43 protein-coding genes and 2 pseudogenes are annotated in these 45,317 nt (G+C 73.0%); 6 read left to right on the forward strand and 39 right to left on the reverse strand.

The genetic code is table 11. The features are described from left to right. Window positions 1-88: 88 nt before the first annotated feature. From dnaK to ABZZ79_RS36245, 8 genes are all read right to left on the reverse strand, one after another. Window positions 89-2,008 carry a molecular chaperone DnaK gene (gene dnaK, locus ABZZ79_RS36210; protein WP_356696313.1) on the reverse strand — a complete coding sequence of 640 codons (1,920 nt, stop codon included), beginning with the start codon at window positions 2,006-2,008 and terminating at the stop codon, window positions 89-91. A 98-nt stretch (window positions 2,009-2,106) separates the two neighbouring features. After that, window positions 2,107-2,874 carry a glycerophosphodiester phosphodiesterase family protein gene (locus ABZZ79_RS36215; protein WP_356696315.1) on the reverse strand — a complete coding sequence of 256 codons (768 nt, stop codon included), beginning with the start codon at window positions 2,872-2,874 and terminating at the stop codon, window positions 2,107-2,109. After that, window positions 2,871-4,274, reverse strand: coding sequence for a hypothetical protein (locus tag ABZZ79_RS36220; RefSeq protein ID WP_356696317.1), 1,404 nt, complete (start codon window positions 4,272-4,274; stop codon window positions 2,871-2,873). The genes ABZZ79_RS36215 and ABZZ79_RS36220 overlap by 4 nt, the downstream gene beginning before the upstream one ends. A gap of 83 nt (window positions 4,275-4,357) precedes the next feature. After that, entirely contained in the window at window positions 4,358-4,783 is a 426-nt protein-coding gene (locus ABZZ79_RS36225) for an OsmC family protein (RefSeq protein ID WP_356696319.1), read from the reverse strand. Window positions 4,784-4,857: 74 nt separating this feature from the next. Further along, complete coding sequence (locus tag ABZZ79_RS36230) at window positions 4,858-6,648, reverse strand: hypothetical protein (protein WP_356696321.1); 1,791 nt, start codon at window positions 6,646-6,648, stop codon at window positions 4,858-4,860. Beyond that, window positions 6,645-7,706, reverse strand: coding sequence for a MoxR family ATPase (locus tag ABZZ79_RS36235; protein WP_356696323.1), 1,062 nt, complete (start codon window positions 7,704-7,706; stop codon window positions 6,645-6,647). Before ABZZ79_RS36235 ends, ABZZ79_RS36230 begins: the two co-directional genes overlap by 4 nt. 199 nt (window positions 7,707-7,905) lie before the next feature. Then, entirely contained in the window at window positions 7,906-9,993 is a 2,088-nt protein-coding gene (locus tag ABZZ79_RS36240; RefSeq protein WP_356696325.1) for a phage holin family protein, read from the reverse strand. Between the two features lie 214 nt (window positions 9,994-10,207). Next, window positions 10,208-10,645, reverse strand: coding sequence for a hypothetical protein (locus ABZZ79_RS36245; protein WP_356696327.1), 438 nt, complete (start codon window positions 10,643-10,645; stop codon window positions 10,208-10,210). 84 nt (window positions 10,646-10,729) lie between these two features. Here ABZZ79_RS36245 and ABZZ79_RS36250 point away from each other — a divergent pair, with 84 nt between their 5' ends. Both ABZZ79_RS36250 and ABZZ79_RS36255 read left to right on the forward strand, forming a co-directional pair. After that, on the forward strand, window positions 10,730-11,503 hold the full coding sequence (locus ABZZ79_RS36250; RefSeq protein ID WP_356696329.1) for an MBL fold metallo-hydrolase: 774 nt from the start codon (window positions 10,730-10,732) through the stop codon (window positions 11,501-11,503). Further along, the gene (locus tag ABZZ79_RS36255) at window positions 11,500-12,120 is read left to right on the forward strand and encodes a VTT domain-containing protein (RefSeq protein WP_356696331.1); all 621 of its coding nucleotides are present in this window, start codon (window positions 11,500-11,502) and stop codon (window positions 12,118-12,120) included. The genes ABZZ79_RS36250 and ABZZ79_RS36255 overlap by 4 nt, the downstream gene beginning before the upstream one ends. A gap of 17 nt (window positions 12,121-12,137) precedes the next feature. Here ABZZ79_RS36255 and ABZZ79_RS36260 read toward each other — a convergent pair whose 3' ends face one another. From ABZZ79_RS36260 to ABZZ79_RS36275, 4 genes are all read right to left on the reverse strand, one after another. Next, entirely contained in the window at window positions 12,138-13,238 is a 1,101-nt protein-coding gene (locus ABZZ79_RS36260; protein ID WP_356696333.1) for an MBL fold metallo-hydrolase, read from the reverse strand. Then, window positions 13,235-14,482, reverse strand: a complete 1,248-nt coding sequence (locus ABZZ79_RS36265) for an aminotransferase class I/II-fold pyridoxal phosphate-dependent enzyme (protein WP_356696335.1) — start codon at window positions 14,480-14,482, stop codon at window positions 13,235-13,237. The genes ABZZ79_RS36260 and ABZZ79_RS36265 overlap by 4 nt, the downstream gene beginning before the upstream one ends. A 135-nt stretch (window positions 14,483-14,617) precedes the next feature. After that, window positions 14,618-15,319, reverse strand: a complete 702-nt coding sequence (locus ABZZ79_RS36270; RefSeq protein WP_356696337.1) for a hypothetical protein — start codon at window positions 15,317-15,319, stop codon at window positions 14,618-14,620. 140 nt (window positions 15,320-15,459) lie between these two features. After that, window positions 15,460-16,248, reverse strand: a complete 789-nt coding sequence (locus ABZZ79_RS36275; protein WP_356696339.1) for an RNA polymerase sigma factor SigF — start codon at window positions 16,246-16,248, stop codon at window positions 15,460-15,462. A 251-nt stretch (window positions 16,249-16,499) separates the two neighbouring features. Between ABZZ79_RS36275 and ABZZ79_RS36280 the strand changes: the two genes are divergently transcribed. Continuing rightward, window positions 16,500-16,889, forward strand: coding sequence for a DUF2795 domain-containing protein (locus ABZZ79_RS36280; protein ID WP_356696341.1), 390 nt, complete (start codon window positions 16,500-16,502; stop codon window positions 16,887-16,889). Between the two features lie 740 nt (window positions 16,890-17,629). Here ABZZ79_RS36280 and ABZZ79_RS36285 read toward each other — a convergent pair. From ABZZ79_RS36285 to ABZZ79_RS36295, 3 genes are all read right to left on the reverse strand, one after another. After that, window positions 17,630-17,947 carry a DUF6158 family protein gene (locus ABZZ79_RS36285; RefSeq protein ID WP_356696343.1) on the reverse strand — a complete coding sequence of 106 codons (318 nt, stop codon included), beginning with the start codon at window positions 17,945-17,947 and terminating at the stop codon, window positions 17,630-17,632. Between the two features lie 101 nt (window positions 17,948-18,048). Then, window positions 18,049-19,668, reverse strand: coding sequence for an ATP-binding cassette domain-containing protein (locus ABZZ79_RS36290; protein WP_356696345.1), 1,620 nt, complete (start codon window positions 19,666-19,668; stop codon window positions 18,049-18,051). A gap of 42 nt (window positions 19,669-19,710) precedes the next feature. Beyond that, window positions 19,711-20,364, reverse strand: a complete 654-nt coding sequence (locus ABZZ79_RS36295) for a histidine phosphatase family protein (protein ID WP_356696347.1) — start codon at window positions 20,362-20,364, stop codon at window positions 19,711-19,713. A 206-nt stretch (window positions 20,365-20,570) separates the two neighbouring features. Between ABZZ79_RS36295 and ABZZ79_RS36300 the strand changes: the two genes are divergently transcribed. After that, window positions 20,571-21,392 (forward strand): methyltransferase domain-containing protein, encoded by an 822-nt coding sequence (locus ABZZ79_RS36300; protein ID WP_356696349.1) that lies wholly within the window; start codon window positions 20,571-20,573, stop codon window positions 21,390-21,392. A gap of 103 nt (window positions 21,393-21,495) precedes the next feature. Here ABZZ79_RS36300 and ABZZ79_RS36305 read toward each other — a convergent pair whose 3' ends face one another. From ABZZ79_RS36305 to ABZZ79_RS36355, 11 genes are all read right to left on the reverse strand, one after another. Beyond that, window positions 21,496-21,759, reverse strand: coding sequence for a gas vesicle protein K (locus tag ABZZ79_RS36305; RefSeq protein WP_356696400.1), 264 nt, complete (start codon window positions 21,757-21,759; stop codon window positions 21,496-21,498). A gap of 52 nt (window positions 21,760-21,811) precedes the next feature. Then, on the reverse strand, window positions 21,812-22,000 hold the full coding sequence (locus ABZZ79_RS36310) for a gas vesicle protein (protein ID WP_356696351.1): 189 nt from the start codon (window positions 21,998-22,000) through the stop codon (window positions 21,812-21,814). After that, window positions 21,997-22,770 carry a GvpL/GvpF family gas vesicle protein gene (locus ABZZ79_RS36315; protein WP_356696353.1) on the reverse strand — a complete coding sequence of 258 codons (774 nt, stop codon included), beginning with the start codon at window positions 22,768-22,770 and terminating at the stop codon, window positions 21,997-21,999. The genes ABZZ79_RS36310 and ABZZ79_RS36315 overlap by 4 nt, the downstream gene beginning before the upstream one ends. Next, a complete protein-coding gene (locus tag ABZZ79_RS36320) occupies window positions 22,767-23,180 on the reverse strand; it encodes a gas vesicle protein (RefSeq protein WP_356696355.1) in 414 nt (137 codons plus the stop codon). Before ABZZ79_RS36320 ends, ABZZ79_RS36315 begins: the two co-directional genes overlap by 4 nt. Continuing rightward, window positions 23,177-24,295, reverse strand: a complete 1,119-nt coding sequence (locus ABZZ79_RS36325) for an SRPBCC family protein (protein WP_356696357.1) — start codon at window positions 24,293-24,295, stop codon at window positions 23,177-23,179. The genes ABZZ79_RS36320 and ABZZ79_RS36325 overlap by 4 nt, the downstream gene beginning before the upstream one ends. Then, window positions 24,292-25,038 (reverse strand): DNA primase, encoded by a 747-nt coding sequence (locus tag ABZZ79_RS36330; RefSeq protein WP_356696359.1) that lies wholly within the window; start codon window positions 25,036-25,038, stop codon window positions 24,292-24,294. The genes ABZZ79_RS36325 and ABZZ79_RS36330 overlap by 4 nt, the downstream gene beginning before the upstream one ends. Next, on the reverse strand, window positions 25,035-25,298 hold the full coding sequence (locus tag ABZZ79_RS36335; protein WP_356696361.1) for a gas vesicle protein GvpG: 264 nt from the start codon (window positions 25,296-25,298) through the stop codon (window positions 25,035-25,037). The genes ABZZ79_RS36330 and ABZZ79_RS36335 overlap by 4 nt, the downstream gene beginning before the upstream one ends. A 10-nt stretch (window positions 25,299-25,308) precedes the next feature. Continuing rightward, window positions 25,309-26,073 carry a GvpL/GvpF family gas vesicle protein gene (locus tag ABZZ79_RS36340; protein WP_356696363.1) on the reverse strand — a complete coding sequence of 255 codons (765 nt, stop codon included), beginning with the start codon at window positions 26,071-26,073 and terminating at the stop codon, window positions 25,309-25,311. Then, entirely contained in the window at window positions 26,070-26,495 is a 426-nt protein-coding gene (locus ABZZ79_RS36345) for a gas vesicle structural protein GvpA (RefSeq protein WP_356696365.1), read from the reverse strand. The genes ABZZ79_RS36340 and ABZZ79_RS36345 overlap by 4 nt, the downstream gene beginning before the upstream one ends. 52 nt (window positions 26,496-26,547) lie before the next feature. After that, window positions 26,548-26,892, reverse strand: a complete 345-nt coding sequence (locus ABZZ79_RS36350; RefSeq protein WP_356696367.1) for a gas vesicle protein — start codon at window positions 26,890-26,892, stop codon at window positions 26,548-26,550. 210 nt (window positions 26,893-27,102) lie between these two features. Continuing rightward, the gene (locus ABZZ79_RS36355) at window positions 27,103-28,959 is read right to left on the reverse strand and encodes a transketolase (RefSeq protein WP_356696369.1); all 1,857 of its coding nucleotides are present in this window, start codon (window positions 28,957-28,959) and stop codon (window positions 27,103-27,105) included. Between the two features lie 357 nt (window positions 28,960-29,316). Between ABZZ79_RS36355 and ABZZ79_RS36360 the strand changes: the two genes are divergently transcribed. Next, entirely contained in the window at window positions 29,317-30,273 is a 957-nt protein-coding gene (locus tag ABZZ79_RS36360) for an LLM class F420-dependent oxidoreductase (RefSeq protein WP_356696371.1), read from the forward strand. A gap of 95 nt (window positions 30,274-30,368) precedes the next feature. Here the strand turns inward: ABZZ79_RS36360 and ABZZ79_RS36365 are convergent, their stop codons facing one another. The 12 genes and pseudogenes from ABZZ79_RS36365 to ABZZ79_RS36420 form a co-directional block, all read right to left on the reverse strand. Beyond that, window positions 30,369-30,911 carry a phage holin family protein gene (locus tag ABZZ79_RS36365; RefSeq protein ID WP_356696373.1) on the reverse strand — a complete coding sequence of 181 codons (543 nt, stop codon included), beginning with the start codon at window positions 30,909-30,911 and terminating at the stop codon, window positions 30,369-30,371. Window positions 30,912-31,076: 165 nt separating this feature from the next. Further along, window positions 31,077-31,385 (reverse strand): annotated as a pseudogene (locus tag ABZZ79_RS36370) (DUF5107 domain-containing protein); the annotation flags it as partial. A 263-nt stretch (window positions 31,386-31,648) separates the two neighbouring features. Beyond that, entirely contained in the window at window positions 31,649-32,200 is a 552-nt protein-coding gene (locus ABZZ79_RS36375; RefSeq protein WP_356696375.1) for a GNAT family protein, read from the reverse strand. Window positions 32,201-32,672: 472 nt separating this feature from the next. Next, a complete protein-coding gene (locus tag ABZZ79_RS36380) occupies window positions 32,673-33,599 on the reverse strand; it encodes an LD-carboxypeptidase (protein ID WP_356696377.1) in 927 nt (308 codons plus the stop codon). Beyond that, complete coding sequence (locus tag ABZZ79_RS36385) at window positions 33,596-35,587, reverse strand: prolyl oligopeptidase family serine peptidase (protein ID WP_356696379.1); 1,992 nt, start codon at window positions 35,585-35,587, stop codon at window positions 33,596-33,598. Before ABZZ79_RS36385 ends, ABZZ79_RS36380 begins: the two co-directional genes overlap by 4 nt. Before the next feature lie 16 nt (window positions 35,588-35,603). After that, window positions 35,604-36,908: a M20/M25/M40 family metallo-hydrolase gene (locus ABZZ79_RS36390; protein ID WP_356696381.1), complete on the reverse strand. Its 1,305-nt coding sequence runs from the start codon at window positions 36,906-36,908 to the stop codon at window positions 35,604-35,606. Next, window positions 36,901-37,734: a M55 family metallopeptidase gene (locus tag ABZZ79_RS36395; protein WP_356696383.1), complete on the reverse strand. Its 834-nt coding sequence runs from the start codon at window positions 37,732-37,734 to the stop codon at window positions 36,901-36,903. Before ABZZ79_RS36395 ends, ABZZ79_RS36390 begins: the two co-directional genes overlap by 8 nt. 120 nt (window positions 37,735-37,854) lie before the next feature. Beyond that, window positions 37,855-38,577 carry a class I SAM-dependent methyltransferase gene (locus tag ABZZ79_RS36400; protein WP_356696388.1) on the reverse strand — a complete coding sequence of 241 codons (723 nt, stop codon included), beginning with the start codon at window positions 38,575-38,577 and terminating at the stop codon, window positions 37,855-37,857. A 174-nt stretch (window positions 38,578-38,751) separates the two neighbouring features. Beyond that, window positions 38,752-41,205: a SpoIIE family protein phosphatase gene (locus ABZZ79_RS36405; protein WP_356696390.1), complete on the reverse strand. Its 2,454-nt coding sequence runs from the start codon at window positions 41,203-41,205 to the stop codon at window positions 38,752-38,754. A gap of 721 nt (window positions 41,206-41,926) precedes the next feature. Next, complete coding sequence (locus ABZZ79_RS36410; RefSeq protein ID WP_356696392.1) at window positions 41,927-42,364, reverse strand: hypothetical protein; 438 nt, start codon at window positions 42,362-42,364, stop codon at window positions 41,927-41,929. Window positions 42,365-42,545: 181 nt separating this feature from the next. After that, a complete protein-coding gene (locus ABZZ79_RS36415; protein WP_356696394.1) occupies window positions 42,546-43,061 on the reverse strand; it encodes a ricin-type beta-trefoil lectin domain protein in 516 nt (171 codons plus the stop codon). A 443-nt stretch (window positions 43,062-43,504) separates the two neighbouring features. Beyond that, window positions 43,505-43,891, reverse strand: a complete 387-nt coding sequence (locus ABZZ79_RS36420) for a hypothetical protein (RefSeq protein ID WP_356696396.1) — start codon at window positions 43,889-43,891, stop codon at window positions 43,505-43,507. Window positions 43,892-44,085: 194 nt separating this feature from the next. Here ABZZ79_RS36420 and ABZZ79_RS36425 point away from each other — a divergent pair, with 194 nt between their 5' ends. Next, window positions 44,086-44,664 (forward strand): TetR/AcrR family transcriptional regulator, encoded by a 579-nt coding sequence (locus ABZZ79_RS36425; RefSeq protein ID WP_356696398.1) that lies wholly within the window; start codon window positions 44,086-44,088, stop codon window positions 44,662-44,664. Between the two features lie 201 nt (window positions 44,665-44,865). Here ABZZ79_RS36425 and ABZZ79_RS36430 read toward each other — a convergent pair. Beyond that, a pseudogene (locus tag ABZZ79_RS36430) lies at window positions 44,866-45,102 on the reverse strand (leucine zipper domain-containing protein); the annotation flags it as partial. Window positions 45,103-45,317 lie beyond the last annotated feature (215 nt).

The raw sequence follows: 45,317 nt of genomic DNA on the forward strand, positions 1-45,317 counted from the left end.
CTCGTACTGGATGTACTTGGGTCTGTGCCCGGTGCGGCGAGAGGGCGTGCCGGGCGTCGCGACGGGGCGAACGTTGCCTGTCGGGGCACTAGGCGGCTCCGCCCCGGTGGTCGCCTTCCTCGTCGACGATCTCGGCGTCGACCACGCCGTCCTCTTCCGGCGAGGACGCGGTGGGCTGCTCGGTGCCGGGCTGTTGTCCGGTGCCGGATTGCTGTTCGGTGCCGGGCTGCTGTTCCGTGCCGGGTTGCTGTCCGGCCTGGGCCTTGGCGTACATGGCCTGGCCCATGCGCTGGCTGACCGAGGCCAGCTTCTCGATGCCGGCGCGCAGGGGGGCGGTGTCGGCGCGCTGGTCCAGCAGGGTCCTTAGTTCGGTGACGGCGGCCTCCACCTCGGCGCGGGTGTCGTCGGGGACCTTGTCGCCGCTGTCGCGCAGGAACCGCTCGGTCTGGTAGACGAGTTGCTCGGCCTGGTTGCGGGCCTCGGCGGCCTCGCGGCGGCCCCGGTCCTCCTCGGCGTACTGCTCCGCGTCCCGCATCATACGGTCGATGTCGTCCTTGGGCAGGGCCGAGCCGCCGGTCACGGTCATCTTCTGCTCGCGGCCCGTCGCGAGGTCCTTGGCGGAGACATGCATGATCCCGTTGGCGTCGATGTCGAACGCCACCTCGATCTGCGGCACGCCCCGCGGCGCGGGCGGCAGGCCGGCGAGATCGAAGGTGCCGAGCTTCTTGTTGTACTCGGCGATCTCGCGTTCGCCCTGGTAGACCTGGATGCCGACGGAGGCCTGATTGTCCTCGGCGGTGGTGAAGATCTCCGAACGGCGGGTCGGGATCGTGGTGTTGCGCTCGATCAGCCTGGTCATGATGCCGCCCTTGGTCTCGATGCCCAGGGACAGCGGGGTGACGTCCAGCAGCAGCACGTCCTTGACGTCGCCGCGGATGACACCGGCCTGGAGGGCGGCGCCGACGGCCACGACCTCGTCGGGGTTGACGCCCTTGTGCGGGTCCTTGCCGGTCAGTTCGCGCACCAGCTCGGTGACGGCGGGCATCCTGGTGGAGCCGCCGACCAGGATGACGTGGTCGATCGCGGAGAGCTTGAGGTTCGCGTCCTTCACCGCCTGGTGGAAGGGCCGCCGGCAGCGGTCGAGCAGCTCGGCGGTGAGCTCCTGGAACTGGGCACGGGTGAGCTTCTCCTCCAGGTGCAGGGGACCTTCGGCGGAGGCGGTGACGTAGGGCAGGTTGATGTTGGTCTCGCTGGAGCTGGACAGCTCGATCTTGGCGCGCTCGGCGGCCTCGCGCAGTCGCTGCACGGCCATCTTGTCCCTGCCGAGGTCGACGCCGTGCTGCCCCTGGAAGCGTGTGATCAGATGTTCGACGACGCGCTGGTCCCAGTCGTCGCCGCCGAGGTGGGTGTCGCCGTTGGTGGCCTTGACCTCGATGACGCCGTCACCGATCTCCAGCAGGGACACGTCGAAGGTGCCGCCGCCCAGGTCGAAGACCAGCACGGTCTGCTCCTCGCCGCGGTCCAGTCCGTAGGCGAGGGCGGCGGAGGTCGGCTCGTTGATGATCCGCAGCACCTTCAGGCCCGCGATGTCCCCCGCCTCCTTGGTGGCCTGCCGCTGGGCGTCGTCGAAGTAGGCGGGGACGGTGATCACGGCGTCGGTGACGTCCTCGCCGAGATAGGCCTCCGCGTCCCGCTTGAGCTTCTGCAGCACCCTGGCCGACAGTTCCTGGGCCCGGTAGCGGGTGCCGTCCACGGAGCCCTGCTCCGGGAAGCGCCACCGGGCGTCGCCCATGTACCGCTTGACCGAGCGCGCGGTGCGCTCGACGTTGGTGACCGCCTGCCGCTTGGCGACCTCCCCGACCAGTACCTCGCCGTTCTTGGCGAAGGCCACGACCGAGGGCGTGGTCCGCGCGCCCTCCGCGTTCGCGACGACGGTGGGCTCACCGCCCTCCAGCACGGCCACCACCGAGTTGGTGGTCCCGAGATCGATCCCGACCGCACGTGCCATCGCCGTCCCCTTCCGCCAGGGCCTGCCCGATCGCCTGCACCTCCAGCACAAAACTTGAGCGCCTTCTTGTCAATGGGGCATGGAGGCGTGGGCGGCGGTCAGGGGGGCGTCCGGTCCGGGCCGCTCCCGGCCGCCGCCTCCCGCAGCGCCACGGCACGCCGCGGCCGGTCGGTGATCAGCACGTCGACGCGCGGGTCGGCCAGGAAGGACCGCATGAGCAGGTCGTCGTTGACCGTCCACACCATGGCGAACAGACCGTGCCGCGCGGCCTCGCGCAGCACCCCGGCACGGGCCAGCCGCCGGTGCACGGCCACCCCGTGCGCCCCGCAGGCCCGCACCCGGCGCAGCGGGAACAGCTCGCTCAGCCGGGTCGGGGCCAGCCGCGCGGCCCCCACCTCCTTGCGGTCGCGCCCCAGCGACAGAGCCGTGCGGACGCCCGGGAAGGCACGGGTGATCGCCGTGACGGAACGATCCTCCAGGCTCGTCGCCACGAACCCGTCCCGCCCGAGCAGGGCCGTCGCCCGGTCGATCACCGTGTGCTCGTAGCCGGTCTCCTTGAGGTCCAGATGCCCGACGAGCCTCCCGGCGATCAGCGCCATCACCTCGTCCACGACCGGCACCCGGTACCCGGCGCGCTCACACAGCTCGGCGTGGCCGATCCGGGCCACCTCGGGGCCCGTGCCGCCCGCGCGGGCGTCGTGGTGGACGACGAGGACACCGTCGGCGGTGCGCCGGATGTCGAACTCGGCGTACTCCGCGCCCGAGCGCAGCGCGTCCTCGTACGCCGCCCAGGTCGCGGCCCCGTGGTGCTCGCTGCCGCCCCGGTGCGCGGACACGGCGGGCCGGGAGGCGGCCTCGGCGGTCACGGCCCGGCCGGGGGGCGGGGCGCGGGCAGGGGCGAGGCGGGCGCGGGGCCGGGCGGCGTCCCCTGCGGGCCGGGCGAGGGGGCCGGGCCCCGGTCGCGGTCCGGCCGGCGGCGCAGCCGCAGCCATCCGACGGCGACCAGCAGCACGAAGGGCAGCCAGGCCGCCGCGTACGCCCACCCGTACTCGCCCACGTCGAGGACTGAGTGGCTGTCGTCGATGTCGGAGGCGTTGGCGCCGAAGAAGGCCAGCAGCAGGGTCGGCGGGAGGGCGATCAGGGTGGCCACGGCGAGCAGGCCGGAGACGATGCCGTCGCGGCGCTCCTTCTCGTCGGCGAGGGCGGCGTCATGGCTCGCCGAGCGCGCGGCGATGACCGAGGTGAGCCGCTCGATCATGCGGGCGGAGTTCTCCAGGCTGTCGCGGATGCCGAAGGACTCGCCGAGGGAGGACTGGAAGCCCTCGGTGAGCATCTCCGGGATCAGCAGGGAGTCGACATAGGCCTCCACGCCGAACGCCAGGTCCAGCTGGAGCTCGTTGACACCCGCCGACAGTTCGGAGATCAGCTCGCGGGCCGCGCGCGGGGAACCGGTGGTCGCCTGCTGGTTGAGCCGCATCATCTCGAAGGACTTCAAGCGGGTGCGCTGGAGCACGGCGAGGGCGGACAGCATGCCGACGGCGACCAGGGTGAGGGCGTTCTCCACGTGCGGCGCCCAGCCGGCCTGTACGGAGACCCCGCGGCCGTGCGCGGCCAGGGTCACGCCCTGGATGTACAGGTGGGGCGGCACGCTGATGCCGGGCCGCGGGGCGCCGGGCAGCTTGCCGCGGTAGATCAGCTCGTTCAGCGGCTCGGCCAGGGCGCTCCGGCCGGAGCCCGCCGCGGTGAGCAGCTCGGCGAGCAACTGGCCGCCGGGCAGCACGAGTTGGTGGACGTTCTGGCCGAAGGCCAGCGGCTCGGGCAGGGCCAGGCGGGCCCGGACCACGTCCAGCAGGGGCCGCCCGCCGAGGGTGAACGCCTCGCGTTCGAAGCAGGTGGCCGCGAGCCAGGGAGCGAGGGCGGCGGTCGAGGTGTCGACGGCGAAGTCGCAGTCCAGCACCAGGGTGGCGTCCCCGCGCGGGGTCGTGACGACGACCATCCCGGCACCCGCGAGGCGCAGTCCGTGGTCGCCGCCCGGCAGTCCCAGGTCCGCCGGGTCGACGGACTCGGCGAGCACCGGCACGGGCAGCACCGTGTCCCCGGAGCGCAGATGCGAGCCGAACCGCCCGAAGTCCAGCCGGTCGATGAGCCTGTCGATGGCGAGGGCCGGGTCGATCCGTCCGGTCAGGCTGAACAGCAGCCGTACGCGGGTCGCGGTGCGTGTGGCGGAGTCGAGTGCCGTGGTCGAAGCGGAGATGCCCTGGACCATCGCCCTCCCTTTCCCGTCCGGCCGCCGTGCGAACCGCCGTGCGGCCCGCCGGGGAGGCGGGCCGCACGGGGTGTCGCGCGGACTCAGGCCAGCTTGGCGTCCAGCGTGATCGGCACGGCCTTCAGGGCCTGGCTGACCGGGCAGTTGGCCTTGGCGTCCTGGGCGGCGGCGACGAAGGCGTCGTTGTCGAGGCCCTCCACCGTGCCCTCCACGGTCAGGTGGATGCCGGTGATGCCCTCGCCCGGCTGGAAGGTGACGTCGGCCGAGGTGACCAGCTTGGTGGGCGGCGTGCCGGCGCCGGCCAGGCCGTGCGACAGCGCCATGGAGAAGCAGCTGGAGTGGGCCGCGGCGATCAGCTCCTCCGGGCTGGTCTTGCCGTTGGCCTGCTCGGCGCGCGACGGCCACGACACCGGCTGCTGCCCGATACCGGAGGAGTCGAAGGTGACGACTCCGTTGCCCTCGAGCAGGTTGCCTTCCCAGACGGTGTGTGCGGAGCGCGTGGTTGCCACGATTGTTCCTTTCGCAAGTTCTGGATGCGGTCCCGCTTCCGGGGGCCCTCGCCCCTATCCGATCACATTCCGGCTCAACGCACCCGGAACACCGGCCCACGCGCGGTGAACGGCAACCGGGCGTTCTGGGGAATCAGATAGGCGTGTTCGCGCCGCACCCGCAGAACGTCGCACCAGCCGTCGGTGATCACCAGGACCGGCGCGCCCGGCGGGAAGTCGTCGGCGCGGTGCAGCAGGTCGATCCCCGGTTGCAGGACCGTGCCCCCGCGTCCGCGCACCCGCACGCGCCCGGCGATCTCGGTGACCGGCAGATAGCCCGCGTCGTGCGGGGCGGCGTCACAGAACACCACTCGCGCGGCGGGCACATCGCGGGCCTCGGCGTAGGAGGCGATGGCGCCGAGCGCCTTGCCGAGCAGGACCCGGCCCATGGAGCCGGAGGTGTCCAGGACGACGCCGAAGGTGCAGCGCGCGACCTCCTCGGGCGGGAGGTAGCGGCCCGCGCGCGGGATGCCGGGCGTGGACGCCTGGCGCCGGGCGGGGCGGGCGTAGGACCGCAGCGGCTCGGGGCGTGGCACGAACTCGTCGAACCAGCGGGCGAGTTGCGCGTCCCAGGGCAGCGGCGGATGGCTGAGGGCGCGGATCTCCTCGATCAGGCCGCCGGGCAGGAAGCCGCGCTCCTGCCCTTCGTGCAGATCGAGTCCGCGGGCGAGGCCCCGGCGGTAGAACTCGTCGAGGTCGACGTGGTCGCCGGGCGCGCCGAGCGGGCCGCCGAGGACGTCGCCGGCGCCCTTGCCGCGCAGGGTGGCCAGGCGTCGTGCCCGGCGCAGGTCGCCCGCGATGCGGTCGTAGACCTCCTCCGCGGACAGGCCGGCCAGCTCCGGGTCGTGGAGCAGCCCTTCGGGCATGGTGCCGACCCGCATCTCGCGCAGCCAGCCGTTGATGACGTAGTCGCAGGCGATGTTGAACAGCAGCGGGTCTCGGGTGCCGCAGCGGTCCTGGTGGCGCAGGGCGGCGTGCAGCATCTCGTGGGCGAGGACGAACCGCCATTCCTCGTCGTCGAAGTGGCACAGGGGGTTGATGTAGATCTCCCCCGACAGGGCGTCCACCGCGGCGATCGCGATGCCGTGGGCGCGGGCGATCTCGGCGTCGGCGACGAGGGTGATGCCGGAGGCGATGCCGCCGAGCAGGGGGTAGGAGGAGACGAACCAGCTCAGCGCCCGCTCCCAGGGCCGGCGCCGGGTGGGGCCGCCGTGCATCGAGTCGCGGCGGCCGCCGGCCAGGTCCATGGCGGTGGACAGGGTGCGGGTCAGCGCGTTCGCGAAGGCGAGCTGCCAGTCGGGCACCTGGCCGTTCCAGCTGCTCCAGGTCACGAGGAGCTGGTCGGGCTCCTCGCGCTGGTAGGGCGCCGGGATGCCGTCGCGGCGCCACAGGGCGGCGAGGCGTTCCTCGTCGCCGTCGGGGTAGGCGGCGGGCAGGTCCTCGGGCGGGCGGCCGACCTTGAAGGTCAGCAGGAAACGGTCGACGACCGCGCAGCGCGCGGCCCGTTCGAACCTGTCGGGCTGCGGGCGCTCGTGGCCGGCGGCGGGGACGTGTCCGAAGCCGAGGTGGAGCACGGCGTGGGCGATGGCCCAGGCCCAGTCGGCGGGTTCGGCGTGGACGGTGGGGTGCAGATGCACGGTGCCGTTGGAGTCGACGCGTGCGAGGCCCTGCCGGGGCGCGGCCCGGCACTCCGGGTCGCGGCAGGTCTTCGCCTCGACGGCGGCGAGCGCCGGGTTGGCCCACGCCATGCGCAGCCCGTCGGCGCAGGCCTCGGCGGCCGGGTCGGTCCTGTGCTGCCGGCCCCGCCGGGCGGCGGCGCGGCTCACCGCCGGGCCTCGACCAGCCGGGGCATGTCGCGGGCGGCCTCGACGAGGAACCAGGCGGGCAGGACCGGGTTGCCGTCGGCGTCGGAGGCGATGACGCTCTGGGCGACCTCGACGGAGATCTCGGCGAGCTGCACCAGCAGGGACTTGGCCCGGTAGGCGGTCTGGCGGCCGTTCGCCGACAGGTGCTCCCTGGAGTCGGGCAGGTCCTTGAGGAGGCGGCCGCGGAAGGACTCGGCGAGGTAGTACAGCAGGTCGCGGTCCTCCGTGCGGGCGGGCCAGCGGGCGTCGCCCTTGAGGATCGCCTCGATGCCGAAGCGGCTGCGCACGATCTTGACGTAGCCGCAGAACGCGGTGGCGTGCCGGGGGGTGAGGGTGCCGTGCGCGAGGACCTTCAGCGTCTCCTCGTCGAGGTCCGCGCCGAAGGAGTGCAGGGCGTCGGAGAGCATGTGCCAGGAGCGCGGGGTGGAGAACGGCTCCTCGGTCCTGGGCGGCTTGGACCACAGGTGGTCGGGCCGGTCGGTGAGGTGGTCCAGGATCCAGGGGTGGATGCCGTGGCCCGCCGCCCACACCAGCCAGTCCTTCGGCGAGGCCTGAAGGTGGACGTGCGTGAGCCGGTTGACCAGCGCGGAGGCGATCGGGCGGGCGAGGGCGTTGTCGGTGGAGCGGTTGCCCGCGCCGATGACGATCGAGCCCTCGGGCAGTTCGTAGTTCCCGATACGGCGGTCCAGGATCAGCGAGTAGAACGCCTTCTGGACGTCCGGCGTGGCCGCGTTCAGCTCGTCCAGGAACAGGCAGTACGGCTCGTCGCGGGCGATGGCCTCGGGCGGGCAGAACACCGAACGCCCGTCCCGGATCTGCGGCACCCCGATCAGGTCCTCGGGCGCGAGCTGCGTGCCCAGCAGACTGACGCACTCCAGCCCGAGGGACTCGGCGAACTCCCTTACCAGGGAGGACTTTCCGATGCCGGGCGCTCCCCACAGGAACACCGGCCGTACGGTGGCCAGGCCGAGCAGCAGCTCCGGGACGCGGGCGGGGGTGACGGTGACGGCGGCCTGCAACGCAGGGGCTCCTCAAGGGGGTTGGGGGGCGTATGCGTTCACAAGTGTGTGTGTACGGCCCCGTGCGCGCAGCCGAATTATCCGGCGCCCCCTACGCGAAGCCGAAGGGTGCGGGCCTCTGCGCGAAGCCGAACCGTCCGGGCCTGCGCGCGAAGCCGGGCCCTCCGGCGGCCCCGCTCCCGCAGCGCGGCCGGCCGCGTCACGCGCTCTTGTCCTGCACGAACCCGTCCGGCACCGGGAGGGACGCGATGTCACCGGGCTTGGACCGCGCGCCGTCCAGGGGCACCTGGGGGCCGTCCGACTCGCGCAGCCAGCGGCGCAGCACACGGTGGACCCGCTCGGCGCCCGCGATGTCGGCGGGCGGCGCCGAGAGCGCGAGCGGCGACAGCAGAAACGGCCGGCCCTGGGCGCCGCCGAGCCCGCCGTGCGAACCGATCTGCTCCTCGAAGGCGAGCACCTCGCCGTCGACCGGGTCGTGGAAGGAGTTGACCATGATGTCGGCGGTGTGCGGGAAGGAGTGCGTGCGCCGGACCGCGTCGGCGGCGCCGGGCCCGAAGGGGGCCAGCGGGCCGCGTCCGTCGGCCAGTTCCGCGACCGGGATCTCGGCGCCGTACGCCCCGAGCAGCACGCCGCCGTGCCGCTCGCTGCGCACGAGGAGGAAGCCGATGCCGGGGTGGTTGGCGAGGGTCGGCAGCAGCGCCGGGTGGCGGGCGTCGATCTCCTCCTTGGTCATGCGGTGCGCCACGTCCGGGAAGGAGATCAGGCCGAGGTTGCCGGAGGCCAGCACGATCGGCTCGGTGCGCCGCGAGGGCGGATACGGTTCGGCCCGCTCCTCGACGGGCCGGCGCAGCGCCGCGCGCACGGCCGCGCGTGCCTCGGCCCCGCTGTGGGTGCGGCTCGCCCGGCGCGGCACGGGCAGTCCGCAGCCGGCCCGGACGAGGTCGGCGAGGGTCAGGCCGTAGCGGGCGCGGAAGGTCTCGCCGGGGCTCTGGCCGTGGTCGGAGAGCAGGACCAGCCGGTAGGGCCGAGGGGCGTGCTCGGCGACCTTCTCGATCAGCGCGAGCGACCGGTCGAGCCGGGCGAGGACCTTCTCGGCGTCCCGGCTGCACGGTCCGGAGTGGTGGGCCACCTCGTCGTAGGCCACGAGGTCGGCGTAGACGGCGGTGCGGCCGGCGAACAGGTCGCCGGTGACCGCCGCGACGACGACGTCCCGCTCCACGACGGTGGCGAAGGCGCGGACGAAGGGGTAGAGCCCGCCGCGCTTGACCCGGGGGCGCTGCTTGCGCAGCCGGGCCCGCGCGGACTGGCCGATCTCGCGGCCCGCCTCGGCGACGAAGGACAGGGCGGTGCGCACGGCGTTGGCCGGGTCGGAGAAGTAGGCGAAGTACCCGGCGCGCGAGCGGGTCTCGCGGCTGCGCCGGCGCGCGGCGATGGACAGCACCAGGGCCTGCTCGTCGGCGCCGCCGCTGAACAGGTTGCCCCGGCTCGCCCCGTCGGCGGTGAGCAGTCCGCCGTCCCCGGTGCGCTCGACCGCGCGGCGCTGGAGCTCGGCGGCGCTGGTGGGCCGATTGCAGACCATGACGACCCGGCTGTCCTTCTCGTACCAGCGGAAGGCGGGCACGTCGAAGGTGCTGCCGTGCAGGATGCCGAGCTGGCTGGCGCCGGTCTGGCTGGACCAGTCGGTGCGCCAGGAGGTGAGCCGGTGGGTGGCGGGCCTGCCGGGGCCGCCGTCCAGCCAGCGTGCCACGGTCGGCATCAGTCCCTTGCCGACGGCGTCCGCGAGCACGTCGTGGCCCACGCCGTCCAGTTGCAGGAACAGCGTGCCGGGCGTGACCGGGCCCGCCGGCCGGTCTCTTCGGCGACGGTCGGCGAGGCGGTACAGGCGGCGGCGGTAGGCGTCGTCCTCGCGCACGGCGAGCGCGGCACCGGTCGCGGAGGCGACCGCGGACATCACGGCGGCGACCACCACCGCGGTCTCCCAGGTCGCGCCGCCCTGCTCGGCCGGGTTCAGCCGCAAGGCCACCAGCAGCAGGGCGCCGTTGAGGAAGAACACCAGCAGGCCGAGCACGAGTGCCGGGACGAGCAGCAGCAGGCGTACCAGGAGCGGCCAGGCCAGCGCGGACAGCAGACCGAAGGCGCCCGCGCCGAGTGCGGCGGTGACGGCGATGCTGGTGGCGCTGTCGCCGTCGGCGGACTGGAGCTGGAAGTCGGGCAGGAGGCCGGCGAGCACGAGCATGGTGAGGGTGGACACGGCCCACACCGCGGTGCTCCGGCCGATCTGGCTCATGACCCGCCGCCAACGCCGTCCCAGCACCCCGTGCACCTCACGTCCCGGCCCGTCGCCGTTGCGGGCCCGCTGTCCAGCGTGTCACACCGGCCCGCGGAAACGGTTCGCCGGCCCGGCGGGCAGCGGGGAGTGTGCCAGGTCCGCGGGTCACGGCCCCTCCGGGCGGTACGGCGGCACGGTGAGCGGCCGCGCCTCGCGCGGTACGGCGGCGGGGTCAGCGGCCGTCGTACCCCGCGGTCGGCATCGACAGCCTGCGGTGCACCATCGCCTTCATCCGGGCGTCGTAGGCGGGCTCGGCGCAGTCCACCGTCTCCACGCGCACTCCGCGCCGGGCGCACTCCGCGGTGAACTCCTCCAGGGAGGCGAGCGCCGACTCCAGTACCCGCGGGCTCGGTGCCACGAACAGGTCGAGCCCCGGCCGGACCCCGTCCCACAGGGCGCGGTGGTCGGGCCGCAGCCTCCGTACGAGCAGCTCGCGCGCGACGACGTAGCCGCGCTCGGCCGCCCAGCGGGCGCACATGGCGTGCTGGCCCCGGGAGTCCACCAGGAAGGGGTCGGCCTCCAGCTCCTCCAGCGGCGTCAGGCTCGCGATGGCCGTGACCTGGACGACCGCCGCGTCCGGCCGGCCGAGAACACCTCGCGGCTTTCCCATGGCGTCCCCCTCACCTCCGGGTTTCGCCGCCGACCCTACTCCTGCACGTAGGCTTCGGGGGAGTCGCGCGAAAGGGGCGGAAGGGTGCCGGTGGAGATCACCTGGTGGGGCCACGCCACCTGCACGGTCGCGGACTCGGACGTACGCGTCCTCACCGACCCTCTGTTCGCCCGCAGACTCGCGCATCTGCGCCGCCGGCGGGGCGCGTTGCCGCCGCCCGGGGCATGGACCGCGGACGTGGCGCTGGTGTCCCACCTGCACGCCGACCATCTGCATGTGCCGTCGCTGGCGCGGCTCGCGCCGGGCACGCGCCTGCTCGTGCCCCTGGGCGCGCGCCGGTCCGTGCCCACTCTGCGCCGGCTCAGCCACCTGCGGATCAGTGAGATGGCACCGGGCGACGAGACGCGGATCGGGGACGTTCTGGTCCGTGCCGTGCCCGCCGCGCACGACGGACGGCGGCTGCCGGTGGGACCGCACCGCTCCCCCGCGCTCGGCTATGTCGTCGAGGGCGAGGCGCGCACCTACTTCGCCGGGGACACCGGCCTGTTCGACACGATGGCCAAGGAGGTGGGGCCGGTCGACGTGGCGCTGCTGCCGGTGGGCGGCTGGGGGCCGTACCTCGGTGCCGGGCATCTGGACGCGGGGCGGGCGGCGCAGGCGCTGGCCCGGCTGGGGGCGGGCAGCGCGGTGCCGGTGCACTACGGCACGTACTGGCCCATCGGGCTGGACGCGGTGCGCCCGCACGAGTTCCACGCACCCGGCGAGGAGTTCGTGCGGCTGGCCGCCGAGAGCGCGCCGGGCGCGGCGGTGCACCGGCTCGGGCACGGGGAACGGGTGCGGGTGGAGGTCGCACGGTGACCTGGCTCGCGGCGGCCTCCTCGTCCGTCTCGACCGGGTCGACGCAGCAGGCCATCGGCTATCCCACGCTGTTCCTGCTGGTGCTGGTCGGGGCGCTGGTGCCGGTGGTGCCGACCGGGGCACTGGTGTCCTCCGCCGCGGTGGTGGCGTTCCATCAGACCGCGCCGTTCTCGCTGGCCCTCGTGTTCGTGACGGCTTCGCTGGCCGCGTTCCTCGGGGACGTGGCGCTGTACTGGCTGGGGCGGCGCGGGATCGGGTCGCGGAACGGCTCACGGTGGCTGGGGGCGATCCGCTCGCGTGCGCCCGAGGACCGGCTGGAGCGGGCGCAGGGCAAGCTGGCCGAGCACGGGGTGGCCGTGCTGGTGCTGTCGCGGCTGGTGCCGGCCGGGCGGTTGCCCGTGATGCTGGCCTGTCTGCTGGCCGAGTGGCCGCTGCGGAGGTTCGTGCGGGGCAATCTGCCCGCCTGCCTCGCCTGGGCGCTTACGTATCAGCTGATCGGCATTCTGGGCGGGTCGTTGTTCCCCGAGCCGTGGCAGGGAGTGGTCGCGGCGATCGCGCTGACACTGGTGATCAGCGTGGCGCCGGGTGTGTGGCGGCGCGTGCGGGCGAGCGGCTGAGGCGGGGCGGGAGCCTGTCAGACACTGCTCCCTTCGGTCGCCTCAAGCACCCGTGAACCCCCGATCGGCAGGTCCCACAGGTCCGCCCGCTGCAGACCCGCCTTCTGCCACGCCTCCCGCACCCTCGTCAGCGGCTCCAGCACCGGTTCCGCCGAGAGGATGAAGGTGCCCCAGTGCATCGGGGCCATCCGGCGGGCGCCGAGGTCCTGGGCCGCCCGGACCGCCTCCTCCGGGTCGCAGTGGACGTCGCGGAGCCACCAGCGGGGGTCGTAGGCGCCGATGGGCAGCAGGGCGAGGTCGATGCCGGGGTAGCGGCGGCCGATACGGGAGAACCAGTGGCCGTAGCCGCTGTCACCGGCGAAGTGGACGCGCCTGCCTTCGGACGAGGTGAGGACCCAGCCGCCCCACAGGGTGCGGCAGGTGTCGGTGAGGCTGCGCTTGGACCAGTGATGGGCGGGGACGAAGTCGAAGCGGACCCCCTTCAGTTCGGCCGCCTCCCACCAGTCCAGCTCGGTGACGGCGGTGAAGCGGCGGCGGTGGAACCAGCGGCCGAGGCCCGCGGGTACGAACATCGGGGTGTCGCGCGGGAGTCGGCGCAGGGTGGGCGCGTCGAGGTGGTCGTAGTGGTTGTGGCTGATGACGACCGCGTCGACGCGCGGCAGGGCGCTCCAGGCGATGCCCACGGGGGTGACCCGGGCCGGGGTGCCGAGGATACGGCGGGACCACACCGGGTCGGTGAGGATGGTCAGACCGCCGATCCGCAGCACCCAACTGGCGTGTCCCGCCCAGGAGACGGCGACGGTGCGGGCGTCCACGCGGGGCAGGGGGCCGGGTTCGAAGGGGAGCAGTGGGATGTCGGCGAGGCCCTCGGGGCGGGGGCGTAAGGAGCCCTCGCGGGCGAAGCGGGCCAGTGCTTTCAGGCCGGGCAGCGGGGCGGTGAGCCGGTCGTGGAAGGTGCGCGGCCAGACCCGGCGGCCGCCCAGGGGGCGGGGTTCGGCCAGGGGTGGAAAGGGCGGGGCGAGGGGGGATTCGGTGAGCGGTGACACGGCGGCGGGGGTCTCCCGGGTGCCTGCCGGAGGGGCGGCACCGGTGGTGGTCGACTCGGGCTGCTGCGTCATCGAGGCGGCTCCCATCGCTGAGCGTCGGCGCGGAGTTCTTCGAAGACCGTCTGCACCTTGGTCAACGCGCGCTGCGCGTGCGGCAGTTCCAGCGGCGCGGGTGAACCGAGGCTCTGTGCCCGCTCCTCGTCGGTGCCGCCGAGCACCGGGGCGGTGGCCAGCCGGACGCGCGGCGCGGCCAGGTCGTCCCCGAAGCGCTGCCCGCCGGGTGTCGGCATGCCGAGCCGGGCGGAGAGGAAGTCCTCCAGTTCCTGGGCGTCGCCGACGCCGTGCGCGGACAGGGCGGCGCGCAGCGGGCCGAGGTCGGCGTAGAGGTGGCGGCCGGCCTGCGGCGGCCTGGCGAGGGCACCGGCCCCGACGACGGCGGAGTGCAGGGCGGCGGCCACGCGCGCGTGCAGGCGTACGGTGGCCGTGACGCGGGAGGTCACGGGCTCGGGCTCGGCGAGGGCGTAGGCGGCCGCGGCGGCGACCGGGCCGGCCACGCGGGCGCCGAGGGCGGTGAGGACGTCGAGCACGCGCGCGTGCAGGGCGGCTCCGGCGTCCCCGGCGGGGAAGCGGGCGACGGCGGCCGGCCAGGCGACGGGCAGCAGCGCGCCGGCCAGATCGCTCACGACGGTGACCCGGTCGGGGAGCATCTCGGCGGGGCTGAGCAGGACGGTGGCGGCCGGGTCGTGCAGGGTGTCGCGCCAGGTCTCGTCGCTGACCATGTGCAGTCCCTCGCCGGCCGCGGCCTCCACCGCCTCGTGCAGCACCTCGGGCGGGGCCACCGTGCCGGTGGGGTCGTCGGCGACGGACAGCACCACCAGCCGCGGGTCGCCCCCCTCCTCGCGCACCCGGCGCACGGTCTCCAGCAGGGCGTACGGGTCGGGTACACCGCCGCACTCGGCGGGGGTCGGCACATGGAAGAGGGGTCTGCCGAGCAGCCGGGCGTACGGGGCCCACCAGGCGGCGCAGGGCCGGGGCACGAGCACGTCGCCGCCGAGCGCGGCGGTCAGCGCGAGCAGCAGCGACGGGGCGCCGGGCCCCGCGGCGGCGCGTTCGGGCCGGGTCTCCAGTCCGCGCCGCTCCCAGTAGCCGCAGGCCGCTTCCAGCAGGTGCGGGCCGCCGCCGACCGGCTCGGCGCCGCCGCGGCCGGCCGCCGCCGCGAGGACGGCGCACAGCTCGGGCAGTACCGGAAGCCCGTCGTCGGGCAGTGGCGGCCCGTACCGGACGGGCCCGTGTCCTTCCGCGTCCGTCCGCCGCATGCGCACCTCCGCGTGCTGCTGCCGTGTCGTCTGCCTGCCGTGCCGCACGACGGGGGCCGGGCCGCGGCTCGGTCCGTGTGCCGCACGGGGCGCCGTAGGTCTCTCGGGGCTGTGCGTACCCAGGCGGGGGCCTGGTCAGGCGTCCCGGCCGGGGGTCCTGCGGCGCAGCCGGTACACGGCGCCGCCGGCGGCGACCGCGATGAAGAAGCCACCGGCGACCAGGGCCGGGACCGAGTCGGTGAAGGCGCCGCCCTCGCCCGCCCGTACGCCGCGCTGGACCGGCGGCGCGGGCGGGCAGGTGCCGGAGTGCGGCTCGGGGCAGGGCTCGGGCGGGCAGGTGGCGCCGTGGGAGTCGGGACAGGGCTCGGGCGGGCAGGTGGCGCCGTGGGAGTCGGGACAGGGCGGTTTGGGCGCGTCGCGGGTGACCGTGAAGGTGGCGCTCCACGGCTTGCCCTGGCCGCCGGGCGCGGCCGGGCAGGTTCCGTCGACGGTCCAGGCGGTGTCCGGCCCGGTGCCCGCCGGGTCGCTCTCCAGGTCGGCGGCGGGGGCGATCTTCGCGGTGCCGCGGTAGGCGGGGCCGGCGAGCGTGTCGAGGCCGGCCGGGACCAGATGGAGGGCGACGGTGCCCTCGTCGAAGGCCTCCGACGTGGCGTCCAGGCTCGGCGGAGGGTTCCCGCCGCCGGCGTCGCAGGTGACGGAGACGGTGACGGTGCCGCCGGGCTGCGCGGTGGCGGGGCTCACCTCGGCGGCCGGGTCGGCCCACACCAGCGGGGCGGCACCGGCCAGGACGGCGCCGGTCATGGCAGCGACGGACAGGACTCGGGCGGTGCGGCGCATACGCAGGGCTCCTCGGGCCGACGGCTGCGGGGCACTTCGTTCGCGCCCCGCAGCCATCACAGCCCGCCCCGTCGAGCCCCGCGCGCGGCCGGGCACCATCAGTGGGACACACGCGGCCGACCGGGTGAATCCGAGTGCGGCTATGCCGCGTCGCGCATCACCTGGTCGCGCAGTCGGTTACAGCAGCGGCTGATCAGACGGGAGACGTGCATCTGGGAGATGCCGAGCTCCTCCGCGATCCTGCTCTGGGTCATGTCGTCGAAGAAGCGCATGTAGAGGATGGCCCTCTCCCGCTCGGGCAGGGCGGCCAGCCGCGGCCTGACGGCCTCGCGGTCGACGACCGTGTCGAGGGCGGGGTCGGTCGAGCCGAGGGCGTCACCAAGGCTGCTGCCGTCCTCGCCGCCGGGCGGCGCGGCGTCGAGCGAGAGCGCGTTGAAGCTCTCCAGTGCCTCCAGCCCGGCCTTGACCTCGTCCTCGCCGAGGCCGGTGTGCCCGGCGATCTCGGCGACCGTGGGGGTACGGCCGAGGTGGCCGAGGTCCTGTACGGCGAACCGGACCCGGTTGCGCAGGTCCTGGACCCGGCGTGGCACGTGCAGGGTCCACATGTGGTCGCGGAAGTGGCGCTTGAGCTCACCGGTGACAGTGGGAACGGCGTAGCTCTCGAAGGCGTGGCCGCGCGCGGCGTCGTACCGGTCGACGGCCTTGACCAGGCCCAGTGCCGCGACCTGGCGCAGGTCCTCGTAGCTCTCGCCGCGGCTGCGGAAGCGTCCGGCGAGGCGGTCGGCCATGGGCAGCCAGGCCTCGACGATCTCCCCTCTCAGCGCGTCGCGCCGCGGGCCGGGCGGCAGCTGGGCGAGGGTGCGGAAGGCCTGGGCGGTGTCGGGGGCGTCGTCGTGAGGGTGGTGCTTCGCAGGTGCTGTGGTTCGCATGATGCGTCGCAACTCCCTTGCGGGTGTGCTGGATGGGACGGTCACCGTGGTTAGCCGTCCGCGGCCCGGCAGGACGCGCGCGGGCTGCGGCAACCGCTCCCACGGACGTGCCTCCGGTCCGAAGCACTCTGTGTCCGCCTGCCCGCGCGCCGTGGTCGCAAACAAAAACGATCCGCCGGGCGAACCACGGTGTCGCCCCCGTCGGGCCGGGTACGCGGTCGGCGACCGCCGACGATCTGGAGGAATCAGTCATGCAACGAGGCAGCGACCGGTTGAGCGTGCATCGCGACGAGGAGATGAAGCACCAGCTCAAGGAGCTGCTCAGGTCGGGTCACCCCACGCGGGTCGAGGATTGGCACGACCCGGAGCCCGTCGCCGAGGACGATCCGCGGCTGGCGGGCGGGCCCTCGGCACCGGCCTCGGCGTCCGAGGCGCGGCTGGAGCTGGGCCGGATGCTGGGGCGCTCCGCGTTCCCGGCGGGCCCCCGGGAACTGATCGGCGTGCTCCGTGACCGCCACGCCCCCGACGCCCTGATCGAACCCCTGTACGACCTCCCCCGCTCGGCCCGCTACCGCAACGTCCAGGAACTGGCGGAGGCACTGACCGGCGGCGAGGGCCCGCGAGGAGGCCGCGGACGCTGAGCACCACGAGGAAACCGGAGGCCCTGAGGGGTCCGGGGAGGGGCGCGGGCGGCGAGGGTCCCAGGGAGGGCCCGCAGGCGCCGAGCGCCGCGAGGAGACCGCAGGCGCCGAGGGTCCCGGGGAGGGGCCGCAGGCGCCGAGGGCCCCCGGGCGGGCAGAGGGCACCAAGGGGCCCGGGGGGCCGCAGGCGCCGAAGACCACTGCGAACCGCGCGCGCCGAGGGTCCCCGGGCGGGCAGAGGGCGCGAAGGGTCCCGGGTGGCCGCAGGCTCCGAGCGCCACAAGGCGACCTCAGGCGCCGAGGGTGCCGGGGAGGGGCCGCAGGCGCCGAAGACCACAAGGCGAACCGCGCGCGCCGAGGGTCCCCGGGCGGGCAGAGGGCACCAAGGGTCCCGGGGGCCGCAGGCGCCGAGCGTCACAAGGCGGCCGCAGGCGACGGAGGCCACAACGCGGAGGGCCGCAGGCGCTGAGGACCGCGACGCGGGGCGAGCCGCAGTCGCTCAGGGCCACGCGGGGCGCCGCGGGCGCCGAGGGTCCCGGGGGGAGCCGCGGGCGCTGAGGAGCACAAGGAGACCGCAGGCGCTGAAGGCCACAAGACGGAGAGCCGCGGACGCCGAGAACGCGAGGAGAGCCGCGGGGCGCTCAGTGCCACACGGAGGGCCGCAGGCAGCGAGGAGAGCCGCCGGGCGCTGACGTGTCGGCGGCGGCATGTCAGCGAGGTCGGGGGCGTTCTCGGGTGCGTCAGGTGCCGGCGCCGCCCGATCCGGGTCCCCACTTGCCCACCGGCGTGCCCATCTCGCGGACCGGCGTCGGCCGGTCGCGTGCGCCGTCGCGGGTGCGGCCCGCGATGACGGACCGGCGCGGGTTGCGGCGCAGGTACTCGCCCTCCAGCTGAGCCATCCGATCGTTGTGGACGCGCAGGGCGTCGTTCGAGCCGTACAGCAGGGTGTCGTGGCGGGTGCGGTGGATCGTCTCCAGCTCCTTCATGAGTTGCTGGTCGTCCAGCCGGCCCGGGTCGACTCCGGTCATGGTGGTGCCCCGCTCGTCGTGTTCGTCCATGTGGTTCGGGTACCGGCCCGGTGCGTGTACGGCCGGGCGATGCCCGGCACGGAGCCATGGACCTCGCTGTTCTGCCTCCACTGTACGAACAATCCGGCGCCCTAGCGCGCCCGCTCCACCCGGCGTTCGTCCCAGACCGGCTCCGGGGTCTCGCGGACCCGGCCGTCGCTGCCGAAGACCAGGTAGCGGTCGAAGGAGCGGGCGAACCAGCGGTCGTGGGTGACCGAGAGGACCGTGCCCTGGAAGGCCTCCAAGCCCTCCTGGAGCGCCTCGGCGGACTCCAGGTCGAGGTTGTCGGTGGGCTCGTCCAGGAGCAGGGCCGTGACGCCCTCCAGCTCCAGCAGCAGGATCTGGAAGCGGGCCTGCTGGCCGCCGGAGAGCCGGTCGAAGGTCTGCTCGGCCTGCTGGGTCAGCTCGTAGCGGCGCAGCCGGGACATGGCCGCGCCACGGTCCTGGGAGTGCTCCTGCCACAGGATGTCCAGCAGCGTGCGGCCCTGGAGCTCGGGGTGCGCGTGGGTCTGGGCGAAGTGGCCCGGCACGACCCGCGCGCCCAGCTTCCACTGCCCCGTGTGGGCCACGGTCTCGCCCGCCAGCAGGCGCAGGAAGTGCGACTTGCCGGAGCCGTTGGAGCCGAGGACCGCGACCCGTTCGCCGTAGAAGACCTCCAGGTCGAACGGTTGCATCAGGCCGGTCAGCTCAAGCCCCTCGCAGGTCACGGCCCGTACGCCGGTACGGCCGCCCTTCAGGCGCATGGTGATGTCCTGCTCGCGCGGCGGCTCGGGCGGCGGCCCGGCCTCCTCGAACTTGCGCAGCCGCGTCTGGGCGGCGGCGTACCGCGAGGCCATCTCGTGGCTGACCGCGGCGGCCTGGCGCAGGGTGAGCACCAGCTTCTTCAGCTGGGCGTGCTTCTCGTCCCAGCGCCTGCGCAACTCCTCGAAGCGGGCGAAGCGTTCACGGCGAGCCTCGTGGTACGTGGCGAAGCCGCCGCCGTGCACCCAGGCGTCGGCCCCGGCCGGGCCGGGCTCGACGGAGACGATCTTCTGGGCGGCGCGGGCGAGGAGTTCACGGTCGTGGGAGACGAACAGCACGGTCTTGCGGGTCTCCGCCAGCCGCTCCTCCAGCCAGCGCTTGCCGGGCACGTCGAGGTAGTTGTCCGGCTCGTCGAGCAGCAGCACCTCGTCGGTGCCGCGCAGCAGCGCCTCCAGCACCAGCCGCTTCTGCTCACCGCCGGACAGGGTGCGCACCAGCCGCCACTGCGCCTTGTCGAACGGCATGCCGAGCGCGGCCGCGGTGCACATGTCCCACAGCGTCTCCGCCTCGTAGCCGCGTGCCTCCGCCCAGTCGGCGAGCGCCTGGGCGTAGGCGAGCTGGGCGGCTTCGTCGTCCACGGTCATGATCGCGTGCTCGGCGGTGTCGACGGCCTTCGCCGCCTCGCGAATGCGCGGCGTGGCGACGGAGACCAGCAGGTCACGGACGGTGGTCTCGTCACGCACCGAGCCGACGAACTGGCGCATCACACCGAGGCCGCCGCTGACGGTGACGGTCCCGCCGTGCGGCTTGAGCTCGCCGGAGATCAGCCGGAGCAGGGTGGTCTTGCCCGCGCCGTTGGGTCCGACGAGGGCGACGACGGCGCCTTCGCCGACCCGGAAGGAGACATCGCCGAGCAGCGTCCTCCCGTCGGGGAGGTGGTACTCGAGATGCGCGGCTTCCAGATGTCCCATGGTCCGGCATTGTGCGGGCGTCCGGTGCGAGGGGGCAAACCGTTATCGGGGCTCCTCCACCGGCAGACCCGCAGGTCCGCTCCCTCCGGCGGCCAGCGGGGCACCGGCCCAGGACAGCAGCTTCCAGCCGTCGGCCGGGGAGCCCTCCAGGACGACCACGCCGGTGTTCTCGAGCCCGTGGGTGGCGGCGTACGACACCTCCACGTCGGCGGCGCGCACGGCGGTCCACAGCCGGATGGCGGCGCCGTGGCTGACCACGGCGACGGTCCCGGCCCCGCTGTCGGCGGCCTCCGCGATCACCGCGTCGTAGCGCGCGAGGACCTCCTCGCCGCTCTCCCCGCCCGGCATCCGCAGCGCGATGTCGCCGTGCATCCAGGCGACCACGGTGCGGAAGTAGCCCTCCCCCTCGCCCGTCAGGCCGGGCAGCATCTCCATGTCGCCCGCGGACACCTCGCGCAGACCGTCGCGCACCTGGACCTCCAGACCTCGGGCGGCGGCCAGCGGGGCCGCGGTGCGCCGGGTGCGGGTCAGCGGGGAGGCGTACACCGCCGCGATGTCCTCCTCGGCGACCCTCTTCACCAGCGCGGCCGCCTGTCTCTCGCCGAGTTCGGTCAGCGGTGCGCCGGGGAACGCGGTGTCGAGCAGGTAGTCCAGGTTCGCGACGGTCTGGCCATGGCGTATCAGCAGCAGGCGCATACGGGGTTCTCCTCGCTCGGCGGTACGGCGGGAGGCGGCCGTACGACCGTTTCAGCGTACCCGTGTCACCGATGACCGACCCTTGATCTGACACTCCGTCAGTCCACATACCAAAATGGATATCTCAGAATGCGGCTGGTTCGGCGTACGGTGGCGTCAGCCGCCCGGGGCGCCTGCCCGGGGACCGGAGGAGAAGGGGTACAGCCATGCCGCGAGCACGGGAGACCGCCGTCTACACCCACGGGCACCACGAGTCGGTGCTGCGTTCCCACACCTGGCGCACCGCCGCCAACTCGGCGGCGTACCTGCTCGGTTCGATCGAGCCGGGGATGCGCGTGCTGGACATCGGCTGCGGTCCGGGCACCATCACCGCGGACCTGGCCGCCCTGGTCCCGGACGGGCATGTCACGGGCGCCGACAGCGCGCCGGACATCGTGGCGACGGCCCGCGCCACGGCCGCCGAACGCGGCCTGACCAACACGGACTTCACCGTCGCCGACATCCACGCCCTGGACTTCGCGGACGGCACCTTCGACGTGGTCCACGCCCACCAGGTGCTCCAGCACGTGGGCGACCCGGTGCAGGCGCTGCGCGAGATGGCGCGGGTGACGAGGCCCGGCGGGATCGTCGCCGCCCGCGACTCGGACTACGCGGCCATGACCTGGTACCCGGCCGTCGCGGGCCTGGACGACTGGGCGGACCTGTACCAGCGGGTGGCCCGGGCCAACGGCGGCGAACCGGACGCCGGCCGGCGCCTGAAGGCGTGGGCGCTCCAGGCGGGCCTGACCGACATCACCGCGAGCTCGGCCACCTGGACCTTCGCCACGCCCGAGGAGCGCGCCTGGTGGAGCGGCCTGTGGGCGGACCGCACCCTGGCCTCGGCCTACGCCGACCGCGCCGTCGAGGGCGGCCATGCCACCGTCGGGCAACTGCGGGCGGTGTCGCAGGCGTGGCGCGAGTGGGGCGGACGGGAGGACGGCTGGTTCAGCGTCCTGCACGGCGAGATCCTGTGCCGCAAGGCGGGCTGAAGCGCCGAGCCCTCCCCTGCGGCCCCGGAAGGCGGAGGTTCACTCCCGGGGAGGCGGAGGTTCGGCCCCGGGAGGCGGAGGTTCGGCCCCGGGAGGCGGAGGTTCACTCGCGGGGAAGCAGCGGTCCGAGCGGTCCGAGGTCCAGGTTGAGGTCCTCGGGCCGCAGTCCGTAGCGCTCGCGGAGCTCGATCATGCGCTCCTCCAGGAGCATCAGCGTGAGCCCGATGCGCTCCTCCTGCTCCTCGGTCAGATCGCCGGTGTCGACGCGGCGCAGGGCCTGCCGCTCCATGAGCTGCCGCAGCAGTTCCACGACGGTCAGGACCAGTTTCACGAGGTCCCGCTCGACGGTGTCCGGTTCGAGGTCCATCCGTCGTCGGCTCTCGGTCACGTCGGCTCCTCCCCGGGCGAGGGCGTCTCGGTCACGTCGGCTCCTCGAAGGGCGAGGGCACCTTGGGACCGACGGAGCTGATCAGGGCGTTGAGGTCGATGCGGACGAGATCGACCTCCGCGATGCGCAGCGTGATGTCGCCCGTGACGACGACCCCGCCGGCCAGCAGCCGGTCCAGGAGGTCGACGAGAGCCACCTCGCGGCGTTCGACGTCGGTCACGGTGACTCCCCGCCGGTCCCGGTGAATCCGGTGAACGAATAGGCCGCCCAGGGGCCGGTGAGCTCCACACGCACCCCGGACGCCTCGTCCTTCGTGCGGTCGACGAGTTCCACGAACTCCTCGGACAGCGCGCGGGGCACGAGATAGGCCGCGTTGAGCACGTTCCTTCCGGAGGCTCCGGAGAGACGGGCGTTCTGCGGCGGATGCAGCCGGGCGTCCTCGGCGAACCGGGAGAGCGTCGCGTGCAGCCGGCCGGCGAACTCCTCGGCCTGCCGTCCGGCCTCCTCTCCCGCCACCGTCTGCCGCCGCCGCTGCCGCAGATAGTCCCGGCCGGTCGCGGGCCGCGCGGCCGGCCGCGCGGGCTCGGCGGGCCGCGCCTCGGCATAGGCCTTCACGCCCCACTCCACCCGGCCCTCCAGCCGCTCCAGGGTGCGCCGGAAGAGGTCCTCGTGCGCCTCCATCATCACGCGTACGCCGCTGTCGTCCTGGAAGACCGTGGCGAGCCGCAGGGGCAGCGGGGTGGTGACGGCCGTGAGCACGTCGATGACGCCCTGGTGGGCGCGGGCGGTCTCGGCGAGCCAGTCCAGGTCCTCCAGATGGGCGCGCAACGGCTCCTCGGCGAAGTCCGCCTCCGGTACCGTGCCCACCACGGCGATCAGCCCGTGATGCGTCAACATCTTGGGCGGCACCCCCGCGACGCCCGTCAACTGGGTTTGCAGCGCGGAGCGGAAGGGGCGGCAGACGGCGTAGACGTAGCGCAGTCCGGTCATCGGGCCTCCTCCTCGGCCTCGACCTCGGCCTCATAGTCCTCCTCGGCCTCGACCTCCTCCGGCTCCTCGGCCCGCCGGGCCTCGATCTCCTCGGGCTCCATCACCGCCCCGGACTCCAGTTCGGCCAGCCGTTCGCGCAATCTCGTGTTCTCCCGGGCCAGTTCGGAACGCCGGGCACGGGAGGACAGCGCCGGGTCGCTCTCCCACCAGTCGATGCCCATCTCCTTCGCCTTGTCGACGGAGGCGATGACGAGGCGGAGCTTGATGGTGAGGAGTTCGATGTCGAGCAGGTTGATGCGGATGTCGCCCGCGATGACGATGCCCTTGTCGAGCACCCGCTCCAGAATGTCGGCGAGGTTGGCGCCGCTGCTGGAGGGGTAGGGCTCCGGCATCCTGCTGGGCATGCTCATCGACCGCTCCGAGCGTCCGCGTACTCGTCCTCATCCTCGGTCTCGTACTCGCCCTCCGGCTCCTCCTCTTCCTCCTCTTCTTCTTCCTCCTCTTCCTCGGCCTCGTCGTAGGGGCCTTCCTCCTCGTCGTCCTCGTACTCCTCCTCGTCCTCCGCCTCCTCAGGCGTCTCCTCGTCCTCCGCCTCCTCGGGCGTCTCCTCGTCCTCGGCGCCGGATTCCTCCTGCTCCTCCTCGGCCACGGCGTCCTCATGGCTCTTGACGACCTCGCCGTCGCGGATCTCACCGCGCCAGCCGTCCTCCGCCTCGCCCTTGAGCGTGATGTGCCGGGCGAAGTTCTTCAGGTCGAGCCGGGCCCGGCGGCCCTGGGCGCGCCAGATGTTGCCGGTCTTCTCGAACAGCCCCGAGGGGTAGTACTCGATGACGAGCAGGACGCGGGTGAGGTTGTCGCCGAGCCGGTGGAAGGAGACGACTCCCCTCGTGGTGCCCTTCGCGCCCTCCGACGTCCAGGCGATGCGGTCGTCGGGAATCTGCTCCCCGGTGTGGGCCTTCCAACTGCGGCTGGACCAGAAGATTTTGAGGTTCCAGTCGGAGTCGACGTCGTCGGAGCGGTTCGCGCTCTTGACGCCCTTGGCGAAGGTGCTGAAGTCCTGGTACTGGGTCCACTGGTCGTAGGCGGTGCGCACATCGACGCCGACGTCGATGGACTCCATGATGACCGTGGGCTTCTGGCCTCCGCCGCCCTTGCGCTTGCCCTTGCCTCCACCGAGATTCTTGAGGGCGTCCATGGCCTTGTCCTTCATATGGGTGGCACCGGTCTCCAGTGCTGCACGCAGGGGCCCCTTGCCCTCCGCGAGCTTGCGGCCACCGTCGAGGGCGAGCTTGGCGAGGCCGGGGCTCTTGCCCTCGGCGATGTCGTTGAGCTTGACCGTGGTCTCGCCGAGTTTGCGGCCCGCGCCGACAAGCACGCGTTGGGCCTGGGCGGCGAGGTACTCCTGCACCTCGGCCTTCAGCCGCTCGGCTGCCTCGCTCTGGGCGAGGTCGGTGAGGGGGCCGCTCGTCGCCTTGCCGGCCGCCTTGCCCGCCCCGTTCCCCGCGTTCGAGAGGGCTTCACTCATAGGTCACCGCCGCCCTTCGGCAGTCGTCCCTGGCCACGGCGGGCTCCGCCGCCTGCCGACGCCGTCTTCCTGGCGGCCGTCTTCTTCGCGGCGGTCTTCCTGGCCGCCGGCTTCTTGGCCGGGGCCTTCTTGGCCGGAGCCTTGCCGGCCGATGCCTTCTTCCCGGATTCCTTCTTGGCGGGTGCCTTCTTGGAGGGTGCCTTCTTGGCCGGCCTCTTCGCCGCCTTCTTGCGCGTCGGCTCAGGCGCCTCCTCGTCCTCGTCCTCCTCCGGCTCCTCTTCCTCTTCCTCTTCCTCGTCCTCGTCGAGCTCGTCCTCCGGCTCCTCGTCCTGCGCGCTCTCGTCCTCGGCGCTCTCGTCCTCGGCGCTCTCGTCCTCGGCTGTCGCTTCCTCCGGCTCCTCCTCGTCCTCCTCCAAGTCCGGTACCACGCCCTCCAGCTGGTCGCGCACCTCACCGGTCCGGCTGTGCAGCCGGTCGGCGAGCGAGCTCATCTGGCGTTCGACCATGGCGCCCGAGGCTGCCTTGCCGACCCCGCGCAGGTCCTGGCGCAGCTGGTCCCCGATCTCCTTGAACTGCGGGTTGTTCTGCAGTTGTCCGGAGACCAGCTCCGCGATGCCCTTGGGGGTCAGGTTCAACTTCTTGCCGGCCACGAGCGAACCCACCGCCATGGCCAGCTTCATCTTCTTGGTACGTCCGAGGACGTATCCGGCCCCTAGCGCGAGGCCCAGTCCCACTCGGTTCATCGTGCCGTCCCCTCGCCTGTTCCACTGCTCCCGCCCATACCGATCTCCAGCCGGTCGAGGAGCTCGTCCTCCTGGCGGTCGAACTCGTCTTCGTCGATCTCACCCGCTTCCAGGCGTTCTTCCAGGCGGGCGAGCTCGGCCCGGACCGTGGCGGGGTCGTAATAGATCCGTTCCGCCTCGTTGAGCACCTGTCTGAGCACCCAGCCGCTGCCGCGCACGGGTGCGAACGGCAACAGCAGCACCTCTGAGATGAGTCCCACCGTTCGGCCCTCATTCCTGCGTGGTGTCGATGCCGCCCGTGGTCCCCGCCGGTTCTGCGGGGCCCGGCTCGACGAAGCTGTACGGCGGCAGCGGGCCGTTGACCCGTATTTCCAGATGCGGGTGGCTCTCACGGACCTGGTCCACGGAGGCGAGGAACGCCTCGGCCGCGTCGCGGTCCACCAGGAAGGACACATTGGCGAGCCATCCGGTGGACTCGGGGCCGACGCTCAGCGCGGCGGCGACCGACTCCAGGGCCTGCTGCACGTCCGCCGCGTCCTCGGCCTCGCGGGCCTTGACCGCGGCCGCGGCCATCTCGCCGAGTTGCAGCCGCTGCTCGTAACTGCCGCCCCCCGCGTTGCGGTTGGCCTCCGCCAGGGCGCGCAGCTCGGGGTTCTCGGACATCACCCGGTGCAGCACGGCTTCCTCGTCGTGGCTGGCCTTGACGTTGTACTCGACCTTGCCCTCAAGCGTCCGTAGCCGTTCCCGGTAGTGCTCCGCGCGTTCGGCGAGCACCCCGGTGACGGTGTCGTCGTCCGGGGCGACGCTCCCGAACCTCATGGGCAGCACGCTCCCGTCCGAGGCCGCCTCGGCGAGCACGTTCTGGTGGGCGAGCAGTTCCCTGCGCTTGGGCCGCAGGTCCTCGGGCACGTCGCTGACGAGGGCGGCGAGTTCGCCCTCCTTCAGCACGCGCAAGGGGAGATCGCCCACGCCGGCCACGCCCTCGGGCGGGGAGGTGCGGGAAGCGGCGGTGATGCCGTAGACGTACGTGCTCACTCCGACTCCTCCTTTCGGCGCGCGGTGGACTTGCGGGCACGCGGCCTGGATTCCTTCTGGCCGCCCTCCTCACGCGCCTGGTTGAACGCGTCGGATATGGTCTCGGCGGCGCCGGACAGCGCCCCCTTGGACTTGCCGCGCGCGCCGGATTCGGTGATCTCACCGACGAGGTCGGGCAGGCCCGGGGCCTTGCGCGGGCCGGCCTCTAGGTCGAGGCGGTTGCACGCCTCGGCGAACCGGAGATAGGTGTCTACGCTGGCGACGACGACTCGTACATCGATCTTGAGGATCTCGATACCCACCAGGGACACTCGCACGAACGCGTCGATGACGAGTCCCCTGTCGAGGACGAGCTCCAGTACGTCGTAGAGACTGCTGCCGCCGCCTCCGCCGCCGGACTGCTGTGCCGGGACTACGGTCATGCCGACTGTGCCTCCTTGTCTTTGGGCCGGAGAAAGTGGTGGTTCGAAGGGCTCAGCGGCCGCCGGGGCGGGGGTCGGCCCGCCCGCGTTCGTAGCGGCGAACGCGTCGGTAGCCGGTGAGCCGGCCCTGCGGGTCGAGGTCGACCTGGTAGCTCGCCATCAGGCTCATCGTGTCGGGAACACGGGACAGCTCCAGGACCTCGACCTCCAGTGACCAGCCGTCCTCCGTCCGCTCGAAGGACGAAACGCTCTCCGCGGTCATGCCGGTGAGCTCCGCGAGCTGGCCGCGCGCGTCGCGCAGCACCTCCATGGGGCCGGGCCGGTTGTCCGCCACGTTGACGTCCCTGCTTTCGTGTCGTGAATGTCGCGACCGGGGTCTGTTTCCTGTGCTCGACATGGCCACCTCGTCCTCCGGGTGGCCATCTGGGCAGGGGCCAAACCTGCGGCAGGGGCGCGGGCGGCGCCGGACGCGTTCCGAGGGCCGCACCACCCGGTAGATGGCTCAGGCATGCAACTTGGCCGGCCGACGCCGCGCCGGCCTGGGGACCGGGGTCACCCGGACCCGGCCCGCAGGGGCCGCCGCACGGCGTCGCCGCTCACCCGCCGCTCACCCCACGACCGCCTGCTCGACCAGCAGCAGTACGCCGGCCGCGACCGACTCGGCGTCGATGCCCGCGGCGCGCAGCTGCTCGTCGGGGGTGGCGGAGCCCGGCATCGTGCGGACGGCCAGGCGCACCAGGCGCGGCACCGGGCGTGCGTCGAGGAAGGCGTCCAGGACCGCGTCGCCGAGGCCGCCCTCGGGGTGATGGTCCTCGATCGTGATCAGGCAGCCGGTGTCCTCGGCGGCCTGGCGCAGGGCGAGCCGGTCGACGGGTTTGACGGAGTACAGGTCCAGGACCCGTACGGCGATGCCCTCGCGGTCGAGCAGATCGGCTGCGGCGAGCGCCTCGGGTACGGTGACCCCGGCCGCGACCAGCGTGACCCGGTCGCGTCCGGAGGAGCGCAGCACCTTGGACCCGCCGACCGGGAACTCCTCGTCCGGGTGGTAGATCACCGGGGTGGCACCGCGCGAGGTGCGCAGATAGCGGATGCCGTCCAGCCCGGCCATGGTGGCGACGAGGTGGGCGGTCTGGTTGGCGTCGCACGGGTACAGCACGGTCGAGCCGTGCACGGCCCGGAACATCGCCAGGTCCTCCAGGCCCATCTGCGAGGGCCCGTCCTGGCCGATGGCGACACCGGCGTGCGAGCCGACGAGGTTGATGTCCGCGCCGCTGACCGCGGCCATGCGGACGAAATCGTGGGCGCGGGTGAGGAAGGCCGCGAAGGAGGAGGCGTACGGGATCCAGCCGCGGGACGCCAGCCCGACCGCGGCGGCGACCATCTGCTGTTCGGCGATGTAGCACTCAAAGAACCGGTCGGGGTGTTCCTTCGCGAAGAACGCGGCGCGGGTGGAGTCGCTGACCTCGCCGTCGAGCGCCACGATGTCGCCGCGCCCGCGGCCGAGGGCGGCGAGGGCCTTGCCGTAGGCGTCGCGGGTGGGTACCTCGTCGCCCTTCGGCCAGCGGGGCGGCTCGTGCTGTCCGGTGCGTACGGCGTGCAGGACACGGGTGGCGGGCGGCTCGGCTACCTGGACGCGCAGGTCGGACGGCCCGCCGAGTTCGGCGACGGCCCGCTCGGGGTCGGGCAGCGGCTTGCCGTGCAGACCCTCGCGGTCCTCGACGTCCGCGACGCCCTTGCCCTTGAGGGTGCGGGCGAGGACGGCGGTGGGCCGGCCCACGGTGGAGACTGCCTCGTGGTACGCGCGGTCGATCTCGTCCGGGTCGTGGCCGTCGATCTCGACGGTGTGCCAGCCGAAGGCCTTGAAGCGCCGGGCGTAGGCGCTCAGGTCGTGGCCGTGACGGGTGGGGCCGCGCTGGCCGAGGCGGTTGACGTCGACGATCGCGGTGAGGTTGTCCAGGTGCTCGAACGCGGCGTGCTCGGCGGCCTCCCACACGGAGCCCTCGGCGAGTTCGCTGTCGCCGCACAGCACCCACACCCGGTAGCCGGTGCGGTCCAGCCGCTGTCCGGCCAGCGCGATGCCGACCCCGACGGGCAGCCCCTGGCCGAGCGACCCGGTGGCCGTCTCCACCCAGGGCAGGCGGCGCGGGGTCGGGTGTCCCTCCAGCCTGCTGCCCCGCTTGCGGAAGGTGAGCAGTTCCTCGTCGTCGATCGCGCCCGCCGCCTTGGCCGCGGCGTACATCAGCGGTGAGGCGTGGCCCTTGGAGAGGACGAAGCGGTCGTTGGCGGGGTGGGCCGGGCGGTCGAAGTCGTAGCGCAGATGGCCGGCCAGCAGCACGGCCATCAGGTCGGCGGCGGACATCGACGACGTCGGGTGTCCGCTGCCCGCGGCGGCGGCCGCACGCACGCTGTCGACGCGCAGCTGACGGGCCAGGTCGGTGAATTCGGGGGAGTCGGGGGAGTTCATCGCGCTCCTTCCTCCAGAGCGTGGGGTGTCGCGGGTACGGCGGGTCTGTCGGGAGTGCCGCCGGAAGGGTCCCTCGCGGGACGTGGCCGGGCGGCTCGGTCGGCCGGGTTCCACGACAGGCGCTCGCCATGCAAGGTCGGCTCGGCCGGGTTCCACGACAGGCGCTCGCCACGCGGGGTCGGCCCGATCTCCTCTCCCCGAAGGCGACGGTCCGAGGCGACCAGGACTTTCCGCGTCCCCCTGGCCCGGACACCCAAACGCACGGGCTCGCCCCGCGCGAGACCGGCCGGCCCGGTTTCCGCGGGAGCGCCCGGGTACTCGGGGCCCGCCCGAACCGCCTGTCACCAAGGAGTCCTCATGCCCGAGTACGGCTACTTCCTGTCCTGCGAGGAGTTCGGTCCCGCGGAGCTCGTGGAGCAGGCGCGCATGGCCGAGCAGGCCGGGTTCCGGTCGCTGTGGATCTCGGACCACTACCACCCGTGGAACGACGCGCAGGGCGAGAGTCCGTTCGTCTGGTCGGTGATCGGCGCGGTCTCGGAGGCGGTGTCCCTGCCCGTCGAGACCGCCGTCACCTGTCCCACCGTGCGCATGCATCCGGCGGTCGTGGCACAGGCCGCCGCGACCTGTGCGGTGATGACCGACGGCACCTTCCGGCTCGGCGTGGGCAGCGGCGAGGCGCTCAACGAGCACATCCTCGGCGACGCCTGGCCGCCCGCCCACGTCCGTCTGGAGATGCTGGAGGAGGCCGTGCAGGTGATGCGCAAACTGTTCACCGGTGAGGAGGTCAATCACGAAGGCGTCCACTACTCGGTGGAGAACGCCCGCCTCTACACCGTCCCCGAGGAACCTGTCCCGATCGACATCTCCGGGTTCGGCCCGAAGGCGACCTCGCTGGCGGCCCGGATCGGCGACGGCTTCATCACGATGACGCCGGAGCAGCCGCTGGTGGAGCAGTTCCGCGAGGGCGGCGGGGGCTCGAAGCCCGTCAGCGGCGGTGTGAAGGTCTGCTACGGCCCCGACCGCGACGAGGCGGTGCGTACGGTGCGCCGGTTGTGGGCCAACCAGCTGCTGCCCGGCGAGATAGGGCAGATCCTGCCCTCGCCGAGTCATTTCGAGCAGCTGGAGCCGCTGATCACGGAGGAGATGGTCAAGGAGAGCTCGGTGTGCGGGGACGACCCCGACGAGCACATCGCCGCGCTCACCGCCTTCGCCGACGCCGGCTTCGACCGCGTCCTGGTCAGCCAGATCGGCCCGGACCAGCGCGGCTTCTTCGACTTCTACCGTACGAAGGTGCTGCCGCGGCTCCCCGGCTGAGCCGGGCCCGCCCGGGGCCGTTGCTGGGACCTCTCAGGACCGGCCCCGGCGCGGGGACTCGTCGCGGCCCTGTCGCCGCGCCCCGCGCAGGGCGGTCAAGCCCGGTGGTGCGGGGGCCCGGGGTCGATGTCGTCGGGCCGCGGCGCGGACACTGCGGTGTCGCCGGGGGCGGGAGTGGCCGCGCCGGGTGCCGCGGTGGCCGCGCCCGTGGCGCCCGGCGGGCCCGGTGCGACGGGCGGGACCGGCGGGTAGCCGGCCGGGTCGGCGAGCCCGCCGGGCGGCCCGAGGGGTGCGCCGCCGCCGTGCGCCTGCTCCCCGCGGGCCGCGTCCTCGGGCGTCCGCCGCGGGCCGGGCCGGGCCGCGCCGCGCAGCAGGTAGGCGACCACGCCCAGGATCACGGCGGTGATCAGCGCGGCGGCCCAGTCGGGCAGACCGGCGGCCAGGGCCAGGCCCAGCGTGAGCGCCAGAGCCGCTCCCGCGTACAGGGCGACGGCCCCGGACGCGGCGTACAGCACGGCCCGGCGGCGCTGCCCGCGCGTCTGGCGGCGCAGCTCGTCGCGCACGGTCTCCCGCGTCACCTGCGCGAGCTCGTCGACCAGCGCCTTGTCCAGGTGCTCAAGATGATCCAGTCGGTCCATGGCCGCCGGGTACCCGCCGTCGTACGGACGTAACTTGGTGTGCCCGCACAGGGCCCGCCCCGGGGAGGGGCGTCAGACCTCCTGGCCGGGTCGCATCCGGAAGTCGTACTCCGCGGGCAGCGGTTCGTCCGTGAGCCTCGACCACAGACGGCCGATGTCCTCGGCGGAGGTGATCCGGCCGCCGAGTCCGGGCAGGACCGTGGCCTTCAGCCGGTCGTTCTCGACGACGAGGGCATCGATCCGGCGGGGGCCGCGCCTGCGGTCGTAGCCGTCGCGGACCCGCAGCGGCAGCATGCTGTGCAGCGGCTCGTAGCCGACCTGCCGGGCCATGTCGCGCGGCAGTTCCTCCCGGTCGCGGTCCTCGACGCGGTGCACCTCGTCCAGGGGCCGCAGCGGGGGCAGGGGGTTGTCCGGGCCCAACTCGGCGGCGGGCAGCGTCACTACGTCGCGTCGGATCGTCGTCACGATCACCATGGAACCCGGCGACCGGGCACCCGGCCAGGGGATCTGCCGGTCAGGATTGGGCAAAGGCCCGGGCCACGACGTCCGCCGGTTCGGCAGGAGGGCACGCTGTCGTACGAGCCGGTGCCGCTGAAGCACTTCTCGTGCGGTTCGTGGTGGTGTCCGACGCGGCGGCGATCGCGCAGGACCGGGCCGAGACGGTGCCGCGCGGGCTGGGCCACGGCCACGGCCACGGCCCGCTGAAGTCGCAGGTCACCGACCTGACCCCATGAAGATCAACTGCGAGGCCGCATCTCGACGGTGAGCGCCCAGCGCTCGTGATCGCGCCAGGCCCCGTCGATGAAGAGCATGGCCGGCGAGAAGCCTTCGGGACGGAAGCCGCTGGAGCGGGCGAGGGCGATGGAGGCGGCGTTGCCCGGCTGGACGTTGATCTCCAGGCGGTGCAGCCGCATCGGCCCGAAGGCGTGGTCGATCACCAGCCCGAGGCCCTCCCGCATCAGGCCGCGCCCGGCGGCGTGCGCGAAGGCGCCATAGCCGAGGGCGCCGCACTGGAAGGCGCCCTGGACGATGTTGTTGATGTTGATGAACCCGGCGAGCGATCCGTCCCCCTGCTCGCACACCAGGAAGCCCGCCTTGGTCGGGTCGTCGATCAGCCGGCCGGCGTAGGAGCCGTACGCCCGCGCGTTGTCCGGCGGGAACAGCCAGGGGTGGTGGAGGTCCTTGCTCTCCAGGGCTCGGGCCGTGAACTCGGTGCCGTCGGCCCGGGTGATGGGGCGTATGCCCACGTGCGGGCCTTCGGCGAGAAAGCGGGATGCGGGGTGCGGCATCGGGCCACCCTATGCCGCGCTCACGCGGGCCGCTGCGGGAACCGTCGGACGCGGGTTCATGTCCCCAGGGTGCGCCCCTCGCGCAGGTCACGCACGGTGGGCGCGGGGCGCGGGCCGGTCGAGCGCGGGCCGGTGGGGGCTGGTCGCGCAGTTCCCCGCGCCCCCAAGAAGGGCGGCGCAGCCCACCAACGGACACGAGGAACCGCACGACCAACCACAACCCGCAAGGAAGGGCGGCGCAGCCCGCCAAGGGGCGCGGGGAACCGCACGACCAGCCACCCACAAGCAGAAGCCGCACAACCCACCAACGGACACAAGGTGCTGCGCGACCAGCCACAACCCGCAAGGAAGGGCGGCGCAGCCCGCCAAGGGGCGCGAGGAACCGCGCGACCAGCCACCCCGCGGGGAGAGGCCGCGCAGTCCGTCAAGGGGCGCGGGCGCGCGCAGTCCCGGGACGCGACGACCCCGCGCCTCAGCCCAGCGCCGGCCCGTCCAGCACCAACGTTCCCGCCTCCGCGTCCAGTTCGGCCGCCACACCGAACGGGATCGTCAGCGCGCCCTCGCAGTGGCCGAATCCGAAGTCCTCCACGACCGGCACCCCGAGCCCGCCGAGCCGGTCGGCGAGCAGCGGCCGCAGCGTCTCGTGGACGTCGCAGCTCTCCCAGGAGCCGAGCAGCACCCCGCTCACCCCGTCCAGCCAGCCCGTGCGCAGGAGTTGGGTGAGGTAGCGGTCCAGACGGTACGTCTCCTCCCCCACGTCCTCCAGGCACAGCAGCCCGCCGGCCGCCGAGCGGCGCGCGTGCGGGGTGCCCGCCTCGGCGGCGAGCAGGCACAGACAGCCGCCGAGCAGCACCCCGCGGGCCCGACCCGGGACCATGGCCCGGCTGTCCTCGGCGGTGATGGTGGTGACGGTCTCCGGAGCGAACAGCGTGGCCCGCAGGTGCTCCTGGGCACGGCCGTTCTTCAGGAAGTCGACACCCGCCGCCATCGGCCCGTGCAGGGTGACCAGGCCGAGCCGCACGGCGAACGCCTCGTGCAGCGCGGTGATGTCGCTGAACCCGACGAACACCTTCGGCCCGGCCGCTCGCATCGCCTCCCAGTCGAGGAGGTCGACCATGCGCTGCACGCCGTAGCCGCCGCGGGCGCACAGCACGGCGTCGACCGACGGGTCGCACCAGGCGGCCTGGAGGTCGGCGGCCCGGTCGGCGTCGGCACCGGCCAGATAGTCGAACTCGGCGTGCCGGTCCAGGACATGGGGTGCCACTACCGGGTCGAGGTCCCAGCCGCGCAGCAGGTCGAGGCCGGCCTGGAGCCGTTCCTCGGGCACGGGTCCGCTGGGCGCGACCACCGCCACGCGGGCGCCGGGTGCGAGTCGCCGCGGGCGCCGCAGTTCGTTCACTTTTCGAGCTCCAGTCTCGGGACGCCGGGCGGGTGGAGCCCGAACACCTGGGCGTAGAGGGAGAGTTCGGCCTCCAGGGCGCGGACCATGGTGTCGGCCCGCCGGAAGCCGTGGCCCTCGCCCTCGAAGGCGATATAGGCGTGCGGCACGTCGCGGCCCGCCATCCGGGCCATCAGCCGTTCGCTCTGCGCGGGTGGGCAGATCACGTCGTCCAGGCCCTGGAGCAGCAGGAAGGGCGCGGTGATCCGGTCGGCGTGCTCGACGGGCGAGCGCTCCGCGTACCGGGCGGGCACCTCGTCGTAGGGCCCGACCAGCGTCTCCAGGTAGCGCGACTCGAAGTCGTGGGTCTCCCCCGACGCCCAGCCGGCCAGGTCCAGCACCGGGTAGATGATGGTGCCGCAGGCGTAGACGTCGGTCGTGGCGAGGGAGGCGGCCGTGGTCCAGCCGCCGGCGCTGCCGCCGCGGACGGCGAGCCGGGCCCGGTCGGCGGTGCCCTCGTCGGCGAGGGCGAGCGCGACGGCCGCGCAGTCCTCGACGTCGACCACGCCCCACTGCTCGCGCAGCCGGTTGCGGTACTCGCGCCCGTATCCGGCCGAGCCGCCGTAGTTGACCTCGGCGACGCCGATGCCGCGTGAGGTGAAGTAGGCGATCTCCAGGTCGAGCACCAGCGGGGAGCGCCCGGTCGGCCCGCCATGCGCCCACACGACGTACGGCGGCCGCTCGGAGTCCGGCGCGGCGCACCCCGGGTTGTGCGGCGGGTACACGTGCGCGTGGATCTCTCGGCCGTCGGGTCCGGTGAAGGTGCGGATCTGCGGCTCGGGGTAGTGGACCGGGTCGACGGCGTCGTCGTGCCCGGCGCCGATCACCCGGGCGTGTCCGGTGCCGGTGTTCAGCTCGACGACCTCGTACGCGGTGCGCGGGCTGGCGCCGACGGCGGCCACCCTCGCCGACCCGCCGAGCGAGGGGACTCCCATCTCGCTCCGCTCGCCCGACACGGCGAGGGTGGGTGCGAACTCGGTCCAGGGTCCGGCCGCGTCGACGACCTCGCCGGTCTCCGGGTCGAGGATGCCAAGCGCGGTGGCGCCGCGCCCGTGGACGACGGCGATCAGTCCGTCGGGCAGCGGCGCGAACCACCGGTGCCCGATCTTCCACAGCGGCCCGCCGAACTCCTCCTCGCGGCGGCACAGCGGTTCCCCGTCGCGGTAGAGGTTCCACCAGCCGGTGCGGTCGCTCGCCCACAGCAGGGAGCCGTCGGCGGCGAAGTCGGCCTGGCAGATGGATTCCTCGGGTCCGCCCGCCACGGTCCGGGGGGTGTCGAAGGTGCCGTCGGGCCGGACGTCGGCGAGCAGCAGGTCCGTGCCGTCCCACGGCATCCGCGGATGGTCCCAGCCGATCCAGCAGACCCGCCGCCCGTCGGGCGACAGCTTCGGCCCGGTGACGAACCGGTGCCGCTCGGCGGCGAGTTCCCTTACCGCCGACCGGTCCTGGGCGGCGGACCCGTCCAGCGGTACGGCGGCCGGGATCCGGCGCACCTCGCTCGGTCCGTCCCCGGTGAACTCCTCCAGCACGCACCAGACTTCGCCGCGCTCCGGCAGCAGCACCGGGTCGGCCCAGCGCAGTCCGCCGCCGACCGCGCCGGCCGGGGTGAGCGGGACCGGCTCGCCGCCGGGCTCCCACCGGTACAGGCGCTGGTCGTCGAAGTGCGCGAACACCACCAGCGGGCGGCCGTCCCGGCTCGTCCCGGCCCAGGGCTGTCCGCCGTACTCGATGACGCGGGTACGCACGTTCCACGGGGCCGGCAGCACCGGTTCCTCGCGGCCGTCGTGGTGCCGCCGGACGAGGGTGCGGCGGCCGCCCTCGGTGGGGCGGGGTTCGGTCCACCAGGCCTCGTCGCCGACGAAGCCTACGTACTCGGGATGTCCGTCGTGGGCGGCCGCGAGGGCCGCGTCGACGGGCGAGGGCCAGGAACCGTAGGCCAGTGTCTGCACGTCGTCCCCCGCTCGCTCAGGCCGTCCGCAGGAAGCGGTCCAGGACGCGGACACCGAAGTGCAGCGCCTCGACGGGAACCCGCTCGTCGACGCCGTGGAACAGCGCCTGGTAGTCGAGTCCCTCCGGCAACTTCAGCGGCGCGAAGCCGTAGCCGGTGATGCCCAGGCGCGAGAACTGCTTGGCGTCGGTGCCGCCCGACATGCAGTACGGCACCACATGGCCGCCGGGCGCGAACTCCTCGACGGCGGCCCGCATACGGGCGTACGTCGGCGAGTCGACGGGTGCCTGGAGGGCCACCTCGCGGTGGAAGAACTCCCAGTCCACGTCCGGCCCGGTCAGCTCGTCCATGGTGGCGCGGAACTCGTCCTCGGCGCCCGGCAGGAACCGGCCGTCGACTTGGGCGACCGCATCGCCCGGGATGACGTTGACCTTGTAACCCGCGTCGAGCATGGTCGGGTTGGTGCTGTTGCGCACGGTCGCCTCGACGAGCTTGGCCGCCGGGCCCAGCTTGTCCAGCAGGGTGTCGATGTCGTCGAGGTCGGGCTCGACGCCGTAGAGCGCGGCGAGTTCGGTGAGGGCGGCCCGTACGGTCGGGGTGAGCCGGAGCGGCCACTCGTGGGCGCCGATCCGGGCGACGGCGGCGGCGAGCCGGGTCACCGCGTTCTCCCGGTTGACCTTGGAGCCGTGTCCTGCGCGGCCGCGCGCGGTCAGCTTCATCCAGCCCGTGCCTCGCTCGCCGGCCGCGATCGGGTAGATCTCGCGTCCCGACCCGTCGTGGAAGGTGAAGGCGCCGGACTCGCTGACGCCCTCGGTGCAGCCCTCGAACAGTTCCGGGTGCCGGTCGGCGAGGAAGCCCGAGCCGTCCTCGGCGCTGGCCTCCTCGTCGGCGGTGAACGCGATCACGAGGTCGCGCCGGGGCCGCACGCCCTCGCGCGCCCAGGACCGCAGGACGGCGAGGATCATCGCGTCCATGTTCTTCATGTCGACCGCGCCCCGGCCCCACACGACGCCGTCGCGGACCTCCCCGGAGAACGGGTGCACGCTCCAGTCGGCCGCCTCGGCGGGCACCACGTCCAGGTGACCGTGGACCAGCAGCGCGTCCGCCGACGGATCGGTGCCCACGAGCCGGGCCACGACGTTGGTACGGCCCTTGGCGCGCTCCAGCATGACGGGCTCCAGGCCCGCCCCTGCGAGGGCCTCGGCCGCGTACTCGGCGGCGGGCCGCTCCTGGCAGTCGCCGCCGCCCCGGTTGGTGGTGTCGATGCGGATGAGGTCGGAGGTGAACCCGACGACCTCGTCCAGCGCCTGCTCGTCAGCCATACTGCTCCTCCACTGCGGCCGAGACGATGGTGGTGACCGCCTTGAAGGTGCGGATCCCGTCGAACATGGTGTCGCTGGTGTAGGCGACCCTGCGCTCCCCGGTCCGCGCCACGCCCGGCACGACCGTCGCGGCCATCGCCAGGTGCTCGGCGTCGAACTCCAGGGCGATGGTGTGCGGCCCGGCGGACACCGGCTGGTGCCGAACCGCCAGCGCGGCCGCCTCCTTGGCCGCCGCGCGGATGTCGGCGGCCGTCCGGGCGGGCGTACGGCAGACCGCCGCGTACCGGGACACATGGTCCTTGACCGCGACCTTCAGCGCCTCGGGCGCGTAGCCGAGCGCGTCCTCGCAGGCCAGGTCGTCGCCGGTGACCAGGACGACCGGCACGCCGTACTCCGCGACGACATGCGCGTTCAGCAGGCCCTCACTGGCCCGTACGTCGTCCAGCCAGACGCCCGTGAGCTGGTTGGCGAGGTAGGTGTGCGCGAGGACGCCCTCCATACCGGCGCCCGCGTGGTAGCCGATGAAGGCGATGCCGTCGACGTCGCCGTGCTGCACGCCCTCGACCATGGACAGCGCCTTGTGCCGGCCGGTCAGCATCTGGGCCCGGTCGTCCAGCTGCTCCAGCAGCAGATTGCGCATGCTCCAGTGCGCCTCGTTGATGAGGACCTCGTCGGCGCCGCCGTCGAGGAAACCGAGCACCGCGGCGTTGACGTCCGAGGTGAACATCGACCGGCACCGCTCCCACTGCGGTGTCCCCGGGAGCACATCGGCGGGCCACGTCACACCGGTGGCGCCCTCCATGTCGGCGCTGATCAGGATCTTCATGGTGCGTCACGTTACGCGCAGAAGCCAGAACGGGCCAGGACGCTCCCTGACCGACCCGTCGGTCGGTGACCGCCGTACGGGCCGGCCTCCGCGACGCCGACACGCTCCGCACGACGGCTCTCAGGCCCCCGCGGCCACCAGCCACTTCGACGGCAGCTCGATCAGGGAGCCGTCGGCCGTGTGCTCGGTGGTGGCAAGGGGCAGGTCTCCGCCCGCGAGGACGGTGAGCCCGGCGGCGGCCAGGAACCCGGGGACCGCCGCGTCGGCGACCTCGCCGGGGGCGATGCCGTGGCGGAAGACCGGGGCGAGCTTGGCGGGCGGGCCGTCCGGGCTCTGCGCCAGCCCGCGCAGGACGGCCCCGGCGGCCTCGGAGGGGTCGACCAGGAAGGCGCGGCCCCGGCTGCCGACCAGCGCGGCGAGCGCGGCGATCAGCGGCTGGCGGTCGTCCGGCTCGCTCTGGTGCAGGACACCGCGCATATAGACGTTGGCGTCGCCCAGCTCGGCGTGCAGCGCCTCGGCCGCCGCCTTGTCGGTGGCGTCCAGCTCCCGGTACCTCGCCTGCCCGGCCGGATCGGCGCGCCGGGCGTGCTCCACGGCCGCGGCCGACAGGTCGGCGCCGATCACCCGTGGGAAGCGGCCGGCCAGGAAGCGGGTCTGGGTGCCGTTGCCGCAGCCGAGGTCGATCAGCGGCAGCCCGGGGTCGGCCAGCAGCGGCTCGAACAGGGCGACGTGCAGCGCGGAGGTCAGGGACGGTTCGGCGTCCCACAGCACGGACCCCGGTTCGTCGGAGGCCTCCCGCCAGAAACCCTCCCAGGCGTCCCGGTACCGACTCGTCACGCTCATGCCCAACTCCCCAGGTCGCACAGCCGATCCGCCGTATCCGACGGGCCAGTACGGTCTATCGCCCCGGGGACGCCGCGACAAGAACGCGGCGCGTTCCTTCACGGCTCGTCCGACACCCGTACGCGCCGAGCGGGGCCGTCGCCCGTGCGCCGGACGGACCGAGTCGGTCCCCGGTCAGGCCCGGCGCCTGGGCAGGGTGAGCTCGAACCACACCGTCTTGCCCGTGCCGGTGCGGCTGGTGCCCCACTCCCGGGCCAGGGTGGAGACCACGCGCAGTCCGCGCCCGGCCTCGTCACCGGGTCCGGCGCTCAGCAGGGTGGGCAGCTCGTGGTCGTCGTCGTCCACCTCGCACAGCAGGGTGTCGCCGCGCACCAGCCGCATTTCCACCGGGCGGCGGCCCGAGTGCCGGACGGCGTTCGTGGCCAGCTCGCTGACCAGCAGCTCGGCGGTGTCGGCCAGCTTGTCGAGCCCCCAGTCGTGAAGCTGCTCGCGGACCACCGCTCGGGCGCGGGGCACCTGGGCGGCGTCGAGCGGCAGGCGCCACTCGGCGACGTCATGGGGCTCGATGCCGTTCAGCCGGGCCATCAGCAGGGCCACGTCGTCCTTGCGGCCGCCGCGGGTGTTGAGGGCGCGGATGATGGTGTCGCAGGCCTCGTCCATGGACGCGGCCGGGTGCGCGGCGGACTCGCACAGCGTCGCCAGGCCCACACCGATGTCCTCACCGCGCATCTCCACCAGGCCGTCGGTGCACATCACGAGCCGGTCGCCGGGCTCCACACGCAGCCGTACGGCCTCGAAGGGCACCCCGCCCACCCCGATCGGGGCGCCGGTCGGCAGGTCGAACAGCTCGCTGCGCCCGTCCTCGGCACGGACGATGACCGGCGGGATGTGCCCGGCGTTGGCGAGGTGGAGTTCGCTCGCGATCGGGTCGTAGACGGCGTAGAGACAGGTCGCCAGGTAGGTGTCGCCGAGTCGCTGGGCGAGGTCGTCGAGGTTGCGCAGCAGTTGGGCGGGCGGCAGGTCGAGGGCGGCCATGGTCTGCACGGCGGTTCTCAACTGGCCCATCATCGCGGCCGAGTTCAGGCCGTGGCCCATGACGTCGCCGACCACGAAGGCGGTGCGCGCGCCGGGCAGCTTCACCGAGTCGAACCAGTCGCCGCCGACCCGGCCGAGGAGGGTGCCGGGCAGATAGCGGGTGGCGATGTCGCAGCCCGCCATGCGCGGCGGGATGTGCGGCAGCATGCTCTCCTGGAGGGTCTCGGCGACGGACTCCTGGTAGGTGTACATGCGCGCGTTGTCGAGCACGAGCCCGGCACGGGCGGCGAGTTCGGCGCCGGTGACCCGGTCCATGTCGTTGAACTCGACGCGCTCGGGGTGCCGCAGCAGGATCATGAAGCCGAGCACGACATTGCGTGCCTTGAGCGGGACGACCAGCATGGACCGGCCGGTGATCAGCGGCCGGATGTCGCGCTTGTCGAACTGCGAGGCGATGGCGTGGCCCAGCTCCTCGCTGATCCGCGGGACGAGGACGGGCTCGCCGCTGGTCATGCACTGGAAGAACGGGGTGTGCGCGGGGAACGGCATGGCCTCGCCGACCGGCACGACGTCGTCCCAGCGGCCGGGTTCGTCGGTGTGCTCCAGGGCCACCCGGTGCCACAGGGTGGTGGTGTCGGGGACGCCGTCGGGGAAGCCCTCGCCGGCGACGACCTGTTCGCGCAGATAGGTGCCGGCGACGTCGGTGAAGCGCGGCACGACCGCCCGGCTGACCTCGACGATGGTGCGGGAGAGGTCCAGGGAGGTGCCGATGCGCCCGCTGACCTCGTTGAGGAACTCCAGGCGCTCGCGCACGGCGGCGTGTTCGAGGTCCTCCACGTCGTCCGCGGTCAGATCGGCGGGCAGCGGTTCACCCGCGGCGACGGCGTGCGCCAGTCGCTCGCGGCGGGCCTTGCGTTCGGCGCGCCGCGGCACGCCCCAGTCGGGGGTGACGGGCACCCGGTCGTTCTGGCTGAACTCCAGCACGGGGTAGCCCAGTTCGAGGACCTGGGCGACGATGCGGGCGCTCTCCCCCACGCTCATGCTGGGCAGGATCTCGGGCAGCCCGCGGGCGAGGTCCTCGGCGCCGGGGAAGTCGGTGTGCAGGGCGAAGGCGGGCGCGATCCGCTCGACGGCGCGCTCGTCCCCGCCGCCGCGGTGCGGCCCGGCGGTGTCCGCCGCGAGGACGAGCAGCCGCTCGGGGCCGGGTCCCACCAGCGGGTAGGCCCACCACAGGACGTCTGCCCGGCCGCCGTCCGGCACATCCAGCCGGGCGCGTCCGGCCGCCGGGTAGGCGAGCCCGCCGCCGAGCGAGGACTCCAGGCCGGGACCGAGGCCGTCGTAGGCGGTGTGGGGGCCTGAGAGGCTGGTCCCGCGTTCCTCGGGGAGCGCCCCGGAGACGGGCAGCAGATCGGTGGCGGGCAGGCCGATCGCGCTCTCCTTGGGGATGCCGAACAACCGTCGGGCGCCGCTGCTCCAGTGCGAGACCAGGCCCTCGCGGTCGACGACGACCACGGCCAGCGGGACGCGTCCGGCCTCCCCGCCGGACCCAGCCGGCCGGCTGGGAGATGCTGCCCGGTCGGTGCCACGGTCCATGGCCCAAGCCCTCTCTCCGCGCGCCTGGACAAGATCTGTCCCCGGACCACCGTACGACTCCGGCGGTACGCGATGTGCGGCAATGCGCGAATTCGCGGCACCGCGTGACCCAGAGGTCGCGGGGCGGCGCGATCCGGCCGCGCCGCCCGGCCTGAGGGGGCGTACGCCGGTGTGTGCGCCCCAAAACGCGCCGGCCGGGAAGACGAGCCGTCAGCGGGTCGGTGGGCGTCCGGAAGAACTGCCCGAAGATCTCTGACTCAGGACACCAGTCCCAACGCCGTTCAGTTGGAGCGGGGCTGGGTGAGTCAAGGGTCGGTTGTGAGCATGTTGATGCTGATGGTGGCCCTGTAGGTGGCCCGGTTGATGGTGGGTCCGCGAGCGTTGTATTTGGAGATCGCGCGTTTGACGATGCGGTCTTTCGTGCGGGCCCGCCGCTGGGGCAGGAGGTGGGCCGGCACGTGGCAGCCGATGACTCCTGACCAGGTCGATGACGGTGTCGGCGATGATGCCTGCGGCCAGGACGAGCTGGTCACGGGCGGCGGACAGCGCGACGGTGAAGCCGGCCCGGTCCGGATCGATGCCCGGGACGCTGTCGGTGGCATCCGTCATTGCGGTCCGCAGCGCCTGGTAGACGACCAGCAGGGCCCAGACCTCCTGCTCGACCCCGGCCGGGGTCCGGGCCCGCAGGACCCGCCCGCCCAGGACCGGGTGGCGTTGCGGGTCAGACCCGGATGACCGAGTGACGGCGGACGCGTACGGAGTTGTTGACGCTGGCCTGGCGGGCCTGCCCGGTCTGGCCGGGCACGGCGGGTGCTGCGCCGAGTCCGAAAAGGTCGGCGAGCGCGGCCATCAGCTTTCCGGCGAACTTCTTGGTCGCGTCCATGCTGTTCGCGTCGAACACCTGGAACCCGTTGCGCTCATCCAGGTCCCAGGCTCCGGCGGGGCGACGGCGCGGCGCGTAGCGCAGGTGCAGCGTGCCGCGAGGGCTGGCGAGTTCGATGGTGTATCCGGTGTCGGTCGCCGCCGCGATGACCTCGACGCTTCCGTCGCTGGCCTTGCGCTCGGCGTGGCTGCGCATCCTGTCGAGTGATCGTCGCACCAGGTCGGGCAGCTGCGCTTCGTCGGCTACCGGCGTAAGGCCGTCGCGGACCGAAGGCATCTCTGGCACAACCTCAGCGGGGCCGCTGATCGGAGCATCGCGCAGCACCGCCGTGCAACCGTCCAGCAGGCGGTTCAGCTTGCCTCCGGTGTCTCGCGTTCGGCGTCGCCTCTGCCCCCGCCCCGTCCCTGGCCAGGGACGGGGCGGGGGCAGGCGGGCCTTTGGGGATGGAAACAGGTGCTTATGAGGAGTAGGCCGCCCACAGGCTGAGGTCCTCATTGTTCACGTCCATGCAGGTGTAGAGGCGCAGCTCGTTGCCCGACGCGTCGCCGCCCCACCCGTTGACGCAGTTCTGCCACGCACTCTTGGGCTGGAGTTGGGCTCCAGTGCCCATGTAGACGAAGTTGAAGGTGCGGTCGGGGTTGAACCAATCACAGTTGTAAAGCTTGATGTGGTTGCCAACCGTGTCGCCGCCCTCCCAGTTGTTCAGGCACAGGCCCGGGTTCAGGTAACTGCGAATCTCATAGTGGGTGCTGTCCACCGGGTACCAGGCCCACTTCTGTGCGCCGGTGCCGTTGCAGGTGTACTGCTGAATCTGTGCGCCGGCGTAGGCGTTGGAGCCCGGAACGTCGAAGCACAGGCCGTTGCGGAGCTGGATTGGAGCGTAGTAGGTGGCGGCGCTGGCTGGGCTGGCGACGAGGCCAGTGGCGATGAGAGCCGCGCCGGATATGACTGCGGCAACTGCGCGCTTGCGCATGGGTGTCTCCCCTTGTGGAGTAGGTGGCGATGGAGGCGATCTTTTTGATCGCGACGTGGTATTACCCTGCCCGTCAGGTGCCTCCACACCCGTCGCCAGGAGAGAGCCGACAACTGCAGCATCCTGCTCATCCGCGGCGAACTGCAGCTGCGTCCAGTCCTGGCGGCTCTCACTATCCACGCCCTGATCCTCATCCGTCCTGCACGTCGTCATCACGATTGCTTGACGAAGGAGATAGGGCCCCGCGGCCATCGACGGTGACCAGGGCCGACGGTGACGGTGCAGGAGCAGCGGGCACGGTCTTTACCACAGCAACTCGCCATGACAGGGAGTCCTCTCGCGAGGTCATGGCCCGGGCCATGACCAGCAGCTCCGCTGTCGAGTCCAGGATCCGCCTCCGGAGAAGGTGGTGCCTGGCCGGCTGCCCCGGCACGCGTCCGGGCTCAGCTCGCGTAGCCGGAGTAAAAGGTCTTGCCGGTGGTGTGGTCGACCACCTTGGCCCGGCAGGAGCCCCGGCTACCGATGCTGAACACGTACGTACGGGTCTCGTAGGGGTAGATCCAGAAGGCGCCTGCGGAGTTGTACGTGTACCCGTTCAGACACTGCAGCCAGAACTCGGTCAGGTGAGCGCCGCCGCCGTCGGCCTCCGGCTGCTTGTACCAGGAGACGTCATAGCCACCGCTGACGGTCCGGGCGCACGCGGTGCCCTCGTACCAGTTAAGGCACTGCCACGTCCCTGCGGCGTTGGCCGAGGAGGCGAACGCAGCCGTGCTGGCGACGGCGGCCAGCGTCGCCGCGATCAGCGTGCCGATGCGCTGTGCGATGTTCACGAGGAACCCTTTCACGGAAATCGGTGATGCACGGAATACCTGCGATCGAAGGGACCCTAGGGATGGCGCCTCAGGATCCTGATCAAATCGACGGTCCGTGACGTCTCGTCTCGGGCTGGGCTCAATGCTGCAGGGTTGAAAGTGATCATGTCAAGGCGAGACGTCACGTCACGTCTCATGGAACAATCGGGCGCATGCATGCCGCACCGAATCCGGATCTGCGAAACCCCCGCGTCCACCGCGCTATCCTCGATGCCGCCCTCGAACTGGCCACCCGTGACGGCTACGCCAACATCACCGTCGAAGCCATCGCCGCAGCTGCCGAGGTCGGCAAACAGACCATCTACCGCTGGTGGCCCAACAAAGCAGCCGTCATCCTGGAGGCACTGAACGACGGCACCGGACCGGCCTGCCAGGTACCCGACACAGGAGACGTCGCAACCGACCTCGCCGCCGCGGCACAAGGAGTCATGCGACTCCTCTCGACGGCTTTCGGCACGGTCTGGCGTGGCTTGATCGCGGATGCGCAAAGCGACCCCCGACTGGCCGAAAGCATGCGCGTGACCTTCTTCGAGCCCCGCATGGCGCTCTGGCAGGAGCGCCTCGACGCAGCCGTCGCAGCAGGCCAACTGCGTGCCGACGTCCCAACCCGAACCGTGGTTGAACTCCTCTTCGGCCCGGTCTATTACCGGCTCCTACTGGAAACCGGCCCACTGGATCCGGACAACGCCGCCGCCCGCGTCGACTACCTCCTCAATGGCCTCAAGGCCTGAACAGGGAAGCATCTCCCGTTGCGCGACGCGGTCGGACTCGACGGCAATCTCCGACGGCGTGCGCCGCCGCCCAGGCGGGAGCCGACCTCTCCAGTCGGCTCAACCCTGCGATGCCGCCTCCAGCGCCTTGTCGCCGAGTGGCTCGCTCATCTCGGTGTGCAGCAGCACGCGCGCCCGCGAGTGGCGCTCGATCTGATCGATCACGATCCGCCTCTCGGTGCGGGTCGGGGTCCGGCGAGGGCTGTGACGAGGACGCGAGGACCGGTCGGTCATCCCGGCCTCGCCGAACTGCCGGTAGCGGTCCGCCCACCGCTGGGCGGTGGTGGGTGAGACCTGGAAGCGTTCTGCGGGCCGCCGAAGCGGCCAGCCGTCCTCGACCACGCAGCGGGCGAGCCGGAGGCGTCCGGTCTCGGTCAGGGGTGCATTACGGTGGGGCACGAGGGCCTTTCTGGTCGGTGTAGACGTCGCAATCCACACCGAACCCGGAAGGCCCTCACCCGTTCAAGCAGCCCCAACCGAGACCTGCATCACCCGTCCACAACCTCCCAGGACAGAACACCTAGTGCCCCGGCAGGCAGCGTTTGCCCGTCAAGGAGCGGCGTCCGGCGCGTGCTCTCGGTGTGCCGGGTGCAGGCCCTCGTACTGGATGTACT

It is taken from the genome of Streptomyces sp. NPDC006458 (assembly GCF_040612135.1).
In the GTDB taxonomy this organism is placed as follows: Bacteria; Actinomycetota; Actinomycetes; order Streptomycetales; family Streptomycetaceae; genus Streptomyces.

Coding starts and splice junctions, on each gene's coding strand:
- dnaK (WP_356696313.1), bottom strand. CDS start 2,008: ATGGCACGTGCGGTCGGGATCGATCTCGGGACCACCAACTCGGTGGTG.
- ABZZ79_RS36220 (WP_356696317.1), bottom strand. CDS start 4,274: ATGGTCCAGGGCATCTCCGCTTCGACCACGGCACTCGACTCCGCCACA.
- ABZZ79_RS36240 (WP_356696325.1), bottom strand. CDS start 9,993: ATGAGCCAGATCGGCCGGAGCACCGCGGTGTGGGCCGTGTCCACCCTC.
- ABZZ79_RS36245 (WP_356696327.1), bottom strand. CDS start 10,645: ATGGGAAAGCCGCGAGGTGTTCTCGGCCGGCCGGACGCGGCGGTCGTC.
- ABZZ79_RS36260 (WP_356696333.1), bottom strand. CDS start 13,238: ATGACGCAGCAGCCCGAGTCGACCACCACCGGTGCCGCCCCTCCGGCA.
- ABZZ79_RS36265 (WP_356696335.1), bottom strand. CDS start 14,482: ATGCGGCGGACGGACGCGGAAGGACACGGGCCCGTCCGGTACGGGCCG.
- ABZZ79_RS36270 (WP_356696337.1), bottom strand. CDS start 15,319: ATGCGCCGCACCGCCCGAGTCCTGTCCGTCGCTGCCATGACCGGCGCC.
- ABZZ79_RS36275 (WP_356696339.1), bottom strand. CDS start 16,248: ATGCGAACCACAGCACCTGCGAAGCACCACCCTCACGACGACGCCCCC.
- ABZZ79_RS36280 (WP_356696341.1), top strand. CDS start 16,500: ATGCAACGAGGCAGCGACCGGTTGAGCGTGCATCGCGACGAGGAGATG.
- ABZZ79_RS36285 (WP_356696343.1), bottom strand. CDS start 17,947: ATGGACGAACACGACGAGCGGGGCACCACCATGACCGGAGTCGACCCG.
- ABZZ79_RS36290 (WP_356696345.1), bottom strand. CDS start 19,668: ATGGGACATCTGGAAGCCGCGCATCTCGAGTACCACCTCCCCGACGGG.
- ABZZ79_RS36295 (WP_356696347.1), bottom strand. CDS start 20,364: ATGCGCCTGCTGCTGATACGCCATGGCCAGACCGTCGCGAACCTGGAC.
- ABZZ79_RS36300 (WP_356696349.1), top strand. CDS start 20,571: ATGCCGCGAGCACGGGAGACCGCCGTCTACACCCACGGGCACCACGAG.
- ABZZ79_RS36305 (WP_356696400.1), bottom strand. CDS start 21,759: ATGGACCTCGAACCGGACACCGTCGAGCGGGACCTCGTGAAACTGGTC.
- ABZZ79_RS36315 (WP_356696353.1), bottom strand. CDS start 22,770: ATGACCGGACTGCGCTACGTCTACGCCGTCTGCCGCCCCTTCCGCTCC.
- ABZZ79_RS36320 (WP_356696355.1), bottom strand. CDS start 23,180: ATGAGCATGCCCAGCAGGATGCCGGAGCCCTACCCCTCCAGCAGCGGC.
- ABZZ79_RS36325 (WP_356696357.1), bottom strand. CDS start 24,295: ATGAGTGAAGCCCTCTCGAACGCGGGGAACGGGGCGGGCAAGGCGGCC.
- ABZZ79_RS36330 (WP_356696359.1), bottom strand. CDS start 25,038: ATGAACCGAGTGGGACTGGGCCTCGCGCTAGGGGCCGGATACGTCCTC.
- ABZZ79_RS36345 (WP_356696365.1), bottom strand. CDS start 26,495: ATGACCGTAGTCCCGGCACAGCAGTCCGGCGGCGGAGGCGGCGGCAGC.
- ABZZ79_RS36350 (WP_356696367.1), bottom strand. CDS start 26,892: ATGTCGAGCACAGGAAACAGACCCCGGTCGCGACATTCACGACACGAA.
- ABZZ79_RS36355 (WP_356696369.1), bottom strand. CDS start 28,959: ATGAACTCCCCCGACTCCCCCGAATTCACCGACCTGGCCCGTCAGCTG.
- ABZZ79_RS36360 (WP_356696371.1), top strand. CDS start 29,317: ATGCCCGAGTACGGCTACTTCCTGTCCTGCGAGGAGTTCGGTCCCGCG.
- ABZZ79_RS36365 (WP_356696373.1), bottom strand. CDS start 30,911: ATGGACCGACTGGATCATCTTGAGCACCTGGACAAGGCGCTGGTCGAC.
- ABZZ79_RS36375 (WP_356696375.1), bottom strand. CDS start 32,200: ATGCCGCACCCCGCATCCCGCTTTCTCGCCGAAGGCCCGCACGTGGGC.
- ABZZ79_RS36390 (WP_356696381.1), bottom strand. CDS start 36,908: ATGGCTGACGAGCAGGCGCTGGACGAGGTCGTCGGGTTCACCTCCGAC.
- ABZZ79_RS36395 (WP_356696383.1), bottom strand. CDS start 37,734: ATGAAGATCCTGATCAGCGCCGACATGGAGGGCGCCACCGGTGTGACG.
- ABZZ79_RS36400 (WP_356696388.1), bottom strand. CDS start 38,577: ATGAGCGTGACGAGTCGGTACCGGGACGCCTGGGAGGGTTTCTGGCGG.
- ABZZ79_RS36405 (WP_356696390.1), bottom strand. CDS start 41,205: ATGGACCGTGGCACCGACCGGGCAGCATCTCCCAGCCGGCCGGCTGGG.
- ABZZ79_RS36410 (WP_356696392.1), bottom strand. CDS start 42,364: ATGCCTTCGGTCCGCGACGGCCTTACGCCGGTAGCCGACGAAGCGCAG.
- ABZZ79_RS36415 (WP_356696394.1), bottom strand. CDS start 43,061: ATGCGCAAGCGCGCAGTTGCCGCAGTCATATCCGGCGCGGCTCTCATC.
- ABZZ79_RS36425 (WP_356696398.1), top strand. CDS start 44,086: ATGCATGCCGCACCGAATCCGGATCTGCGAAACCCCCGCGTCCACCGC.